Origin of the sequence: Dyadobacter chenwenxiniae (genome assembly GCF_022869785.1) — a bacterium.
Classification (GTDB): Bacteria; Bacteroidota; Bacteroidia; order Cytophagales; family Spirosomataceae; genus Dyadobacter; species Dyadobacter chenwenxiniae.
In genome coordinates this window covers 1,787,818-1,845,488 of the sequence record NZ_CP094997.1, presented here as the reverse complement: position 1 = coordinate 1,845,488, position 57,671 = coordinate 1,787,818, and the positions used below count along the sequence as shown (strand labels likewise).

At 46.5% G+C, this 57,671-nt stretch carries 39 protein-coding genes (2 of these 39 only partly in view); 15 read left to right on the top strand and 24 right to left on the bottom strand.

The window, feature by feature from the left end; genetic code table 11:
• The 5 genes from MUK70_RS07605 to MUK70_RS07585 all read right to left on the bottom strand — a co-directional run.
• Positions 1-209, bottom strand: the 5' end (the start) of a protein-coding gene (locus MUK70_RS07605) for a zf-HC2 domain-containing protein (RefSeq protein WP_234656031.1). It extends 631 nt beyond the left edge of the window; the window shows 209 of its 840 coding nt (coding positions 1-209); it begins with the start codon at positions 207-209; the stop codon falls past the left edge of the window.
• Positions 196-720, bottom strand: coding sequence for an RNA polymerase sigma factor (locus MUK70_RS07600; protein WP_234656032.1), 525 nt, complete (start codon positions 718-720; stop codon positions 196-198). The genes MUK70_RS07605 and MUK70_RS07600 overlap by 14 nt, the downstream gene beginning before the upstream one ends.
• Before the next feature lie 178 nt (positions 721-898).
• Positions 899-1,741: a hypothetical protein gene (locus tag MUK70_RS07595; protein ID WP_234656033.1), complete on the bottom strand. Its 843-nt coding sequence runs from the start codon at positions 1,739-1,741 to the stop codon at positions 899-901.
• A 6-nt stretch (positions 1,742-1,747) separates the two neighbouring features.
• On the bottom strand, positions 1,748-4,108 hold the full coding sequence (locus MUK70_RS07590; protein ID WP_234656034.1) for an ABC transporter permease: 2,361 nt from the start codon (positions 4,106-4,108) through the stop codon (positions 1,748-1,750).
• A gap of 11 nt (positions 4,109-4,119) precedes the next feature.
• Positions 4,120-6,552, bottom strand: a complete 2,433-nt coding sequence (locus MUK70_RS07585; RefSeq protein ID WP_234656035.1) for an ABC transporter permease — start codon at positions 6,550-6,552, stop codon at positions 4,120-4,122.
• A 259-nt stretch (positions 6,553-6,811) separates the two neighbouring features.
• On the opposite strand from MUK70_RS07585, the gene MUK70_RS07580 reads away from it, so the two are divergent.
• On the top strand, positions 6,812-7,381 hold the full coding sequence (locus MUK70_RS07580; RefSeq protein ID WP_234656036.1) for a Crp/Fnr family transcriptional regulator: 570 nt from the start codon (positions 6,812-6,814) through the stop codon (positions 7,379-7,381).
• Between the two features lie 76 nt (positions 7,382-7,457).
• Positions 7,458-8,114 carry a metal-dependent hydrolase gene (locus MUK70_RS07575; RefSeq protein ID WP_234656037.1) on the top strand — a complete coding sequence of 219 codons (657 nt, stop codon included), beginning with the start codon at positions 7,458-7,460 and terminating at the stop codon, positions 8,112-8,114.
• Positions 8,115-8,360: 246 nt separating this feature from the next.
• Here the strand turns inward: MUK70_RS07575 and MUK70_RS07570 are convergent, their stop codons facing one another.
• A complete protein-coding gene (locus MUK70_RS07570; RefSeq protein WP_234656038.1) occupies positions 8,361-10,910 on the bottom strand; it encodes a glycoside hydrolase family 95 protein in 2,550 nt (849 codons plus the stop codon).
• A gap of 92 nt (positions 10,911-11,002) precedes the next feature.
• Between MUK70_RS07570 and MUK70_RS07565 the strand changes: the two genes are divergently transcribed.
• From MUK70_RS07565 to MUK70_RS07535, 7 genes are all read left to right on the top strand, one after another.
• Positions 11,003-11,905: a helix-turn-helix domain-containing protein gene (locus MUK70_RS07565; protein ID WP_234656039.1), complete on the top strand. Its 903-nt coding sequence runs from the start codon at positions 11,003-11,005 to the stop codon at positions 11,903-11,905.
• Positions 11,906-11,992: 87 nt separating this feature from the next.
• Complete coding sequence (locus MUK70_RS07560; protein WP_234656040.1) at positions 11,993-12,847, top strand: oxidoreductase; 855 nt, start codon at positions 11,993-11,995, stop codon at positions 12,845-12,847.
• A 207-nt stretch (positions 12,848-13,054) separates the two neighbouring features.
• A complete protein-coding gene (locus MUK70_RS07555) occupies positions 13,055-13,747 on the top strand; it encodes an NAD-dependent epimerase/dehydratase family protein (RefSeq protein WP_234656041.1) in 693 nt (230 codons plus the stop codon).
• A 153-nt stretch (positions 13,748-13,900) separates the two neighbouring features.
• Positions 13,901-15,265 (top strand): ATP-binding protein, encoded by a 1,365-nt coding sequence (locus tag MUK70_RS07550; protein ID WP_244784749.1) that lies wholly within the window; start codon positions 13,901-13,903, stop codon positions 15,263-15,265.
• Between the two features lie 26 nt (positions 15,266-15,291).
• The gene (locus MUK70_RS07545) at positions 15,292-15,666 is read left to right on the top strand and encodes a response regulator (RefSeq protein ID WP_234605037.1); all 375 of its coding nucleotides are present in this window, start codon (positions 15,292-15,294) and stop codon (positions 15,664-15,666) included.
• Positions 15,663-16,709 carry an adenylate/guanylate cyclase domain-containing protein gene (locus tag MUK70_RS07540; RefSeq protein WP_234656043.1) on the top strand — a complete coding sequence of 349 codons (1,047 nt, stop codon included), beginning with the start codon at positions 15,663-15,665 and terminating at the stop codon, positions 16,707-16,709. Before MUK70_RS07545 ends, MUK70_RS07540 begins: the two co-directional genes overlap by 4 nt.
• A 2-nt stretch (positions 16,710-16,711) precedes the next feature.
• The gene (locus tag MUK70_RS07535; RefSeq protein ID WP_234656044.1) at positions 16,712-17,281 is read left to right on the top strand and encodes an HD domain-containing protein; all 570 of its coding nucleotides are present in this window, start codon (positions 16,712-16,714) and stop codon (positions 17,279-17,281) included.
• Here the strand turns inward: MUK70_RS07535 and MUK70_RS07530 are convergent.
• A complete protein-coding gene (locus MUK70_RS07530) occupies positions 17,276-20,512 on the bottom strand; it encodes a cyclic nucleotide-binding domain-containing protein (RefSeq protein ID WP_234656045.1) in 3,237 nt (1,078 codons plus the stop codon). The two genes, MUK70_RS07535 and MUK70_RS07530, sit on opposite strands and share 6 nt — an antisense overlap.
• 39 nt (positions 20,513-20,551) lie before the next feature.
• Positions 20,552-22,825: a cation:proton antiporter gene (locus tag MUK70_RS07525; RefSeq protein ID WP_234656046.1), complete on the bottom strand. Its 2,274-nt coding sequence runs from the start codon at positions 22,823-22,825 to the stop codon at positions 20,552-20,554.
• Between the two features lie 310 nt (positions 22,826-23,135).
• On the opposite strand from MUK70_RS07525, the gene MUK70_RS07520 reads away from it, so the two are divergent.
• Positions 23,136-23,603, top strand: a complete 468-nt coding sequence (locus MUK70_RS07520) for a hypothetical protein (protein WP_244784747.1) — start codon at positions 23,136-23,138, stop codon at positions 23,601-23,603.
• 63 nt (positions 23,604-23,666) lie between these two features.
• On the opposite strand, the gene MUK70_RS07515 is transcribed toward MUK70_RS07520, so the two are convergent.
• The 8 genes from MUK70_RS07515 to MUK70_RS07480 form a co-directional block, all read right to left on the bottom strand.
• Positions 23,667-25,151 carry a mandelate racemase/muconate lactonizing enzyme family protein gene (locus MUK70_RS07515; protein WP_234656048.1) on the bottom strand — a complete coding sequence of 495 codons (1,485 nt, stop codon included), beginning with the start codon at positions 25,149-25,151 and terminating at the stop codon, positions 23,667-23,669.
• Between the two features lie 274 nt (positions 25,152-25,425).
• Complete coding sequence (locus tag MUK70_RS07510; RefSeq protein WP_234656049.1) at positions 25,426-26,358, bottom strand: RraA family protein; 933 nt, start codon at positions 26,356-26,358, stop codon at positions 25,426-25,428.
• 48 nt (positions 26,359-26,406) lie between these two features.
• Positions 26,407-27,936: a SusD/RagB family nutrient-binding outer membrane lipoprotein gene (locus MUK70_RS07505; protein WP_244784745.1), complete on the bottom strand. Its 1,530-nt coding sequence runs from the start codon at positions 27,934-27,936 to the stop codon at positions 26,407-26,409.
• Between the two features lie 154 nt (positions 27,937-28,090).
• Positions 28,091-31,555, bottom strand: coding sequence for a SusC/RagA family TonB-linked outer membrane protein (locus MUK70_RS07500; RefSeq protein ID WP_234656051.1), 3,465 nt, complete (start codon positions 31,553-31,555; stop codon positions 28,091-28,093).
• Between the two features lie 97 nt (positions 31,556-31,652).
• The gene (locus MUK70_RS07495) at positions 31,653-32,759 is read right to left on the bottom strand and encodes a FecR family protein (RefSeq protein WP_234656052.1); all 1,107 of its coding nucleotides are present in this window, start codon (positions 32,757-32,759) and stop codon (positions 31,653-31,655) included.
• 117 nt (positions 32,760-32,876) lie between these two features.
• Positions 32,877-33,452, bottom strand: coding sequence for an RNA polymerase sigma factor (locus tag MUK70_RS07490; RefSeq protein WP_234605009.1), 576 nt, complete (start codon positions 33,450-33,452; stop codon positions 32,877-32,879).
• A 221-nt stretch (positions 33,453-33,673) separates the two neighbouring features.
• On the bottom strand, positions 33,674-35,671 hold the full coding sequence (locus tag MUK70_RS07485) for a plastocyanin/azurin family copper-binding protein (protein WP_234656053.1): 1,998 nt from the start codon (positions 35,669-35,671) through the stop codon (positions 33,674-33,676).
• Between the two features lie 22 nt (positions 35,672-35,693).
• On the bottom strand, positions 35,694-37,421 hold the full coding sequence (locus tag MUK70_RS07480) for a 3-keto-alpha-glucoside-1,2-lyase-like domain-containing protein (RefSeq protein WP_234656054.1): 1,728 nt from the start codon (positions 37,419-37,421) through the stop codon (positions 35,694-35,696).
• Positions 37,422-38,291: 870 nt separating this feature from the next.
• On the opposite strand from MUK70_RS07480, the gene MUK70_RS07475 reads away from it, so the two are divergent.
• Both MUK70_RS07475 and MUK70_RS07470 read left to right on the top strand, forming a co-directional pair.
• Positions 38,292-41,546 carry a SusC/RagA family TonB-linked outer membrane protein gene (locus MUK70_RS07475; RefSeq protein ID WP_310590039.1) on the top strand — a complete coding sequence of 1,085 codons (3,255 nt, stop codon included), beginning with the start codon at positions 38,292-38,294 and terminating at the stop codon, positions 41,544-41,546.
• Between the two features lie 45 nt (positions 41,547-41,591).
• Positions 41,592-43,187, top strand: coding sequence for a SusD/RagB family nutrient-binding outer membrane lipoprotein (locus MUK70_RS07470; RefSeq protein ID WP_234656055.1), 1,596 nt, complete (start codon positions 41,592-41,594; stop codon positions 43,185-43,187).
• A 78-nt stretch (positions 43,188-43,265) separates the two neighbouring features.
• On the opposite strand, the gene polA is transcribed toward MUK70_RS07470, so the two are convergent.
• Complete coding sequence (polA, locus tag MUK70_RS07465; protein ID WP_234656056.1) at positions 43,266-46,136, bottom strand: DNA polymerase I; 2,871 nt, start codon at positions 46,134-46,136, stop codon at positions 43,266-43,268.
• A 258-nt stretch (positions 46,137-46,394) separates the two neighbouring features.
• On the opposite strand from polA, the gene MUK70_RS07460 reads away from it, so the two are divergent.
• The gene (locus tag MUK70_RS07460; protein WP_234656057.1) at positions 46,395-48,539 is read left to right on the top strand and encodes a S9 family peptidase; all 2,145 of its coding nucleotides are present in this window, start codon (positions 46,395-46,397) and stop codon (positions 48,537-48,539) included.
• 155 nt (positions 48,540-48,694) lie between these two features.
• On the opposite strand, the gene MUK70_RS07455 is transcribed toward MUK70_RS07460, so the two are convergent.
• The 5 genes from MUK70_RS07455 to MUK70_RS07435 form a co-directional block, all read right to left on the bottom strand.
• Positions 48,695-49,981 carry an O-acetylhomoserine aminocarboxypropyltransferase/cysteine synthase family protein gene (locus MUK70_RS07455; RefSeq protein WP_234656058.1) on the bottom strand — a complete coding sequence of 429 codons (1,287 nt, stop codon included), beginning with the start codon at positions 49,979-49,981 and terminating at the stop codon, positions 48,695-48,697.
• Positions 49,982-50,119: 138 nt separating this feature from the next.
• Positions 50,120-50,650 (bottom strand): NADPH-dependent FMN reductase, encoded by a 531-nt coding sequence (locus MUK70_RS07450; protein WP_234656059.1) that lies wholly within the window; start codon positions 50,648-50,650, stop codon positions 50,120-50,122.
• 4 nt (positions 50,651-50,654) lie between these two features.
• Positions 50,655-51,617, bottom strand: a complete 963-nt coding sequence (locus MUK70_RS07445) for a helix-turn-helix transcriptional regulator (protein ID WP_234656060.1) — start codon at positions 51,615-51,617, stop codon at positions 50,655-50,657.
• Between the two features lie 36 nt (positions 51,618-51,653).
• Complete coding sequence (locus tag MUK70_RS07440) at positions 51,654-52,667, bottom strand: LLM class flavin-dependent oxidoreductase (protein WP_234604988.1); 1,014 nt, start codon at positions 52,665-52,667, stop codon at positions 51,654-51,656.
• Positions 52,668-52,780: 113 nt separating this feature from the next.
• On the bottom strand, positions 52,781-53,218 hold the full coding sequence (locus tag MUK70_RS07435) for a DUF2147 domain-containing protein (protein WP_234604986.1): 438 nt from the start codon (positions 53,216-53,218) through the stop codon (positions 52,781-52,783).
• 487 nt (positions 53,219-53,705) lie between these two features.
• Between MUK70_RS07435 and MUK70_RS07430 the strand changes: the two genes are divergently transcribed.
• On the top strand, positions 53,706-54,932 hold the full coding sequence (locus tag MUK70_RS07430) for a GAF domain-containing sensor histidine kinase (RefSeq protein WP_234656061.1): 1,227 nt from the start codon (positions 53,706-53,708) through the stop codon (positions 54,930-54,932).
• Here the strand turns inward: MUK70_RS07430 and MUK70_RS07425 are convergent.
• Together MUK70_RS07425 and MUK70_RS07420 are read right to left on the bottom strand one after the other, a co-directional pair.
• Positions 54,929-55,393 (bottom strand): SRPBCC family protein, encoded by a 465-nt coding sequence (locus tag MUK70_RS07425; RefSeq protein WP_234656062.1) that lies wholly within the window; start codon positions 55,391-55,393, stop codon positions 54,929-54,931. The genes MUK70_RS07430 and MUK70_RS07425 overlap by 4 nt on opposite strands.
• Positions 55,394-55,425: 32 nt before the next feature.
• Entirely contained in the window at positions 55,426-56,664 is a 1,239-nt protein-coding gene (locus tag MUK70_RS07420; RefSeq protein WP_234656063.1) for a cation:proton antiporter, read from the bottom strand.
• A 99-nt stretch (positions 56,665-56,763) separates the two neighbouring features.
• Between MUK70_RS07420 and MUK70_RS07415 the strand changes: the two genes are divergently transcribed.
• Positions 56,764-57,671: the 5' portion of an RsmB/NOP family class I SAM-dependent RNA methyltransferase gene (locus tag MUK70_RS07415; protein WP_234656064.1), read on the top strand. 316 nt of this gene lie beyond the right edge of the window; the window shows 908 of its 1,224 coding nt (coding positions 1-908); the start codon lies at positions 56,764-56,766; the stop codon falls past the right edge of the window.

Below are 57,671 nucleotides of genomic sequence, written 5' to 3'. Positions count from 1 at the left end.
ACCCGCATCTCTTCCCGCGGTTCCGGCACTTTCATTTTACCCAGACTTTCCCAAAGCTGCTTGTCGGCCGCAAATTCTTCCCGGCAATTCCCACATTCGGCCAGATGGCGTTCCACATTATTGCGGTCGGCTTTATCCAGGTCGTTGTGAAGCCAGTCTTCCAGTTTATCTTTTGCATGTTCGCATCCCATGTCCCTATCGTCTTTCATTTGTAAAAAACATTTTTTTCAACTCTCCCAATGCCCTGTGGACCCGCACTTTCACTGTCCCCTCATTGATGTTTAAAACCTTTGCAATCTCATCGTATTTCATTTCCTGAAACCGGCTTAATACAAGCACTTCGCGGTAATCGTCGCTTAGTCCGGCCATGGCTTTATGCAGGAAATCGGCATTTTCTTTTTTCTCAAATCCTTCATCGGCCAACGTTCCTCCGCTGAGCTTATCGGCCATTTCATGCACGTCGTAATGGTCAAAGGACTTGTTTTGTTTGACGGAATCATTGAGGATATTTCTTGCCAAATGATACATCCACGTTCGAAATTCACCCTCGCCTGTAAACGTATGCTTGTATTTAAGCATTCTGTAAAATACATTCTGCACCAGATCCTCACTCACATCCCTTTTGTGCGTCATATGATAGAAGAACGCAAACAAAGGGCGGTTGTACCGTTCGAAGAGCAGGCCCATCTTATCCAGATCTCCGGCTTTAACCCTCAGCATAAGTGAATTATCTGTCAGCGTATTCAAACGGTTTGTCTTTTGTGGTGATCCTGATGTGGAAACTGGAAGCGAAGGAAAAGGTTACAGGAATTTAGAAATATTTTCCGTATTTGCTTATATCTTGTTGTATATTAATGTATTAACATCACAAAAAAAGCCGGATAACCGGCCTTTCTGTTCATCGGATGATGGTGATGTGATTGGAATAAACCTCAAACCGGCACCCTGGCGCCTGGTCTTTAATGACCTGATTGGCTACAAAAGAAAGAATTTCGTCACGTCTGGACAGCGGCGTTTTTGTCTGGATCTCCCAATATTTTTCTTCCGGAATAAGGAAAAGCACGACTGCATTTCCAGCGGCGAACTCCCAATCAAAATCAATTGCAATCTCACTATTTCGATAAAATATCTTCCCGCCGCGACCATCCTGCGTGTAGGTAACTGCCGGCGTTGATACGCCCTGCTTTTTAATGCTGCGCGAAGTAAAACTGCGTGGGGCCAAAAAGCCAGTTACAGGGTCGCGAGGCAGTTTAATGCTGGCAGTTTCCGGCTTATACGAATGCTGTAAAAGGTATTCCGAACCTTTAATCACAAGCTGATCATTGCTTGGAATGCTGGTGCTCTCTACATTGGAAAAGCCTTCCATAAGCTTGATAAACCGGATCTGATGCGTCCAGCCATCGGGCCAGGAAGCCTCAATGGTGTAGGAACCGGGCTTGTAAGGAAGCGTATCGATCAGCATCATTGTACCGCCATTCAGCCGGTCCTTTACTTGCAAATCCTCCATGATCGCACCCGTAACGTCGTCGATCAACTGGTAGGAGCCGGCGTCGTATGCATATTTGGGCATGTGAAAAACAAGCTGCTGGCAGTCGGGATAATGGATGACCTGCACTTTTTCAGCTTCCACAACGCCGTTTGTTGCAATCCCCTCGGCTTCGGATTTGGTTGGATCTTTATAAAAGTTTGAAACTTTGGTCAAAAGACATTTTCCGAAATAGGAATTAGGGTTTTCAGACATGGCATTTTATTCGCTTTTTAAACATTGCAAAGGGTTTACATTCGCGGCTTTTATTGCCTGGGAACCCACTGTAAGCCAAGCAATAAGCAGCGCAACGATCCCCGCGAGCGCAAAATACCACAATTTCAGATCAATGCTGAATGCAAAAGTCTCGAGCCAGCTGCTAGCCATATAATAACTCACTGGAAGTGCGATAGCGATTCCTATGGCGACGGACTTGGTAAAATCGCCGGATAACAAATAAACAATGCTGAATACGCCGGAACCCAGCACTTTACGAATTCCAATCTCTTTGAGCCGCCGTTCCGCTGTGAACGCGGCAAGGCCGAATAGTCCAAGACAAGAGATCAGGATGGCGAGTATGGCAAAGTATCTTGATAAAACCGAAACGCGTTGTTCTGAGACATATTGGCGTCTGTATTCTTCGTCTAAAAATCGGTATTCCATCGTAAACCCAGGGTTCAGTTTCGTGTGCAGCTGCGTGAGTTGCGCAATAACTTCCTGCTCTTTCCCAGCCTTGACCTTCGCCATGAAAGTATAGGTGGATTGCGGGCTTAACCGGATGAAAACAGGTTTGAGCTTTTCGTGCAGGGATTCGTAATGGAAATCTTTGACAACGCCGATGATCTGCATTTCTTCGCCCCAAAGCTTTACCGTTTTGCCAATCGGATCTTTCATTCCCATGAATTTAATGGCTGTTTCGTTGAAGATAATCTTTGAACTGTCGGCGCCAAAAGACTTTTCAAACGTCCGGCCTTCCACCATTTGCATGCGCAGGGTCTCCATCATGTCGTAGTTGACGCTAATGTTCTCAAATTCAGTCCTGTTTTCGGAATCTTTACCAGCCCATTCAACGCCCGAAGTGCCGGAATTGTGCCCAGTCAAATCGTGACCCATCGTAGAAGCGCTTTCGATTCCCGGGATCTTCTTCATTTCAGAAACAAACAATTCGGCATTCTTCGCATCTTCCAGCTTGCCGTCCTGTTCAAAGTAAAGAATGTTGTCTTTGTTATAGCCCAGATTTTGCGACTGGACAAATTCAATTTGTTTGTAAACCACCAGCACCGAGACGATGAGGATCACCGACAATGCAAACTGAAAAATGACAAGGCCTTTCCTGACCACTATTTCGCCGAAAGAAGTCATCAGCTTACCTTTCAAAACCGCAACGGGATTGAATCCGGACAAATAAAGCGCGGGATAACTTCCCGAAACAAGACCTGTAAAGAGGGTTATTGCCAAGAGTGACAAGATGACATCCGGACCTAGATTAAGATTGAGTTTTTTATCGGTGATCTCATTAAACTGCGGCAATGCAATCCAGACAATCAACAGCGCGGCAGTTAGTGCAAGCATCGTCATAAACACAGATTCGAGATAATACTGGAAGATCAGTGCTTTTCTGCTCGCTCCAATCGCCTTTTTTACGCCTACTTCCTTTAATCTGCCGGATGCTTTTGCTGTCGACAAGTTCATGAAATTGATGCACGCAATGCCCAGTATAAAAATGGCGATGATCGAGAACAACCGTACATACTCAATGCGGCCGCCTGCACGCACACCACCGTCGTAGCGCCCATACAGGTAACACTCGGAGTAGGGCGTAAGGAAAACGGTGCGGTGCTTGTTATCGCCATTGCTTTTGGTCTTTACAAAATCAATGATCTTAGCATTGAATGCTGCCACGTTGGTGCCTTTTTTAAGCAGGACAAATGTCTGCGGATCGGTGTTAAACCAGTTTGCATTCTCGCCCCGAAAGTCAAGATAAACCTCAAAAGACGTCAGGAAATCAAACTGTTCAGATGACTGCTCCGGCACATCTTTAAAAATGCCGGAGATCGTATATTGCTTTTCGTGCCGCAATTCTATGGCTTTTCCAATGAGGTTTTCGGTCGTATGGAACAGTTTCCTCGCCAGATTTTCAGAAATAACGATGGCGTTTTTGTCGGCCAGCACCTGGTCTTCGGACCCCTCGATCAGTTCGTAAGAAAAAAGTTTGAAGAAGGGTTCGCTCACATATTTGCCCTTCGCCTTGATATCAATGTCTTTGACAGACAATGTGGTTTCAATGTTCTTTGAGGAAATTGCATATTCCACCTCGGGCATTTCAGCGGCCAGCGATCTGGCCATGGGCGCGGATGTAGTAGGCGAAGTGATGGTCCCGTGAGCCTGTATGCGATTTTCCAAAACCTGGAAAAGTTGCGCATCATTTGCATGGAATTTATCGATTTTCAGCTCGTCCGAAACCCATAAGAATATCAGCAGCGTACACGCCAATCCAGCGGATAACCCCGCCAGATTGATGAAGAAAGTGCTTTTGAACCGTTTGAAACTGCGGTAAATGACCAGAAAGTTGTGTCTTAACATGGTATGAAAGATTATTCGGAGCGAAGTGATTTGACCGGGTTCATTAAAGCAGCCTTAACGGACTGAAACGAAACTGTAAGCAGCGCTATCGCCACTGAGAGCAGGCTTACCAGCGCCAATGCCCACCACGAAATGTCAATCTTGTATTCGAAATCTTCCAACCAGCGGCTCATCATCCACCAGGAAACAGGCAATGCTATAATGATCGCCACCACGACGAGTCTGAGAAAATCCTTCGAAAGCAACGCGACAATGCCTGCCACAGATGCACCCAAAACCTTGCGCACGCCGATCTCCTTGGTTCTTTGCTCGGCAGTGAAAATGGCAAGTCCAAATAAACCCATACAGGCAACAAAAATGGTCAGACCGGCGAATAGGCCTAAAATTTGTCCGGTTCTCTGTTCTGTTTTATAGGTTTCATTGAAACGCTCGTCCAGGAAGGAATAAGTGAAAGGTTGGTCGGGTTTGAAGCTGTCCCATTGGTTCTGCATTTTAGCGAGCAGGCCGGAAACCTCTTTGTTTTTCGTCTTAATGATCATCCATCCGTACCCCTGGTTCAATGTCATTACAAGCGGGGAGATTTTATCGCGCAAAGATTTGAAATGAAAATCCTTCACAATTCCTATTACGCGATAGTCGGCGCCTTTGCCCTCATTGTTGCGGCGGGAAACGATCTTGCCCAGCGCATCATTCTGCCAGCCGAGTGCTTTGGCGGCAGTTTCGTTCAGGATAATCGCAGTTGAATCCATTCCGTAATCTTTCGAAAAATTCCGTCCCTGAACTATTTGCATGCCCAAAGTTTCCAGGTAATTGTAATCCACTTCATAACGAAGTGTTTTCAAAAGCTGCGAAGAATGACCCTCCGGCGAAATCATGTAATTGTTATTATCCGATGGTCCCGCAGGCACATAACCGGACAGGCTAATATTGCTGACCCGTGAATCACGTAACAATTCGTCCCTGAAAACAGGCAGATTTTTACCCAGCGCCCAGGCCGGAACAACCAGAACCTGATCCTTGTCATAACCCAGTTTTTTGCTTTGGATAAATTTCAATTGCTGGTAAACCACCGTGGCGCCGACCATTAAAGTGATTGAAACAAAGAATTGAAAAACCACTAATCCGCTTCTCAGACCTATATTTTTTCCGGAAGAATTAAGCTTAACCACTGCGCTTCCACCTTTCAACACGGAGATCGGCTTAAAAGAAGAAAGGAAAAATGCAGGATAACTGCCCGCAAAGACACCAACGAAAAGCCCAAAAAACAGCAATGCAGGAACCAGAGCCGGAAGCGCTTTCAGACTAAATCCAAGACTTTTGCCGGAAAGACTATTCAACAACGGTAAACCGGCGAGGCAAATGATGGTACCCAAAATCAGCGCGATGCCCGTAAGTAAAATGGATTCCATCAAAAATTGGGCAACTAGCTCAATCTTTTCAGATCCCATCACTTTTCTTACACCTACCTCCCGTGCACGTTTGGACGAGCCTGCGGTGGATAAATTCATAAAATTGATGCATGCAATAAGCAGCATAATGACCGCGATGGCACCGAAAATATATACGTATTTGATATCGCCCGTTGTGCCCAGGTCAAATTGATAATTTGAATGCAGGTGGATTTCGGTCAATGGTTGCAGATATAGACCCAGGTTGTTGCCTTTTTTACGAAACTCGGCCATTGTCATACCAAGTGCCTGTTTAAGCTGCGGGCCCATGTATTTATCAACCGTCTGCGGAAGCTTGGCGTTAAGCTTTTTGTAATCATATCCTTCGGGCAAAACAAGGTAGGTGTAGAACTCCGAAATCATCCAGGAAGTGGATTTGGCATCTTCAAGCGACGACATGGATGCAAGCATATCAAATTGGATGTGCGAATGCGCCGGCATTTCTTCCATCACGCCCGTTACGGCGTAAGGAGTTTTCCAGTCTTTGAAAGTCAGTACTTTGCCGATCGCGTCCTGTTTTCCGTAATATTTTTCGGCAAGCCTTCTGGAAATCACAACTGTATTGGGTTGAAGAAGCGCCGTTTTTGCATTGCCTTCAATCAGAGGGAATGTGAAAACCTGTAGGAAATTGGAGTCCACAAAGGCCAGTTGGTCGTCCGTGTACAATTTCTGATTGAGCAACACCAGCGGCGCGCCGCCTCTTCTTAGCCGTGTGGCTTCCAAAACCTCGGGATAATCCGCTTTAAGCGCGGCTGCGGTAGGTGGCATGACATGCGCTTCGTTCATTTCTCCACCCTGCATAATTCCTTTGAACACCACGCGCACGATCCGGTCGCTTTTTTCATGAAAGCGATCGAAACTTAGTTCGTCCAGCACATAAAGACTGATCAGCATGCAGGACGCCAGTCCGATGGCAAGCCCGGTTATGTTGATGGCAGAGAAGGCGCGGTTACGGACAAGGTTGCGCCAGGCAATTTTGAAATAGTTTTTTAACATACGGCAGGAGAATTAGAGCGAGTTGTATTTTATTTTTATGGCTAACAGATCGGTACATTGTATAACATAGTTCTTTGTATAAAATATATGCCAAACGCCGTAAATGCTTGTAATAAGGCGCTTATGGGCGTCTCAATTTTCAAAACCGTCCGCATTCGGACACTTTTCGTACGGAAACGATCAATTGTAAGGCTTAGCTGCGCCGGGGCTTTGGAGGTTCGGAGGAGCGTGGTTACATTTGATATATAACAAATCGGCCATGACGGAACTGGAAAGTTATCTGCAATCTTATTTTAAGTTTGAACAAAGCGATCTGACGACCGTTGCTTCGTTTTTTAAGCCCGAATTTGTTAAAAAAGGAGACTACTATCTCAAAACCGGGAAAAGTTGCGATAAACTAAGCTTTCTCCAGTCGGGTTTGCTGCGGGTTTATGTAAACCTGGAAGACAGGGAAGTTACCCAATGGATTTCTTCAAAAGGCTATTTCATCACCGACCTTTCCAGCTTCATTTTCAGCAAACCTTCCCGCTGGAACATCCAGGCACTTACCGACACTACGTTATACACCATTGATAAGGCCGATTATGATCGGATAGGGGACTTCGTTCCTAAATGGCACCAGACCGAAAAGTTGTTCATTGCGCATTGTTTCGTCATGCTCGAAGATCGCGTGTTCTCATTCCTGTCCATGACCGCCGAGCAGCGTTACAATGTGCTTTTCGAAAACAGTCGTGAAATTTTCAATCAGGTGCCGCTGCAATATATCGCCTCCATGCTGGGTATGACGCCCGAAACCATCAGCCGTATCCGCCGCAAACAGCTGATTTGATTTCTTGATATAGGTCAAGTGGCGTTGATGAAGGCGATGATACTTTTGTAAAGTCATTAATCAACCAGCCATTTGTATGTTTCTAGGTCATTATGGATTAGCATTAGGAGTAAAGAAGGCAGCTCCCCAAATTTCGCTTTTAACATTGTTCGTGGCCGTCGAATTTGTCGATATTCTCTGGCCGTTTCTCCTGTTGTTCAATGTTGAGCAGGTGAAGGTTACGCCAGGCATTACCGTTGTCACACCCTTTGATTTTGTGCATTATCCATATACGCACAGTTTACTTATGGGCATTGTTTGGGGCTTGCTCGCTGCGGTTGTGTATTGGTTTTTCAAAAAAGATGCCAAAAGCGCGGTAATCGTAGGACTAGCAGTGCTAAGCCACTGGTTTTTGGATCTAGTCGTGCACATTGCTGATTTGCCGCTGACACCATTCACGAACGTCAAAGTAGGAATGGGCTTATGGAATTCGCTTGAAGGGACCGTAATCCTTGAATTGATCATTTTCGCAATCGGGGCTTATCTCTATTATAAGAATACAAAAGCGATCGGTAATAAGGGAAAATGGGGATTTTGGCTGCTCATCGCATTTTTCTTGCTCATCGACTCCTATAATATGTTCGGTCCACCGCCAGAAAATTCCATCCCAATGTTATTTGTTTCCTTCGCCGTGTTGCAGTTAATTGTGCTTTCTCTGGCGCATTTTGTAGATAAGAACCGGGCTTCCTTGTAACCTGGGAGCAACGTCTCACTGGCCGTTACATCCCTCCGGGATTCCCCGTTTCGCATATATTCGTTGCTACCAATATTGCATGCCTCCGGCATTTTTCGAGCCGCGTCTGTTTGTTTTTCGCTACCAATATTACATGCCTCCTGCATTGCTTTGAAATCGCGGAGCGATGTAATATTGGTAGCAAAAAAATGAATGTGCAGAAAGCTGAATGCCGGAGGCATGTAACGACCAGCAATCCGCAGCCCGCTATTTCGCTTTGAAAACGTATTCCTTTCCGGCTTCAGTTGGAAAATCAAATGCTAGTCTTCCGGCTTTTACCACGGCTGCGCCTGCTGGCAATGGTTGGGTGCTTTTGTAAAATGGGTTTGCATTGTTTCCTTTTGCTGCTTTCAACGCCACTTTCGAAGCAGGTTTCACAGCGCCGGCAACGCCGATCCGACAGTTGCCACCAAGTTTCGAACGTACGATCAATTGGGTGATCTTACCATTAGCCCAGGCTATGTCGAGTTCGAAGCCGCCTCTGGCTTTCATTCCCTTCACTTCGCCGCTTGTCCAGTTGTCGGGAATGGCTGGGAGGACATTAATAAGGCCATCGTGGCTTTGGAGCAACATTTCCGTGATTCCGGATGTGCCACCGAAATTGCCGTCGATTTGAAACGGTGGGTGTGCGTCGAGCAGGTTTGGATAAGTCCCGCCGCCGTTTGCATAGTTAGTGCCTTCGACGCCGGTTAATTTCAATTGCTCCCGGATCAGTTTGTAGGCATGATTTCCATCCAACAATCTTGCCCAAACATTGATTTTCCAACCCTTACTCCAGCCGGTTCCGCCGTCGCCGCGCAGTTCCATTGTCCTTCTTGAAGCTTCTGCGAATTCGGGAGTGAATATCGGGGAGATTTGGCGGCCCGGGAACAGTCCGAACAAATGTGAAATGTGCCTGTGCTCGGGCTCCACGTCCTCCCAGTCTTTATACCATTCCTGCAAGTTGCCTTTCTTACCGATCTGCATTGGGAACAATCTGCTGCGTTTTTCGATGAGCATTTGTCTGAATTCCGCATCGGTTCCCAGGTTTTCGGACGCTTCGATGAGGTTCGTAAAGAGGTCCCAGATAATGGCCATATCCATCGTAGTAGCCACAGAAACCGAACCTTTGAAGCCTTTTTCAGTCAGGAAAATGTTTTCAGGTGTCGTGGACGGCGCGGTTACCAGCTTGCCGTTTTTGTCTTCAATAAGCCAATCCAGACAGAATTCTGCGGCTGATTTCATTAATGGATAAGCGGTTTTAGATAAATATTCTTTATCACCGCTGAACTGGTAATGTTCCCACAAATGCTGGCATAACCACGCGCCGCCGACGGGCCAGTTAGCCCAGGACGGGCTTCCGCTCACCGGATTGGTCGTTGCCCAGATGTCGGAATTGTGATGGAGCGTCCAACCCTTTGCGCCATAGAAATTTTTGGCCGTTTCCTTGCCGGTTATGGCAATGTTGCCGATCAGGTCTATGAGTGGTGCGTGCAACTCGGAAAGGTTTGCCGTTTCCACCATCCAGTAATTCATTTGTGTATTAATGTTGGTCGTAAAATTGCTGCTCCACGGCGGGCGAACCTCACGGTTCCAGATGCCCTGTAAATTAGCAGGAATGCCGCCTGGGCGGGAGCTGGATATCAACAGATAGCGGCCAAACTGAAAATACAATGATTCCAAACCGGCATCTTTCGCGCCCTCGGCATACGCTTTCAGACGTTCGTCCATAGGCAGTTCCGTTTTTGGATTACCATTTATAACCAGGCTTACACGATTGAAAAACTTTTGATAATCAGCGATATGGTCGCTTTTCAACGCATCATAGCCTTTGCCTTGTGCGGCCGTCAAGGATTTCTCTGCGATTTGAGATTCGTCTTTTCCTTCTTTGTCGGGGCATTTATCAAAACCATTGAAGCTGGTCGCCGCTGATAAAATCAAGACAACTTCTGTTGCCCCTGTAATGTGCAATCCCTGCGCATCTGCAACCGTTTTACCATCCGATTCCTTCACTTTCATGCGCAACTCAAACCGCATCCCCCGACATTTAGAAGGGTCATTATAAATTACAGGCTGTTCCATGGTCTGCATGTAGCTGGGGTCCGTGTGTGCAGGAGCCTGTCCTTTCATTGCCACCTGATCCTGTGCAATCACTACATTATTATAGTATAGCGGGCTTTGTGTGGCTGCCGTAAAATTCAGCGCGCCTTTTTTACTTGCTTTCAATTTCACGATCATGACCTGATCCGGTGCCGAAATGAAAATTTCACGGCTGTAATCCACACCGGCCACTGTAAAAGTGGTGGAGGACAATGCATTGGAAATGTCCAGGTCGCGCCTGTAGGCGGTTGGCTGACCTCCAAATTCCTGCTTAATGATCAGATCGCCAAGCGGTTCGTACGATTCGGTGAAAATGCCTTGCAACTTTTGCGTAAGTTCTTCCGCGAGCTTATAGTCTTCGTTGGCGAGCGCAGTCCTGATTTGCGGAAGATAATTTTTCGCATTGGGATTGGGGTTTGTATTCACCGGGCCGCCAGACCAAAGCGTTTCTTCGTTCAGTTGGATAATTTCCTCATCGACCCGTCCAAAAACCATGGCCCCGATGCGGCCATTCCCGATGGGCAATGCTTCATTCCAGTTTTTGGCAGGTTGTTTATACCAGAATTTAAGATCGGGTTGGGCAATGGCAACGCTGCACGCATTAAAGAACATGAATGTACAAATGAAAAAGCTGAGCGCTTTTCTTGCACCGGAAAGTCGTACTTGGGTTAATCTCATAAATGGTTGTAAAATTATTTTAAAGGGACAGGTAAACAAGGTTATATCATTTGCATTCTACTATTTCTATTTGAATTTCGTAACTTCGTGCTATGGCAAATTCAGAAACACTCGAAGAATTTTATCAGCATAAGTTTAATTGGCTGCCTGATAATCTGCAACGGGACATGGGGCATTTCAATGTTTTTCGTTTGGAAGATTGTATGGGACCGAATTCGGCGCCTATTCAATACAGCCGCAAGGATTTTTACAAAATTACCCTTATCCGTGGAAAGAACATTTACCATTACGCGGATAAAAGTCTCGAAACCGACGGTCCTACATTGATTTTCTTCAATCCGCAGGTCCCGTACACATGGGAAGGCGGTCCCGACAGCATTTCCGGGTTCTTTTGCATATTCACCGAAGGCTTTTTTTCAGGGAGGATCCGTGACGGGCTGGGTGATTTGCCGATGTTTGCACCGGGTGGAAAACCTGCTTACCTACTCAATAAAGCGCAGGAGGCACATGTGCAGGGGATTTTTGAAAAAATGCTGGAAGAGATCAATTCCGATTATCAATATAAATATGACCTGCTGCGTAATTACGTAACAGAAACGGTGCATTATGCAATGAAAATGCAGCCATCGGAATCGCTATATCAGCATCCGAATGCCAATTCCAGGATTACAGCGGTCTTTACAGAGTTGCTTGAAAGGCAATTTCCTATTGAGTCACCTTCGCAGCGCTTCACATTCAGATCGGCCCATGATTTTGCTCAGCAATTATCGGTTCACGTTAACCATTTAAACCGTGCAATCCGCGAAACGACGGGTAAAACAACTACAACGCACATTGCTGAGCGCATAGCCAGTGAGGCGATTGCACTTTTGAAGCACACCAACTGGAACATTTCAGAGATCAGTTACAGTTTGGGATTCGAGGAACCAGCGCATTTCAATAACTTTTTCAAAAAGCAGACGAGTCAAACACCCACTTCTTTTCGGATTGTTTGAATTTTGCAATCATCTGTTTGAACAGCGCAATGTCCGGTTTTATCCGGTAACCTAATTTTGTTTCATCAAATTAAAACAAACAAAAAAATGGAAACTGATAAAATTTGGTTCGTAACAGGTGCTTCAAAAGGATTGGGGCTGACATTGGTTCAAAAGCTGCTTGCCAATGGCATTAAGGTGGCAGCCACTTCCAGAAATCTGGAAGATCTGCAAAAAGCGGTTAATCACGACAGCCCGCAATTTTTGCCCCTGGCAACCAATCTGAAAAGCGAGGAAAGCGTGCAGGAAGCAATTGAAAAAACCGTCGCACATTTTGGCCGCATTGATGTGGTTGTAAACAATGCGGGATATGGTTTATTAGGAAGCGTCGAAGAGCTCACAGACAGTGAAGTACGTGATAACTTTGAAATCAACGTTTTCGGCGTTTTTACTGTGATTCGCAAAGCAATGCCATATCTGCGTGCACAACGCTCCGGTCACATTCTCAACATTTCCTCTATTGGCGGCTTCATGGGTGGTTTTCCGGGATTCGGAGCTTACTGTGCTACAAAATTTGCGGTGAATGGATTGTCTGAGTCCTTAGCTGAGGAAGTTAGATCATTTGGTGTGCATGTTACGGTTGTAGAGCCTGGTTATTTCAGGACCAACTTCCTGACCGATTCATCGATAGGGCTTCCAAAAGTTCAGATTGAAGATTACAAAGAAGTGCGTGACTCTCAAAACGCGCATCAAAATGAAATCAACGGAAAGCAGCCAGGCGATCCGGAAAAGGCAGCTGACGCCATGATCCGCATCGTGTCTGAAGCCAACCCGCCAATGAACCTCTTCCTGGGCAGCGACGCCTTCGCCATTGCAAACGGCAAAATTGACGCCCTGCAAAAAGAGCTGGCAACGTGGAAAGACCTGACGGTTTCAACTGACTTTGAAGTGGAGAGCGTTTAGGATATATTTGAAGAGCGCCTGCTGAGCAGTCACTTCCTTGTCATGCTCAGCATGACAAGTGAATTGGCGCTCAGCATGACATGTGAATTGGCGCTCAGCATGACATGTGAATTGGCGCTCAGCAAAACATGTGAATGGGCGATTGGCAAAACATGTGAATGGGCGATTGGCAAGACAAGTTTGCAACACTTCTTACTCTTTTGAGACATGATAGATATTCCAGAAAGCAACAAGATAAGAGCCATCGTTACCGGGGTGACTGGCATGGTGGGCGAGGGGGTTTTGTATGAATGTTTGCAGAGTAACAATGTAGAGGCGGTTTTGATCATTAACAGGAAGCCTTCGGGCATCGTGCATCCGAAATTGAAGGAGATCGTTCATGGCGATTTTTTCAATTTGAAGCCAATTGAAGATCAGTTGACGGGTTATAATGCCTGTTATTTCTGTCTGGGCATTTCTTCGGTGGGTGTGAAGGAGCCTGAGTATACCGGAACCACTTACACATTAACGTTACATGTAGCAGAAACTTTGGTAAATCGTAACCCGGAAATGACTTTTTGCTACGTGTCGGGAGCCGGCACCGATAGCACGGAAAATGGCGGTTCGATGTGGGCGCGCGTGAAAGGGAAAACTGAAAATGATTTGATGAAGTTACCATTCCGGCAAGTTTTCGCATTTCGCCCGGGCTACATGCATCCCACGCCGGGTTTGAAAAACACATTGTCATTTGTGAAATATTTGTCCTGGATGTATCCTTTCTTCAAAAGATTCTTCCCAAATGCGGTCTCGACACTCGCACAGGTCGGTCAGGCCATGATCAAGGTGACGCAGTTTGGTTACGACAAAAAGGTCCTGGAAGTGAAAGACATTAAAATCGTGGCGGACCGGCAGTATGTCTGAAAACAGGCGCGGTTTCAAACCGGCGAAGATATTTTGTTATCCCTGGTTTGATTAGTGCCTATTTCATCTTAATGCAAGAAAATCCGTGAAAATAATTACTTTGCTGCTAAATTGGTATTCTTATAAACGGAAAAACAGCACCGTAAAACCTGCATGGATTACTTTCTAGTTTCGTTCTTCCTGATCCAGTATGTTCGGTCTTCATTACAGACAGCCACAAGCCTTCCGGAGTGGGACCGCAAATTGCTATTCGGCCGATATCTGAGCATTGCTTTAATTGCTACTTTCTATGTGATGGACACGCCGGACTGGTATTCCTGGGTCTGGCATATATTCATGGTCGCAATCCTCTTCATCCTTTTTACAAAGGACGAGTTTAGGCCAATAAAATCTGTTACGCAGTCGGTTATACCGTTTGTCGTCATTTCAATTTTGAATGATGTAGTCGAATTGGCTGCACCCAAGTTTCATGACGAGTACCACGACTGGTTGGACATTGCCACCGCTTTTGCCTTCGTACTTTGCTTCGTGATCTGGTTTTATGCCCAGAAACAACGGAAAGTCCTGCTGAAAGAACGGGAAGACCGGCTTCGTGAGGAAATGGCCAGCAAGGCGCAAAAGGAGTCGTTGGAATACCTTGTTGCCGAGCGCACCATGGAACTTACAGCGCAAAAGGAAGAATTGCAGAAAGCGATCGACGACTTGAAATCAACCCAAAACCAGCTGATACAAAGTGAAAAAATGGCTTCGCTCGGCGAGCTTACAGCGGGCATTGCGCATGAAATTCAGAACCCGCTGAACTTTGTCAATAACTTTTCGGAAGTCTCTGTCGAGCTTTGCCAGGAGTTGGAGGAAGAGGTGGACAAAACGACTATTCCGGATGCAGACAAGGATTATATTAAAGGCATTATCGCCGATCTGAGCCAAAACCAGCAAAAGATAACGCACCACGGTAAACGTGCAGATTCTATTGTAAAAGGAATGCTGCAGCATTCGCGCGCTTCGTCAGGTGAGAAGGAGCCGGTGGAAATCAATGCATTGGCGGACGAATACATGCGGCTGGCTTATCACGGTTTACGCGCAAAAGACAAGGAATTCAATGCAGCGCTGGTCACCGACTTTGATCCGAACATTGGCAAAGTCATGGTAATGCCGCAGGATTTGGGAAGGGTGTTTCTGAATCTTTTTAACAATGCGTTTTATGCCGTTGCCGAGAAGAAACGGATGCTTACGGAGGCCGGCAAGCTGGACGACTATAAGCCTGAGGTGAAAATTTCGACCAAAATGTTTGCAGGCAAGCTTTACATCCGGGTTTCGGATAACGGAACCGGAATGCCGGATCATGTGAAAGCTAAGATCTTCCAGCCGTTTTTTACAACGAAGCCAACAGGCCAGGGCACCGGATTAGGTCTTTCGATGAGCTACGATATTATCACCAATTCCCATAACGGATTGCTTGACGTGGAGACCATTCCGGGCGAAAAAACAGAGTTTAAAATCACAATTCCAATCGCCTGATCATTGCGGCAACTTATTGTTTTGATATGAAAATACTTGTAGTGGACGACGAGGAAGACGTTAAGTCGCTTTTTGAACAGAAATTCAGGAAGGAAATCCGCAGTGCGCAGTTCGAATTTTCATTTGCATTTTCAGGTGAGCAGGCGCTGGCTTTTCTGGCTCAGCATCCCTCCGAAGTGGTCATGATTTTGTCTGACATTAATATGCCGGGCATGAGCGGGATAGAATTACTGAAGACGATCCGGAAGGACTTTCCGTCAGCGCCGCCGCAAGTGATGATGATCACGGCTTACGGCGATAGCAACAACCATGATCAGGCAATGCAGCTTGGTGCAGATGATTTTTTGACGAAGCCTGTCAATTTTGTTGAATTAAAAGAGAAATTGCTGAAAACCTTATGAAAGCCAAAATACTGGTGGTGGATGACGAAGCTGATTTGCAATTGCTGATCAAGCAGAAATTCAGAAGACAAATCCGCGAGCAGGAATACGAATTCATTTTTGCCGAAAACGGCTATAAAGCCCTGGAAGCACTGGCTGAGCATCCCGACACGGATATGGTTCTGAGTGACATCAATATGCCGGAAATGGATGGTCTGACGCTGCTCATCCGCCTCGGCGAGTTGAGTCCGATCCTGAAATCCGTGATTGTATCGGCTTACGGCGACATGGATAACATTCGCACGGCAATGAATAGGGGCGCCTTTGATTTTCTTACCAAACCCATTGATTTCAAGGACCTTGAAGTCACCATGGAGAAGACGCTCACTTATGTAGCGCAGCTGCGGGAAACGCTGAAAGCCGTTCGTGAGAACGATATTCTGCGCATGTACGTGGACTCTTCGGTATTACAGTTCATGACGCAGGATACGTTTGAAAAATCGCTTATGACTAGCGAAAACATTGAAGCAACGGTCGTTTTTATGGATATGTGCGGCTTCACGAGCATTTCTGAAAACGAGCCTGCCGACCTTGTCGTAAAGCTGATCAATAAATACTTCGATGTCATGGTTAAGGAGATCATTGCACAAGGTGGGCTGGTGGATAAGTTTATGGGAGACGCTGTAATGGCCGTTTTTCGAGGTGAATATCATCTCGACCGCGCTATTGAATCGTCTCTCGCTGTCAGGAACCAGATCAATAATTTCAAGGAAGAGCAGGAAGGGCATTCGGGCTATTTCCCAAAGGTTTCCATCGGCATTAATGCAGGGGAAATGGTTTCCGGGAACATTGGGTCTGCGGCTTTAAAAAGACTGGATTATACAGTGATCGGCGACGCGGTAAATGTAGCGCAGCGCCTGCAAAATGCAGCCAAACCAGGTCAGGTCTTGCTTTCTGAGTCCGCCTACCTTGCTGTTAAAGAGGCATTTAAATGTAATTTGGTGGGAGAAGTTGTGCTCAAAAACAAAGCTAATCCTGTCAAGATCTACGAAGTTTTGGAATAGTCATGAATGTTGAAAAAGCAGAAGTTTACATCGTCGACCAGTTTCGGCAAAGATTATCCGACACACTGTATTATCACGGTTTGCATCACACACTGGATGTGGCAAATGCTGCTTTGCACCTCGCGACTTTGGAAGGGGTAAAAGACCAGGAGTCGCGGGATTTGCTAAAAACGGCTGCATTATATCACGATTCCGGTTTTATGTACACGTATAAGGAACACGAGCAGGAAGGGTGCAGGATCGCGCGCAAAGCATTGCCGGGTTTCGGTTACAGCCCGGAACAGATCGACATCATTTGCGGGATGATCATGGCCACCCGGATCCCGCAAAGTCCTAAAACGCATTTGGAACAAATCATTTGTGATGCCGACCTGGATTATCTGGGCCGTGCAGACTTTGAGCCAATTGGAGAAACATTATACAGAGAGCTCAAAGCAAGGGGGATGGTCACGGATACCGATTCGTGGAATGCAGTGCAGGTCAAATTTATCACGGGACATAGTTACTGGACGCAATCGGCGCAGCTTTTGCGGGAAATCCGGAAACAGGAGAATTTGAAAACGTTATTATAACAGACGCATTTTCTCGTTTTGCGCACGGATACGCTGGCAAAGGATGCGCAGTACATTCTTCAAAATCTCGTCGCGTTCCTCCATCAGCTCAAAGAAATCTTCCTGATCGATCCTGAAAACCAGCGTGTCCGTTTCAGCGACTGTAGTTGCAGATCTTGGTTCCGTATCGAGCAACGCCAACTCTCCGAAAATCTCTCCTTTATCGAATAGCGCAAGCTGTTTTTTGCCGTCGTAAATGCCGATTTGCCCCGTGTATATAATGTACATGGAGTCGCCGGGATCGCCTTTTGCGAAAATTTCCTGCCCGTCGCTGTAAGTGATTTCTTTCATGATAGGGGCAATGGAGCTGAGCACATTCTCGGGAGTTTGGGCAAAAAGTTGTGTGTTTTTCAAAACAATCACTCGTTCCATTTCCGAAATTTGCTGGGAAGTTTCTGCGTGTTTCATGGTCGTGAGGTTTAAAGTCGAAGGTTCAGTGTTGGTTGCCAATTTGATGCGCACTGCCTCCCTGATAAGGCGGGAAGAATGCTTGTTTAGATTTTCAATCAGTGCGTGGTCGTTCTGATCGTCGCTCTTATTAATCGCCAGTGCAATGGTCCATTCCGTAAATAGTTTTTCTTTTTGAGTAAGGATGTAAGGAATGAGCGACTGGCCGGCTTCCTCGTTTTCCATATATTGGCGCAACGCCTCCCGCTTCTTTTGAATGGAAATGTTTTCAAACAATGCGTGTAATGATGGATATAGGATACGCGGCAAAAGGCTTTCGATCATTTCCAGCGAGTTGGCCCTTTTCTCGCGCGAAGCATGCCTGATTCCTTTCCAGGCATTCTGAACAGCGTCTTTGTCATATTGCATCATAAACAGATAGAAGAGCCGCTGGCCGGTGAGTTCCAGTTCGTAATCCAGTGTGTCGTTCCACCTTTCATCCAGTCCGGTCTCGTCCATGCCGTTCAGAAGCATGGATGCATGAAACAATTCCTTTTCAACAAATTCGGAAACAACCTGCTTGTAATCAGCCATTAATGAGTAACTGGTCAAGGCTTTCAAAGCATCCCGGTGAATATAAGTATCAATTCCTGCAAAATGGTCACCACTTTCTATATGTACTAAACTTATATTATGGTAAATATTTTTAATAAGCTTGAAAAGTATTTGAAGTATATATTCATGTTTCGTTTTTTCTGCGACTTTTATTAGCGTTTGCAGGCGCTCACGGGATGGGTCATTGCGCAGCCATTCTTCCACAATGCCAATGCCCGAGTCACCCGATTTAATCAGCGATGCCACGGTTTGTCTCGACAACGAGCCGGTAAGCAGCGGTTTTAGTTCGCGCAACAACTGGGGCGAACCAACGGTCGCTGCTACTTCCAGGGCACGGTTTCTGACCTTTTCTGTGCCGGTGCGCAGGCATGTTTTTACAAATTCTTCGTACGCTTTCAGCCCCGTAGTTTTCACACAGTCCAATGCGATCAGTTGCGCTTCTTCCTGCTCCGACAGGAAAAGCCTGCGCAGTGTACCGTGAATGAGCGGCAATGACCGGCCGGCTTCCCAACTTCCCAGGATAGATCCTTTGACAATGTCCAGATCCTCGTGTGCAAGAAAACGCGCCAGTTGTTCATCTGTCAACTGTGATTTGGAAGCCGCTATTTTGACTGCAAGGGTTTGGCAAGCCGTGTCGGGTTCGGTTTCAATGTACTTCAAAAACGTTTCTGAAAGCTCCGGTTTGTCAAGTCCTGCAAGCGTTTGCAATGTTTTCAGGCGAACTGCGGTGATGGGATTTTTGAGCAGGAAGTCAACATTTTTACGAAGAACAGATTCCTTATTACGCGCCAGCCAGTCGATCGCGTTCAGGACTTCTTCCTTTCGTTCGCTCTTCAAATTCTCCGTGATAATGGGTAATGCTTCTGAAGGAGAAGCCATTTCACCGCTTCGTATAAACCGCTTGCTGATCGCGCTTTTTAATTCCTGGATGTAATGGCCGTAAGCTTTTCGGAAAATGATCAGCGCAGCCACAGCGAATAGGAGGGAAAGATCGAATGTCAGGCTGATGTTGCCCAGGTGCTGCGAATAAATGATCCATAGCAGGCCGCCGGCAATGAGCATGCCCAGTGGCTCGAACAAACCTTTGGCCAAAGTGTGCCCTTTCAGGCGAGTTTTCGTAGAAAGCGGTTGGAACAAAACCAGGAAAACGGGATCGAAAATGGTTCTTCTTACCAATTCGAAAAGCAGGTAAGCTGCACAGTAATAGACCAGTAACGAGGGTTCGTCTTTCCGGAAATACGAAGAAATGAGCAGGCCCAGCGAGATGATAATGGTCGTTAAGGGCAGCAAAAACAACGTGAGTTTGACACCGAACCGTTCCACCGTTTTACCGGAGAATATCAATTTTACAAATGTTGAAATGATGTAAGTGGCTGTTAATAATGTTCCCACGAACGTAATTACATCGTGCTGGCTGTGAAATTTGTATTTAACATTAACAAAAAAGTGATACTCGATCCAGGTCGCCGCCGCCGCAATGGCCACCATGCCGAGGCAGAGCGAGGTAAGCAGCTTGTTTCCCCCAAAATATTTCTGAATGATCTTTGAATCCGAGGCGGTTATCTGACGTGGCCGGGCGTGGTGCGGATTGGGGATTTCGGTGAACCTGAAAGTCAAGATCTGTGTGTAAAATGCAAGGGCAAAAAACACAAGCGAAATCACCAGAAGGATCATCAGAACGGACGGCGAATGGATCAAAACCGCCAGAACCGCACCCAGCGCCTTGGCAGGCATATCACCCGAACCAATCACGCTGAACAACCTTTTGCTTTGACGCACATCAAAAACCAATGCAGATAAGCCCCAGAATTCCAGGTTAATAAGCAGATAAATAATGCGGTAACCCACCATAATCGCAATCGCAGTGGCAATGCCGTGTCCTAGCCATAGCAGGCCCATCACCACCAAGACCATTAACAGCGAGGACAGCATTGTCCCCAGGCTCAGTCTTTTCAGGAGAAGATGGTGCTCAAAATATTCATAAACCTTTCCGGCTGCCATCACTGAGAGCGCTGCGGCAACGTAAGCGATAGGCAGGGAATATTCGGGATGGTTTTCGAGTAAAAGAACGTTGGCGGAGACGTAAACCAGCGTTGTGCCGACATTAATAAAGAAGTTATGAAAGAAGAAAAGGATCGTCTGGGGGTTGACGGAGCTGAAAATTTTGTTATTCTTAATTTGGGATATCATATGTTTCGGATGCTGTCGTCGCTTCTGTAAAATAAATACTTATCCCCGCACGATCAAAACAGACGGCGAATGCGACAACCAGAGGCTGTGAGACTCAACGGCCTTTTTCCAGCTGTCGAGGCTGATGATCATAAGATCCTTTTCCTGTAGGAAATCTTTTTCAAGGACATTCTCGTGCAGCAACCTCATGCGGCCGTTGTCCAGCTCATTAATTGCTTGCAGCTCAGCCTGAATCTCAGTTGATTTACTGGCCGCGTTGGTCGGGTCCATGATGGTCAGGTAAATGTTTTCCTGCAAAGCCAGCTTTTTGACGAATTGGAATAAAACGCTATCGTCGGGTGAAAAGATCGGGACGAAGATATTGTTAACATGTTTCAGGTTTTTCTCGATCAGAATTCCGACCGGGATCTTTACGGACTTGATAATGTGTGTTGTGCGCTCGTCGAACACGTCTGCATGAAAGAGCTTTTCTTTTCCGGTAATGGTGTCAAAAAGCCTTTCACGGCTGATGATTTTGGAGGTGAAACCGAGGATTTTGCCTAAAAATGTCCCTTCGAAAACGGTTCGGCCGATTCCTATCATAAGCATATCGTATTCTCCAGCATTAGCTGTCTCGATAATGTCGTGCTCAATTTCTTGGGAAGGCTTGAAAAGCGAAGCGAAACTTATGTCCAGCGCGGCGGCTTCCTCGGTGATCGGTCGAAATGTTTCCAACTGATATTCTTCGGTGTTAACCTGACTCAAATAACTGCTCGGAGACAGATGCAATGCAGTAATGTGGTGTGAGGCGAATTGTTTTTGGATGAAATGATAAGCCAGGCGCAGCATTTTGCGTCCGCCTTGCGGGCTTGCAAATGCAATGAGGATGGAAAATCTCGAATCTTCATTTTTTTGGGTAAATGCTTCCCATTTCTGTTCGGGCAGGAACCGGTCGATCAGATCGAGCGCCGGGCCTGTCATACAAGTGGTTGCCAGCGCCATAATGACCATCATTGCAAAGATTTCGGGGGACAGGACGCCAATGTCGTAACCAATGTTCAGCACGACCAGCTCCATGAGCCCGCGCGTATTCATGAGTGACCCGATGATCAGGCTATCGCGCCAGGATTGGTTCACAAATCGTGCAGCAACAGCACTTCCGATAAACTTTCCGGTTACGGCGGCTAAAATGATGAGGCCTGTAATTTCCCACAGATAGGGATCATTCAGTAAGCCGATTTGTGTCCGCAAACCCGTGAAAACGAAGAAGAGCGGTAAAAGGAGCACCATGGAAACGTCTTCCACTTTCTCTATAAAAATGTTACGGAAGCTCTGATTCGGAGGCATGATCACTCCCGCCATAAATGCACCAAACAGCGCATGGATGCCGATGACTTCCGTACAATAGGCGGAGAACATCAGCACCAGGAAAAACAGACCGACCACAGGTTTGGTCAATCCTTCCTTATAAGAATAATGATCACCAAGGCGTTTCAAAACAGGTTTCAACACTTTCAGCATGAAAACAACATAGGCTGCTGCGAGAATGATCGTATAAATGGAGCTCACGAAATCACCCGCTTTAACGATCGCGATGACAGCGGCGAGGATGCACCAGGCTGTAATGTCGTCGGTGGCCGCGCAGGTGATCACCATCATACCCAGCTTCGTGCGCGACAGTCCTCTTTCCTGAACAATCCGGGCCAGGACAGGAAATGCCGTGATACTCAGGGCTATACCAATGAAAAGCGAGAATGATAGGAAGCTGATGCCATCAGGCGCGAATTGTTGGTATATATAGAGCGCAAGTCCGACACCCAGCGCAAAAGGCAGGATAATGCTTGCATGGCTGATCACTATGGCTTCCTGTGCTTTGGTTTTCAAGACTTTAAGATCCAGCTCCATTCCAATGATAAACATGAAAAGGATTAGTCCGACCTGACTCAGGAACTGCAAATTACCCAGCGACTGCGCAGGGAAAAGGAATGTCGAAAATTCCGGGAAATACATGCCGAGTAAGGAAGGCCCGAGGAAAATTCCAGCTGCGATTTCACCTATCACGGTTGGTTGACCGATCGATTTACAAAGCCAGGCAAAAACGCGTGCTACCAGAATAATAGTAATGATCTGCAAGAGCAGCGTCGCAAGCGGGTGGGTGAGGTTGTGGCTGAAAGTGTCTGAGAACTGGTCCCAGGAAGACGTCGTCGGCAGAGGGTTATTGGCCAGTAAATCAGTGTTTTCGAGTGTTTGGCCTTGCCGGATAAAGAAGTAAAGTAAGGTAGAAAAGGCACCAATTGTAATCGTGTAGAAAAGTACATTTCGGAGATTCTTCATCGTCAGTAATGGGTGTGAAGAACGCAAAATAGCGAAATAATGGTTACAAAGGGCGTCTAGACTTGCTAAGTCTATAAGACTTAGCAAGTCTTTAGTGACTTTTTACAACAACTTTCGTCCAAAGCATAAACTAAAAAATATTATGTCAGGACCAATGCATTGTATACTGCAAGAAGGATGTTTCTATCACATTTATAACCGTGGAAACAATACAGAAAAGATTTTCTTTCAGAATAGAAATTATATTCATTTTCTCAAGAGATACGACGAATACTTGTCTGGGTATGTTGATACCTACGCATATTGTCTTATGCCCAACCATTTTCACTTGCTCGTAAGAATCAAGCCCTTCAGCGAGTTTGAAGTCAAGGCGAAAGGGTTTCCTTCCAAGACCGATATTTCAAAGCTGAGCGTAGGGGAAATTGTCAGTGAACTTTTTCGGCGTTTCTTTATGAGTTATGCGAAAAGCATCAATATTCAGGAAGGGCGCAGCGGCAGTTTGTTTCAAAAATTTTTCAGAAGAAAGCTTGTTGATAATGACATCTATTTTTCGAGGATGGTTTATTATATACATCACCAATTGAGGCATCATGGATTTGATAAACTGGATTACAGGACTTATGAATGGAGTTCTTATCGTAGAATCCTAGAAGACAGAAAGTCTAGTTTGAAAAAAATGGAGCTGCTGGAATGGTTCGGCGGAAAAATTGAATTTATTAAGTTTCATGCGCAGGGTCTTGACGAGCAAGTCATTGAACACTTGACAATTGAAGATTAAATTGGGAAGAGACTTGCTAAGTCTTCAAGACTTAGCAAGTCTAAATGCTAGCTAGCTAGCTAGCTAGCTCCACAACCGATCGTGGGAGCGTTTTTCGTTCCAGTCCGGCGTAGGCGCGAAGAAGCTTTTGTCTTTTGGATTCAAGTGTTTTTTGACTTCTTCTTCGTTCAGTTCTATGCCCAGTCCGGGCGCGTCCAATGGCACGGGCGCGTAACCTTTATCGATCAGCTTACGGCCGTCGGTCGTTTTGACCAGACTTTCCCACCAAGGCACATCCACCGAATGGTGTTCCAGCGCCAGGAAGTTTTGCGTGGCGGCTGCGCAATGAACATTGGCCATAAAACTAACCGGCGTTCCGGCAAAGTGCATTGCCATCGCGATCCCGTTATCCTCCGCATAATCGCCGATGCGCTTAGTTTCCAGCAAGCCACCCGACGAGGCCAGGTCTGGGTGCACAATGTCCACAGCGCGCTTATCGATCAGTGCTTTGAAACCTTCTTTCAGGTAAATGTCCTCGCCGGTAAGCGTAGGTGTTTCCAGCGCGTCCGAAATGGTTTTCCACTGGTCTGTATATTCCCAGGGCACCATGTCTTCCAGCCATGCGAGTCGATATTTGTCCAGAGCTTTGCCCAGACGAATGCCATTATTAAGGTCGAAATGGCCATAATGGTCTGTGGAGAGCGGAATCTCGTAACCTACGACGCTCCGCACGTCTTCAACGACTTTGGCCATTTCGTCCAAACCTTTGGGTGTGATCTGAATCGCAGTGAAAGGGTGCTTCGTGTTTGCATAGGAATGGTAATCACCTGCCCATTGCGAAAAGCCTCCGCCCCAGAACTTGTTGTTGACGACGCTATTCTCATTATTCCGCAGCATCCCGATGGAAACGTCCATTTTCAGCCAGGTATAACCCTGGTCCTGCGTCCGGAATTTGATTTTTTCTTTGAACTCATTCAAATCATTGGATTCCGGCGTGTCCGCATAAAGGCGCACTTTATCCCGGTAACGGCCGCCCAGAAGCTGCCAGCAAGGTACATTGTAAGCTTTTCCGCAAAGGTCCCAAAGCGCCATTTCAACCCCGCAGACACCACCAGCCTGTCGGCCATGGTAACCAAACTGCTTGATCGATTTGAAAAGCTGCTCCACATTGCAGGGGTTTTGTCCCAATAAATGGGCTTTCAAAAACAATGCATACCGCTCGTCGGCACCGTCGCGGACTTCCCCCAAACCATAAATTCCCTGGTTGGTATCAATGCGAATGATCGGCGTGCGTCCTACATTTTGTACAATGCAATAGCGCAAGTCGGTGATTTTTAATTCGGAAGGCTTCGAGGCGCGGTTCACTTTGGAAGTGGCCTGGGCAATGGTGTCTTCGGTTGACATGGACATAAAGCTGCCCAATGCAATTCCGCCAACGGCCGTTTTCCGCAAAAAATTACGGCGGCTGTCTTTCGTCAAAGGGTTATTGATCTCAGCAGCGGTCGCTACTTTTTCGGCCTGTTCAACTTGTTTGTTCGAAGCAATAATGTCTGTTAAAATGCTTTTCATTTGCGTTAGATTTTTAGGGCTGTCGGCTGGGCGTTCGGCTGTCGGCGTTCGGCTGTCGGCATTAGGCCATAGGCTGGCATCAGCTTTCGAGCTTGTTGTTAATAGGATTTTACACTTTACTGTATTGACGGCCGAAAGCGGATGGCTGTCAGCTGTCGGCATTCGGAAGCGTCAGCTTTCGGGCATTTTGTTAACATGATTTTACACTTTACTGTATCGGCGGCTGACGGCCGAAAGCTGACCGCCGAAAGCTAACTGCTGCCCGCCAAAAGCCTTAGTAATTTCTTTCTTTCAGGTAATCGTCCAGTTCCTTTTTTGTCATGGGAAGTTTGCCCGGATAATTGTTCACCCAGTTCAAAAAGTCCTTCTGGATCATGTCAGACCATTTTGTATCGATTTCGCCAGGCGTATATTTTCCTTCTTTCAGTCTTAAATGACCAAACTCGTCCCGCAGGGCAGTGACTTCCGAGGTTAGCACGAGTTCTTCCGCCAAATGAGCAGGAATGAAGACAGTGCCATATTTTTTAGCTAAAACCACATCCCCAGGAAGCACAATAGCACGGCCGATACGGATAGGTGTATTGATGTTAGTAAGCATCATTTGCTGGATATAGGAGGGGTCCTGGCCTTTCATCCAGGCATTAAAGCCTTTGATCTCACTCAATCCTTCCACATCCCGCACAGAGCCGTAGAAAATCACGCCGCGCTTTGATTTGGCATAAATGGAGTTTCCCAGATTATCACCGATCAATGTTCCATCAGCGATTTTCCCATAGCCGTCCGCCACGTAAACGTCGCCGTCTTTAAGCACGTCAATGGGCCAGGAGTTGGTGCCGCCCGTTTGTACGCGGCCTTCTTTTTTGCCGGTTTCTTTCACCAAAGCCTCTAAATCAGGACGAGAAGGCACATATTGGGCTGTTACAACCCTGCCGGTCATGGCGCTGTCCGGATAGATGAGCTGCCATTCGCCCTCAAATTGGTTATGATAGCCTTTGTTTCTCAAAACACCCCAGGCTTCCTCCATGGAAATGTTTTTCAATCTGGCAAGGATCGCATCTGACACTCTCGGGCGGCCATCTGCGGAACGCTCACCTTTCCACGCCGACGTGTAAGCCTTGATTTGGTCCGGCGTAGGCGAGATGGATTGCGCCTGCGAGGCCAGAGCCAGGAGCAGGAGCGCTCCGGTAAACAGATTTCGTTTTAACATAAATAATTAAGGGTTGGTTTTGACTAAGAATATTATCAATGGTTTTATTTATCCCAAAAAACAGGCGTCCCCCAGTTCATCTGGGCCCATTCTAGCAACGGCTGCGTTATAGTTCGCCTCATTCACAGACCTTTCACGCACCGGATACACCAGTCTGCGGATGAAGTCTTTCACCGAAGGATCTTTGCCGGGATAGGTGTTGACAGGCAATGTCGGGAAACCGCTTCTGCGGAAGTTTGCCCAAGCTTCGGAACCATTCAGGAAGGACGAAACCCAGTACTGGTTGTTAATTTGTTCCAGCGCTTTTGCCGGAACTAAAGGATTGGCAGTAATGTATTCGTCCTGGCTGGCTGTCGGAATGGTTGCCAGCACGTCGTATGTCGCTATTTGGGCCATATGTGCTTTTACTCCCGCTTCGTATATTGCTCTCACATTGCCGGTAGCCCAGCCTCTTTGCACCGCTTCGGCCAATAGCAGGGACGTTTGTGAGTAAGTAATGAAGAACTCAGGTGCATCGATTTTTCCTACCGTCCGGCGGTTAATCTGAGAATATTTGAATGCAGAACCAATCTTTCCTGGAAAACCGGGTGCATTGGCAACCGTAGATTCGTTGTATCCGTAGGGCATTCCTTCCTGGCTGGCGGGATTGGTATTTTCTGCGCCTGCGGTGGCAAGCGGGTTGCCCGGCACTTCATACATCACGGCGATAACTTTCAGCCGGGGATCTTTGGTCGTTTTCAGGTAGTCAATGAAAGCTTTACCCATGTAAACATTACCTCTTTCCGTTCCCTGGAAATAGCCAGCCAATGGATGGTTAAATGTGCTATTGAAGGAGATCAGCGCATTATCAGCATTGGAACTTTGCAGTCCTCCCGCCGCTGCGTCTGTCGCTTTTGCCACATACTGCTTTGCCTTGGCTACGTCAATTTTGGAATAACGCATCGCTGCACGAAGCAGGAGTGAGTTGCCTAATTTTTTCCATTGTCCAATATTCCCTTTGTAAAACAGATCGCCGGTTTCAATCGGTTTAGATGCGTCCAATGCCTTGGTGCCTTCCTCGAGTTCTTTGAGAATATCCTCGTAAATCAGTTTTTGATCGTCATATTTTGGAAGATTAATACCTTCCAAAAACGCCTTTCCAGCATCGAAATAGGGTACATCGCCATAGGTATCTACCAAAACCATAAATACATAGGCTTTCCAGATCCGTGACATGTTGTACAGGTTGGAGCGTGCAGGATTGTCTTTGGTTTGGGCAATTACCGTAGTCAGCAGGTTCACCGGTCCGTTTTGAACATACAGTGAATTGAAATTTGCATTAGAATTCGGGTCATACACCGTATTGTGATTGCCGCCTTCCATTACGCCTGTATAAGGCGAGTTGATTTGCTGAACAATCTGCATTTGATAATACTGCGTAGCAATAGCGGACCCGAATTCCGCATTGGAAAAAAGATAAACCGGATCAATGCTTGTAGCCAGAACAGGATTTTTGTTCACATCTTCGAAGCCTTTATCGCATGAACTTGCGCCTGCGAGGATGGCGATGCTTGTGATATATATGAATATTCGCTTCATGGAAACTTGTTTTGAATGACTGAATGATTGAATGATTGAATGATTGAATGAGCGGGCGCCGTTGCGCTGAATGAGCGGGCGCCGTTGCGCTGAATGAGCGGGCGCCGTTGCGCTGAATGATCGCATTCTTCCCTTTCCTTCTTTCTACCCTTTTTTATAATTTAATATTCAAGTTCACACCGTAGCTCCGCGTGGTTGGGAGTGTGTGGGTTTCGATTCCCTGCAAATTGTCTGATGCAGATACTTGTGCTTCAGGGTCGAGATTATCAATGTTTTTTTTGATCATCAGCACATTGTTACACATCGCAGAGATTGTCAGTCCTTTGATAAATGTCTTGTCTCTCAGGAAGCGTGAAAGATCGTATCCCAATGTAATGCTTCTCCAACGCACAAATGCGCCGTTATAAACAAATGGTGTGGCGATGCCTGTGCTCCTGTAAGCGGTATAAAATTGTTCAGCTTCCACACGTGTTGTATTAGGCGCACCTTCATTGGTAACACTCTCTAACAGAACGCCACCCTCTCTGCCAATCAGGGACGGTTTGGAAAGTCCTTCGCGCAAGAAATTCAGGTTAGAGTTTGAAAGGATCTTGTTTCCTGCTTTGAAATCTATCTGCGTGCCAATGCGGACACCTTTTACATTGAACGAGTTAACCCAGGCACCTACCCATTTCGGAATAGCGCTGCCGTACGTGATCAGATTGCCTTGTTGTGGAAGGCCCCCGGAGGTGATAATGCGGCCCTGGGTATCTCTTTTATAATCAAACCCACGTAGAGAAGCCAGTGGTTTGTCCACTTCGTGAGATACAATTCCGAAGAATTCGCCGGAACCCACGTCGAAACGAAGCTGGCGCGGAGGCCCCGGGGCAAGTTCAATAACCTTGCTAATGTTGTAACTTCCGTTAAAGCTTGTTTCCCAGGTTATAACGTCAGTTTTTACGGGCACGATCGTCAACAGGAATTCAACTCCCTGATTGCGCAGCTTACCCACATTAACTTTAGTCTGGCTAAATCCGGAGGTGTTGGAAATATCTACGTTCAGTATTTCATCGACGGTATTTTTTCGATACAACGAAAGGTCCAGGTTCAGCCGGTTATCAAATGTTTTCAGCTCGATGCCGACTTCTGTCTCCTTCACTTTCAATGGTCTCAGATTAGCATTCGGGCTGACGGCGGAAGGCAGGTTACCCAACGCTGTTCCGTTGAAAGGATTGGCATTGACACCATAATAAAGGTTATCAGAGTAAGGATCAGTATCACCACCGACTTCTGCATAAGCAGCGCGTAATTTACCATAAGTCAACCAATTAGGTGCATTTGCAAATGCCTGGCTGAATACGAAGCTTCCGCTCACTGAGGGATACAGATAGCTGTTGGACTGAGGATTTAACGTTGAAAACCAGTCGTTCCTGGCCGTAACATTGATATACAAAAAGTTTTTGTAGGAAAATTCAGCAGCGCCGTAGATGGAGTTAACCTTTTTCTTACTGTAATTGTAATTCGGATTCTTAACCTGGCCGTTGGTAATCGTATAAAGGTCGCGTACGTAAAAGTTGGTTACCGCAGTAGATACGTTGTCGCTGATCTGCAGCATCTGGTTGCCACCTAATGTGAGGTCAATTCCAAAGTCTCCAAATGTTCTGTTCGCGCCGATCAGAATGTCCGCATTCCGTTCCCGAAAGGTAGCAATGTCTTGATAATAATAGCCATTGAAACCGGTTGCCACAGCCCCGATAGAGCGTGTTCCGGTCGGACGGTTGTAGTTATACGGTCTTGTGAAATAATCCTGAGAAATGCGTCCCTGTACGAAAAGCCAATCTGTAAAATCATATCGCACCGATGTATTCCCGAAGATCCTGTCACGGCGCACGTTCTCGAAACGATCGTAAGCAACCCAGTAAGGATTGTTACGGTTTGTAAAGCGCGACAATGGCATTTCATTTCCATTGGCGTCCTTGCGGTTTTTTAGCCAGTCGGCATCAATGCTGGTGGCCAATGTGTAAATGGTCGTGTTCGCATTCATGTCCTGAATACCGATTTGCGGCGGGTTTTTGTTGTACTCGTTGGAGTAATTGGCGTTAACCTGTGCAGAAAGTTTGGGGGTAAACTTATAGTTCAGGCCGAGGTTGAAGATCCTTTTATGGTAATCGGAATTAGGCATGATCGCCTTGGCATCCGTATTGGCAAACGACAGCCTGAAATTTCCTTTATCATTACCGCCCGACAGCGCCACTGAGTTGGTAAAACTTGTTCCGGTCCGATAGAAGTCTTTAATGCGGTCTTTATTAGCAACATAGGGTTGGGTGCTGCCGTCGAACTGCGGCGTAGGCTTGCCGTCCAGCTTTTCTCCAAAGGCAAATACACCCGAGCTTTGTGCCTCAGCGGTGTTAGTAGGCCGTTTTCCGAATTCACCCTGACCATATTCGTACTGAAAATCTGTATAATCCAATGCCTCCTGTGCCTGGAAATTGGAGTTTAGTTCGACACCAATTCCTGTTGACTTGCTGCCGCTCTTGGTCGTAATGATGATCGCACCGTCTTTCGCCCGGAAACCGTACAATGCCGCAGCTGCTGCACCTTTCAGTACGGTCATCGATTCAATGTCATCCTGATTGATACTTTGCAGACCGTCACCCGCATCGGAGGAACCGCCGGTAGGGTTGCCGGTCCCGTTGCCGGCAGAGCCACCTGCCGAAACGCTGCTGTTGTTGATAGGGACGCCGTTTACAATGATCAGCGGCGAGTTGTTTCCGCCAAAAGAAGACTGGCCGCGAATACGGATCTTGGTCGATCCACCCGGTCCGCTCGCCGGCGGCGTCACATTCAATCCCGCCACTTTTCCTTGTAAACTGTTTCCCAGGTTTGTGGTACGGTTGGTTGTAAGTTCCTCAGTGTTGACGGTGGCCGTTGAATATCCCAGTTTCTTTGCGTCTCTTTTGATACCCAAGGCAGTAACCACCACCATTTCGAGATTCCGGACATCCGGCTTCATTGACAAGTCATAAGTGCTCTGGCTGCCAATGGTTACTTCCTCAGGTGTATAACCTACGTAAGAAAATATCAGGACGCCGCCCGCATCCGGAACGCTTAGCTCATACGTTCCCTCCGTATTGGTGGCTGTGCCGACCTTTGTACTTTTTACAACAATGCTGACGCCCGGCAATGGCTGGCCTTTTTCGTCTGAGACTTTCCCTGTAATGGTTCGGTCAACAGTCGGATCGCTGATTGCGGCGGGAATGGCGCTTTCCGGCCCAGCTTCACCTTTTAAAAGGACAACTTGCTTACCTTCAATCTTGTAGGTGATGTTAAGGGGTTTGAAAAGCTGGTCCAGCACCTCGGCCAGCGGCTTTTCGACCGCATTAACTGAAACCCTCTGCTGATGGCGGATCAGTGAAGAATTGTAAGTAAAACGGATCTGAGTAAGCTTATTCAGTTTGTTCAGCACCGCTTTGATTTCCTGATTATTTACCTGGATCGTGACCTTTTGGTTCAGCATATCCTGGGCACCGGCAATGGCTGAGGCGGATATGTTTGCGAAGATAAAGGCAATTAATAATTGGTAAAGTGCTATTCGGGTGGCACCATAAAATGGCCTGGGCAAGACTCGGTGTTTTTTCATACGTTTAATTGTAGTTAGGTACTTGAAAGATTAGGATATAAAATGCACAGGTTTTACACTATCCATAGGCATGAAGGAGTATTAAATCAAGCGTATATCACTGGTTGCAGCCTTTGCCGCTAATCACAATTTTCCCGTCAACCATATCGTAATCAGCTCCAATGGCCTGACAGATGGCGTTAAGTCTTTGTTTAAGATTTTCGTCACTGAATTGCGCGCTGATTATGCAGTTGGCAAGCATTTCCTGGTTGCAACTGATTTCAATCCCATAGATATCCTGCAAAGCTTTGAAGACATCAGAAACCGGTTTATCATCAAAAATCAGCTCCTTCTGAACCGACAGTTCCGACAGCAGTTGACGGTTAATCACAACGCCTTTTTCAAGCTTGTTCTCTTTCCTGTTAAAAACAGCCTGCTGATTGGGGTCCAATACGATAACGGACACGTTTACCTCAGGCTTGCTTTGCAGCGTTTCATATGCTGTTTTGGGATAAACAGACACTCGGCCGGTTTTCACCAGCACCATCACCGTATTTTCCTGGTCAAGCGCTTTCACCCGGAAACTTGTTCCCAGCACTTTGGTGACCGTTTCATTGGCATATACTAAAAATGGCCGCTCCGGGTTTTTAGCTACATCAAAGAATGCTTCCCCGGACAAAATAACCTTCCGCTCGCTGGCATCGAAGCTTTTCGGATACCGGATCATGCTCCCCGGCGACAATGTAGCAATACTGTTATCGCTCAAAAGAACCGTCAATTCGCGAAAACCGTCATTTTTGCGTTCGAGCATTGACGTTTCGCGGGCGGCACTCACGTGTGCGGCGGCGGGTGAGCCTGTATTACGCTCCCGTTTATACAACCACAACCCTAGCGCCGACACCAGCAGAAAAATAGCCGCAACACGCCACGCGGGCTGCCTTAACAACGGATAAATGCTTGCACCACGGGCTTGTTTTTGCAGCCCGGCAAGCCTGGTGATCTCCTCAATTTCCTGTTGGAGCGCTTCTTCCGTAAGTTGGTCATTGTGCATGTCGTAAACCGTTAGCACCAGTTCCCGCGCCATGCCCACCTCGCCTGATTTTTCCGGGTTTTCCGCTATCCATTTGAGCCAGAATGACGTGACTTCCGGTGTTGGGGAGATCACCCATTCGCGGAACAAATCATCCGTCGCCAGTTCTTCGGCGGTGTAATAGCGGTAATCCATGGACAAAGCGTAGTCTTTAAATATGTATGTCCGCTTTGTGTCGTGGGATAACCAAAAAAATCAAATTAATTTTTGAAATAGTTATAATCTGCTTGGAATGCAGTTAGAAGGGATGTTTTAAGAAAGGGCAGAAAGAAGAAATAATGCCCACATGAATTCTGCGGGTGCCCATATCTGGCGGATCTCCTTTAATGTGCGATGCAGCAGGTTGGAAACACTTTGGCGTCCCAAGCCCATGATGTTCGCGATGTCTTCGTGATCAAGATTCTGATAAAAGCGCAGGTAAATGATTTCCTGTTGTCGTTTAGAGAGCAGCGTAATGATGCTTTTGAGGTGGCTGGACTGGAAGTTTGATTTTTCGTCCGCAATGATCTGTGTTTCGATAGGTGCGTCTTCCTGGTCGAGATCAAAAAACTCCTTTGGTTCCTGAAAGCGTTTTAAGCGAATGCTTTCCTTTATGAGCTTGTGCCTCAATGCTTTCATCAGATACGATTTGACAAACGCGGTTTCGGAAAGATGTTCGCGGCGCTCCCATAATTCAAGATAGAGCTCCTGGATGGAATCGCGTATGAAGTCCGGGTCCGCGGAAAATTTGGTTGAATAGTTGTATAGTGCCCGGTAGTGGAACTGTGCGAGCTGGCCTAATGCAGCCGAGTCACCAGCTTTGAAACGCTGCCAAAGCTGGACATTCATGTCAGAAAGGTTTGATATGGACGCTTCGTTACTCAAATCTTTTGGCTATTGACATTGTTTTATAATTTCATGAAATTATGCCAGTCAAGGGCGCGTACATTTTTGATCTCCTTGTGAATTCAGGGTAATGTTTAATTAAATAAATGCAGCGGAGTTTGAGTATTAAACTGCTGTGCTGAAAGCCTATTCTTTGCAGCACAGCAGTTTGTAATGTTGGAATGCTATTTGGTAACTTTCAGTTTACCCTGCATTAAAGTATAATGTCCCGGGAATGTGCACACATACTGATACGTTCCAGCTTGCTTAGGCGCCACGAAATAGATGCTCTCCGATTTTTCGGGCTCCACAATGTTGCTATGGAATAATACATCATTAGACTTAGGCACATAATTCATTTCTGAACCTTTCAAACCGAGGTTAAGCCCCGCCTCACCGACCGCATTAGCAGTTCCAGGCTTGGTGATCACCAGGTTGTGAAGCATATCATCATTGTTATTGAAAACAATTTTTACACGGCTTCCCGCTTTCACCTGAATTTCGGAAATATCGAATTTCAAACCCGGAACGGTTCCGATCGTGATCGTCTGATCAGGACCATTCGTCCAGCTCGCAGGCATATCAACAACGCGTTTTGCGGAAGGGGCTGAATTGGCAGGTTCGGCACTGGCAGCGGCCGCGTGGGCACTGTGATCAACGGCGGCAGCTTTAACCGTAGTCGTGAAAGCCGAAGCACTCACCGGATTGCCCGATGCGATCTCATTCAATGTATAGTAACCGGTTGCATGGAGCAATGGATTTCCATCGGCACCTTTCACTCCGTCCGCCTTGATCTCGTGAATATAGCCCTTGCGAAGCAAGGCCGGATCCAGTACCAAACGCACTTTGAGACCATCCTCGGAAACCACAATTCCTTTCAAAGGCACTTCCTGCGTGTTAATGATCGGGCTACCGTAGGTTTGGTGATATTTGTAAGTAAAGCTGTTCAATTTGTAGGCATCCTGATCGGCAGCGGCTTTTTTGTCAACCGGGCTTGTAAATGTAATCTCAAAACCGTCGGGCATAGAATGCACATTCTTCATTTCAAATGGCATCTTACCCGTCCAAACCAGGCGCTGAATGCCGAATTCCTGCTTACCCGTTGCAGACCAGCCACGGCTTGTCTGCCCTACGAACATGGAACCATCCAGGCCCCATTCCATCCGTAAAATCCCCGACATAAATCCTTCACGGAAAGGGAAAACCGTTCCCTGCCACACGCCATTTACCTTTTCCAAGTCCACACGTGTGATAATGCTATGTCCCTGATCGCCTACAAACATCTGCCCCGCGAATGGACCGAATGCGCCATTGGTAACATCCTCTTTGAAATCCGATGTAGAGATTCCCACGAGCGTATGCGGGAACCAAACTGCCGGAGCTTTCAATCCGGGCAATTTTTTTGCAACATCGTAAAGGGGTTCACCTGTGTTCGGGACATCCGAAGGCGTTAGTTTTACCGGTGAGCCTTCCTCTTTGCTCCAACGCAAACCAGCAGGGTTTCCTGCAAAATCACCTTTTTCCAAATGCGTCATACGACCTGAACCAACCCAGTCTCCCTGGTTCTCGGTATAAAAGATATCGCCTTTATACGATCCGAAGCCGGAGGGGGAGCGGAGACCTGTTGCAAAGGGCGTCAGTTTTCCGTCTTCACCCAGTTTCAGCATCCAGCCTCTCCATTTGGACTGGCTTGCGCCGCGTCCAACCCAGTCCAGGTTCAGAGTTACCAGCAGTTCACCATTCGGCATGGGCACAGGACCGTACGAATATTGGTGATAATTTCCTGACAACGGCCATTTTGCAAAAGAATCATAAACATCTGCAACACCATCGTTGTCCGTATCTACAAGCCGGGTTACTTCACCGCGTTGTGAGATCAGGAAATCCTTTCCCCGATACAGAAGCCCAAGCGGTTCGTGCAGCCCGGAAGCAAAACGGTGAAAAGAAGGCTGCCCGTCGCCCTTCAAATACGGGTTACCGATCATCCAAACTTCACCACGACGGGTGGAAGTGGCGAGACGGCCATCCGGAAGCACTTGCATGCCGCCGACTTCCATTTTAATGTTCTCAGGAATGGGAATGGTAATGATCCGGTAAAAATCATCCTCTTTGTTTTGCTTCGATTGCGCATACGCCGAGACACATCCAAGTGATATCAGGGTCGTTAATAGTATATTTTTCATTGATTGGAATCTAAAGATATTGTTACCAGAACATCATATAAGTAGCCGAACCGGACACGGGCAATACCAGCTCCTGATTGTCCCCTGCGGGCCTCACAATAGCCTGTGCTTTCTGATTAACCTGAATGTAATAGCGGTTATCGATCTGGAAAAGTCCGTTTTTAAGGTCTGTGATCTGTTTTCCGGATCCAAGCAGCGAATAGATTTCGCCGGTTGGCTTGCCTTCAACGGTGAATGTCCGCAACATTCCTTTGTCATTGGAAATGATCTGGTCGCTCACTGTCGCTGATCCGACCGCGTAACGGAAAACAGGGAATCCCTCAGGGTTGATCTTATAGCCCAGAAAATTAATGTTCGCGGAATCAGGCCAGGTTGTGCCTTTGTCGGCCAGCACGGCCAGGCTGCTGCGTCCTGAAACGTGCACGGCTAACCCCGCTGGGGTTAACAATTGGGGCTCGCCTCTTTCGTACCACATTTCGGTAACGTTGGCAAACTGGCCGCGCCACGCCTGCAACATGGCGCCGCGGTTCAAGTCGATCGTGTAGCTCCACCCTTGCGGACTTCCCACCGAAATGCAATGTGTGCGCTTGTATTTTTCGCCTTCCACCTGGATGAATGAGCGAACCATTTCCGGCTGTTTGTCTGGCGTAACGCTGATGTAAGGTTTCGGCTCTGGTTCGGGGAGTGACGAAAGCACGTGCAGGTCGTAAGGACGTATGCCGGATTTTTCAACACGAAGTCCTAATGCAGGCTGTCTCCATGGAAAGCGTGAATAATGTATTTTAAATTTATGTGCGCCCTGAGTCAGGTTTGCCGAGCCCGTGTGCGTTTCCTGTGAAGTGCTTTCGCCGGTATTCATCACGCTCTTTCCATCCACTTCAAAATCGAACATAGGACCGGAGTAAATGCTTGTAAAGATGTAATCCCCAGCTTCCTGCACATCCATATCGCCCTCGTAAACCAAATGGAACTCACGCATTCCATTTGTCACTTCCTGCGTTAAGGCCGGCGATTTTCCTTCGTTAGATAGCTTGCTGTATTCCTTTGCGTCCCATTTGTCGGAATACACTTTATAAGTCAGATTATTCAATGTCAGTGTCTTGCGACTTGCCAGGAGCTGGTAACCCACATTTCTAAATGCAATGGTTCCTTTGTTCACTTCGAATGAAAGCGGCCTGCCTTCGGCCGTTGCCTGTGAATTTGGGAGGTAAACCGTTTCCAGGACCGTGACGCCATTCAGTGACAGCAGGTTCAGGCGGGCAGAATTAGCAACCCCAGGGACGGCTGCATCGTAAACAAGTTCGAGCGTTTGCCAAAGGCCCGGTGCTTTGGAAGCGTTTTGTGTTGGGAATTGCCCGATATAACCGGAAGTAGAAGCATTTGCATCACGTTGCTGACTGCTATCGGAGATCCTGACTTTCTGTCCGCCGGGGAGCACGATGTAGCCTTCCGCGCCTGGTGAAACCATGAATTCCATGGCAAGACGGAGATCGCCTGCTTTTAATTTTGTTGTCAGGGCTTTGCCTGGGTTACCGATAAGAATGCCTTCGCCGGATTTGGTTTTTGGTTTTGCTGTTCCCGTTGGATGAATGGCCACGTCGCCCTGTACGGACCAGTTTGGGCTGGTACTTTCAAATGAGCTGAGGTCTTTTAAGGGAAGCAGGGAGTAATTTCCTTTCGCTGTCTGGCCCATTACCATGATGGGACAAGTCAGAAAAAGCATGGAAACTTTCTGAATCAAATGACGCATTGGATATATTAAGTGTAATGTTCACAATTAAAAAGCGAAGTTCGCATTTTGCTACTAATATATCCTGTTAAATTGTAATTAATTTTTAATTAAATAGTGTTTTCTTCATAAGCTGAAACAGCTGCCTGGAAAGAGAGCCATTTTGGCTTTAACATAAAATCCAGTGCCCGGATAACTTCACGCGATTGCAGCTGGACTGATCATAGCAGGCAGTTGAACAGTATTGTTTGTAAACACGATATTGGCAGACGGATTCGGCGATCAATCCTGCTGGACGAGGAGCGTTGCAACTTGCGCAGAGCGTACACCCATTGCAGTTCTGCGGCAATTTCAAAATACCAAGAAAGTTTAACAGGATTTAAATGTTTTCGACTGCGTATATGGGTGTGAGTTTGAATGAAGAATGAGTTTTTCAGCGGAGCGTGTATTGTTATGATTATCATTTTATGTTTATCAAGTACGGGTCGAGCCCTTTGTATATTCTTATTTCATTTTAAAATGTCAATTTGGCAAGTATTTTGGGGTTTGTAACCTTAAATCACTTATTGATAGCTCAATAAGCTTTTCAATCTCATTGTTTTTTTTAATGCATTTGATTAAATTTAGAAGAGAGGTCAGGTTTCAGCCTTCTTAACATGATTCGATTTTCCTGATATCACTGTGTAGTGATAGTTGTACGAGAAGCGCTCCTGCGGGTGGTTCAGCAGTGGAATCCTGTAAATGGGACTATAATAGGGAAGCTGGATTTGTTTATAAATTGTTAATAAATACTTAACACGGATAATCAGAATAAGCAGGATTTTTGCGCTTTGAACAATTCAGTTATCCGACGGATTTCTTTTTCAATTATAACTCAAACAATTCCCGCTCATGATGAGAACGCTTTACGCAACTTTTCGGCTGAAAATGCTCCGGCGAAGTTCCCGGGCCTGCATGCTGCTGTCATGCATTCTATTGTCTCAATTCTCATTTGCACAGACCCTGATCACCGGTCAAGTCATTGCAAAAGAGGATAATGCGCCTATTCCAGGTGTAAGTATTGTCGTGAAAGGTTCCACCAATGGAACGATCACGGATTCGGAAGGAAAATACAAGCTTGACGTTAATGAAAAAGCTACTGATCTCACTTTTTCGTTCCTGGGTTTCAGCTCTCAGGAAGTGAAAATCGCGGGCAGAAGCGTGATCGACATTTCCCTCTCAGCAGATCTTCGCCAGCTCAATGAAGTGGTTGTGACTGCCTTGGGTATCAAAAAAGACATCCGCAGGATCGGTGTCGCCATCCAAACGGTGGATGGTAACGCAACCGTAAAAGCCCGTGAACCCAATGCCATCAACGCATTGGCCGGTAAAGTTGCCGGTTTGACCGTGGGTGTGCAGCAGGAAATGCTTCGCAAGCCTAACATTCAGCTTAGAGGTAACTCGGACGTGCTTTTTGTTGTAGACGGTGTGCCCGTAAACTCAGACACATGGAACGTGAGCCCAGACGACATTGACACATATTCCGTGTTAAAAGGTGCTTCTGCATCAGCGCTTTATGGTTTCCGCGGAAAGAATGGAGCGATCCTGATCACTACCAAAAGAGGCTCAAAAGACAAGCGCGGATTCTCTGTTGACTTCAACTCATCAACAATGGTTGACAACGGTTTTTATGCAATCCCAAAAGTGCAGGATCTTTACGGCCCGGGCGACCACGGTCGTTATGCATTCGGTGACGGGAAAGGCGGTGGTTTGAATGATGGAGATTACGATGGTGGCTGGGGGCCAAAATTTGAAGGCCAGCTGATCCCGCAATATGACAGCCCGGTTGATCCGATAACGGGTAAGAGAGCCGGAACGCCCTGGGTTGCACGTGGGAAAGACAATTTGAACCGTTTCTTGCAGCCGGGGATTTTGTCTACGAACAACATTTCGGTTTCAGCTTCAGGTGAGAAATACAATGTGCGTTTCTCAACATCGCATATGCACCAAAAAGGAATTGTCCCAAACACAAAGTTGAACATTACCAACTTCAACATTGTCGCAGATTACAATTTCTCTAAAAAGCTGACATTCAATTCATCTTTACAATACAACCGCCAGTATACGCCGAACATTCCGGATGTGAATTATGGTCCTAACTCCATCATTTACAACATCGTTCTTTGGGCTGGGGCGGATTGGAATGTGGATGATATGCGCAATTACTGGCAGCCTGGAAAAGAGGGCATTCAGCAGATTTATGCGGAATATCAGCGTTATAACAACCCTTATTTCATGAGTTATGAGTGGTTGAGAGGTCATCAGAAGTCGGATATTATTGGCCAGGCTGCGATGACATACAAATTCACCGATTTCCTGGAAGCAACTTTCCGTTCGCAGGTGAACACTTGGAGCATGTTCCGCAATGAGAAAATGCCTTATTCAGCAGGTGCTTATGGCCGTGATGAGCGTCGTGGCGATTACCGCGAAGACCGTCGTAACCTTTTTGAAAACAACACGGACCTGCTGGTTAAGTTTGACAAGGACATAGTTCCGGGCTTCAATGCAAAGATCTGGGCTGGTGGTAACATCCGCAGCTTTGAATACAACTCGCAATATACGACTACGGATTACCTGAACGTGCCTGGTTTGTATAACTTCGGAAACTCCGCTTTGCCGGTGAAATCGGCCAACTTTATCTCCGATATGCGCGTGGCTTCTGCTTATTATTCGGCGGATTTTACTTTTAAAGATTTCCTGACTGTCTCAACGACCGGCCGTATGGATAAGCTTTCTACGCTTCCGAAGGGGAACAATACATTCTTCTATCCGTCGGTTGCTTTGTCTACGGTGATCTCGGACTACACACAGTTACCGGAAGTGATTTCATTTTTGAAATTGCGCGGATCTTATGCTAATGTAAAGGACGGTTTGACAAAAACGGAAATTGGGGGAACGCCTGGAACAACCTATTTTCTTGGATATGGGGAGGAATACAAGTCGTCTTACGGCGGCCCTACTTATGAGAATTCTGCGGTTTATGCTACTCCGTTTACCTATAACAACAATCCTGCCGCTTATTTTACCAACACATTGAACAATCCGGAAATCGTACCAAGCACCACTTCGCAGACTGAGGTCGGGCTGGATGTACGGGTTATGCAAAACCGTCTGGGACTGGATGTTACGTATTATGTATCCAATGATGGTCCAAGTATTTTTGCTTTGCCAATTTCATCCACAACGGGTTATACGGCAGCATTGGTAAATGGTATCAAAACGCGCAAAAACGGTCTTGAAATTTCCTTGACAGGTTCTCCGATCCGTTCTGAGAAAGGACTGAACTGGGATATTGTGGCCAACTATTCGACCTACAAAAAAGTGCTGACGGAGATCTATCCGGGTCAGGACCAGTTCAATACATTCTTTAAAGTAGGTGACAGAATGGATAAATTCTATGGTCGTGCATTTGCTAAAACGGCTGATGGACAGATCATTAACGACGATTCTGGCCGTCCGATCTATTCTTCGCAAAGCAGATATTTGGGAAATTCTTATTCCAAATTTGTTTTCGGGATCAACAACAAATTGTCTTACGGCAATTTCAGCCTGGGCTTCCAGTTTGACGGACGCATCGGTGGTGTGATCTCCAACTACATTCAGAAGCAAACTTTCCGCGGAGGGCGCCATATCGAGCTGATCCAAGGTCAATTGGGTGCTTCCCGGGAAACGGATTATGAAGCTTTTAAAAACAACACCGAAAACAAAACATACGTAGGACCAGGTGTGCAGGTGGTGGACGGAACCGCGCTTAACTTCGATGCAGACGGCAACATTACCAACCTTGCCGAGCTGAAATTCAAGCCGAACGCAACGGCGCAGAACGTTCAGGACTGGGTAAGCCGCTATTACAACTCCGATGAAGGAAACCTCATGAGCCGCTCTTTTGGTATGCTTCGTGAAGTCGTGATCGGATATCGTTTGCCAGCTGCATTGCTTGAAAAAACTTTCATCCGCAATGCATCTGTCTCACTGGTAGGACGTAACCTGCTCTATTTTGCTGAGAAAAAAGACGTGGATCTTAACCAGTACATTGATGACGGCGGTTCCAGCTTGCAAACTCCTTCGGTGCGCCGTTATGGGGTTAACGTGAGTTTGACATTCTAAATCAGAGTCCAGGACAGATTATTTCAACAATACAATTTTGAAACAATGAAATTCAATCATAAACTTATCGCGGTATGCACGGCTTTTGGCCTGATGTTATCGGGATGTGAAAGGAGCTTTGAAGAGCTCGAAAAAGATCCAAACCGTGCCGTAACCGCACCCGCTTCCCTGGTGTTGCAAGGCATTGAATTTGATATGTATGACAACATCGGCCGGCCGTTCAGTAGTGAGATGCGCTGGAACCAGTTTTATGCGATCAATTACAACTATTACGGAAACAATGAGTACACGTGGTCCACTTTCACCGATCATTACACGACATTGAAAAATGTTGTGAAAATGGAGGAGGAGGCAAAACGCGCAGGCTTGGCTGATGTGAACGTTTATTCTGCTCTCGGAAAGTTTTTCCGCGCGTTTTTTATCGATCAGATGTCTGTAAGAGGAGGCGACCTGCCTGCATCGGAAGCATTGAAGGGGCTGGAAGTCCTGACGCCGAAATATGATTCGCAAAAAGAGGTATATATGCAGATCCTTACGTGGCTGGATCAGTCGAATGCGGAAATGTCCTCCCTGATCGCGGCTGGAAACACGAAAGTGACCGGCGACTTTTACCTGGGAGAAGATCTGGTTAAATGGCAAAAAGTGGTTAACAGCTTCCGTTTGCGCATTTTACTCCGTCTGAGCAAAAAGGAAAATGAAGCGGGCATGAATGTGAAAAGCCAGTTTGCAGAGATTATCGCGAACCCGACGAAATATCCTTTGCTGAGCGGCATGGCCGATAATCTTGAATTCAAATCCAACGTTTATAACAAATATCCTTCAAACCCGGACAACTTCGGTTTTGATGCCACCCGTCAGAACATGGCGCAGACTTACGTTGGCCTGCTGACAGCCCGCAAAGATCCGCGCGTGATGGTAACAACCGAACCTGCTGGCGCACAGTTGAAAGCCGGCAAAAAACCATCTGACTTTACTGCATTTATCGCAGCCAGCTCGGGTGAAGATTTGTCGGACATGTCCAACAAGGCTGGTAAGAACAATGGTGCAGGTTTTGCGCCGGGAGAATATTCTTTCCAGAGCAGATCGCGCTATTATTCCAACTACGTCGGCGAGAGTACTTTTCTTGTTGGTTATCCAGAAATGTGCTTCAATATTGCCGAAGGAATCGCACGCGGATGGGCAACGGGTAGTGCTGAAAGCTGGTACAAAAAGGGAATCCAGGCTTCTCAGGAGTTTTATGGCGTAAAAACCGGTACGCTGACGATGACATACTCTAAAACCGGCGGCCGGGCTTCAACAGATTTTGCAAACTATACGGTTGATTTCAATTTCGATCAATATTATGCCCAGCCGCTTGTAAAATATGCTGGAAATAACATCGGCGGCATTGAGCAGATCGTAACGCAAAAATACCTGGCGTTCTTTATGAACTCGGGTATGGAAGCTTATTTCAACTATATCCGGACGGGTTTCCCCAAATTTATGACCGGCGTTGGAACAGGCAATTCGGGCAGGATCGCCGTGCGTTGGCAGTATCCGCTTTCGGAGCGCACAACCAATGCAGCGAATTACAATGCGGCCATTCAAAGCCAGTTTGCGGGTAAGGATGATATCAATCAACCGCTTTGGTTGGCAAAGTAACATTCAGGAATAGCGTACAGAACGAAAAAAGAGCGATGGTAGGTCGCTCTTTTTTCGTTTTTGTTGATAGGAAAATCATCAATGTGCTTCAAGCCAATTGGCACCGATCCCGATGCCCGTTTCCATTTTTACCGGCAGCGGAATCGCGACCCGCATTAGTTCGTCTACTTTTTCTTTTAGTAAATCAATTTCGTCGCGGTGGGCGTCGAACACGAGTTCATCATGCACTTGCAGGATCATGCGTGATTTCAATTTCTCAGTGGCTATAAAATCATGAATGTTGATCATCGCAACTTTGATCATATCCGCCGCTGAGCCCTGTATCGGCGCGTTAATGGCATTTCGTTCGGCATAGCCACGATTGGTCTGGTTCCGTGAATTAATGTCGGGCACGTAGCGTCTTCTGCCCAGGATCGTCTCTACAAATTCTTTCTCCCTCGCATCATTCACCACTTTATCCATATAACCCTTAACGGCAGGGAACTCCTCAAAATAAGCACGAATAATTTCGCCGGCTTCCGATCTTGGAATGGCCAGGCGTTGCGCAAGGCCAAATGCTGAAATGCCATAAATGATTCCGAAATTGACCATTTTTGACTTTCTGCGCATATCCGAAGTTACTTCTTCCAAAGGCACTTTGAACACTTTGCTTGCCGTTGTGGCATGAATGTCCCGTCCCTGATTGAATGCTTCAATCATACTTTCATCCCCGCTGAAAGCCGCCATAATGCGCAACTCGATCTGTGAATAATCGGCGGAAAGGATCTGAAAATCTTCGTTATCCGGCACAAATGCTTTCCTGATCTCTCGCCCGCGAGGTGTCCTGATGGGAATGTTTTGCAGGTTTGGATTGGTAGAACTTAAACGCCCTGTTGCTGCAACAGCCTGGTTGTAAGATGTGTGAATGCGTCCCGTGCGGCTGCTTACCAGCAGCGGCAATGCGTCCACATAAGTTGATTTCAGTTTCTGCAATTCCCTGTAATCGAGTATTTTACGTGCAATTTCATGGCTGTTTTCCAGCTCGGAAAGAATGTCTTCACCCGTTGCATATTGGCCTGTTTTAGTCTTTTTCGGCTTTTCGATCAATTTCATTTTATCAAAAAGCACTTCACCCAGTTGCTTTGGCGAGCTGATATTGAATGACTGGCCTGCGGAGGCGTAAATTTCACTCTCTGTTTGCCTCAAATCCAGTTCCAGCACGTTAGACATCTCTTTCAATGCGTTGATGTCCAGCCGCACGCCTTTGCTTTCCATGGAAGCAAGCACCTTTAACAGCGGCATTTCCACTTTTTCAAAGAGTTTGTAAGCATTCACCTTAGGCAGTTCGCGCGAGAAGATCGTGTTCAGCTGCAGTGTAATGTCGGCGTCTTCACCGGCATACTGCGTGATTTCAGGAATAGAAACATCCCGCATGGTGCCTTGTTTAACCCCTTTTTTGCCAATAAGCGAAGTAATGGAAACTGGCTCGTAATTGAGATAGGAAGCAGCCAGAATGTCCATCCCATGGCGTTTATCGGGTTCCAGCAGATAATGTGCAAGCATGGTGTCGCTCAGCTTGCCATGGATTTCAATCCCGTAGCTTCGCAACACAAGCAGGTCGTATTTTATATTCTGACCAATTTTTTCAATGGATTCATTTTCAAATACTTCCCTGAAATTCTCTAAAATTTCAATGGCTTTTTCACGTTCGGCGGGAACAGGGATATAGAATGCCTCTCCCGGCAGATAGGCGAAGGAAAGTCCCACCAGTTCCGCATCAATCGTATCCAGCGACGTCGTTTCCGTATCAAAACAAAACGATTCCTGCAACGACAGATAATAGGCCAGACTTTTCATCAATTCCGGCGTGTCCACGGTGTGATAGCGGTGAAAAGTATTGTCAATGGTCTGCTTGGTGGTTGGGATGTGCAGGTCCTCGTAGGCTTGCTCCGGCGCATCATCATCGGCAATGCCCTCGCTGATGATCGCGGGTTGTTTGCCCAGTTCCTCGGTCGGATTGCCGAAAAGATCCAACTGACCAGCCTTATTTTTCAGCACCGGCTTTGAAGCCGGGGTAATGTTGGAAGTGCCTGGGCCTAAGATCCGTGTTTTTAATGTTTTAAATTCCAGCTCATCGAACAGCTCAATGATTTTATCCGCATTGGCCGCGCAAACGGTGAGATCTTCCGGATCAAACGGAACCGGCACCTTAATGTCGATAGTGGCCAGTTGCTTGCTCAGCACTGCCTTATCAATGTTTTCGCGGAGTTTTTCGCCCAGCTTGCCTTTTACTTCGTCGGCATGCGTGATCAGGTTTTCGATGGTGTCGTATTCTGCGATGAGTTTTTGTGCCGTTTTTTCACCCACGCCAGGGACACCTGGAATGTTATCCACCGCGTCGCCCATCAGTCCCAGAATGTCAATCACCTGGTCGATGCGCTGGATCTGCCAGCGGTCCAGAATCTGCGGAACGCCCAGGATCTCGGCGCCTTTGCCCAGGAACGCGGGCTTATATATGTACACGTGCTCTTCCACGAGCTGTCCGTAATCCTTATCCGGCGTCATCATAAAAACCTCAAAACCCGCAGCAGAAGCTTCCTTGGCAATGGTGCCGATAATGTCGTCCGCCTCATAGCCGTCCAAAACGAGAACGGGGATACACATGGCTTCCAGGAGACGCTTCACCAGCGGGATCGCAACCGTAATATCCTCTGGCTGGGCTTCGCGCTGCGCCTTGTACGCCTCATACTGCACATGCCGGAATGTGGGAGCAGAAGTGTCAAAAGCGACGCCGATGTGGGTGGGCTTTTCCTTCTGCAAAACTTCAAGCAATGTATTTGTAAAGCCAAAAACAGCACTTGTATTCAATCCCTTTGACGTGATTCTCGGCGCTTTTATGAAAGCAAAATGCGCGCGATAGATCAGTGCCATTGCGTCCAGCAGGAAAAGTTTATGAACGGGTTTATCCATGAGGTCTTTTATTTATAAAACTCAAATATAATGTATGCGGGCAGATGAAAAGGATTACTGCGGCTTTTTTGTAGATTTAAGGCACGTGAAGTTAATCTTACCAGATAGAAAGTGATAAACTTTATTTACATTAATTTAAGATTTTACATACTATACATTTAATATATTTTAAAAGTACTATTAACTTTATACTTTTAAAACTTTTTATACTTTTAAAATGCCAAGTATATATAGAATTTATTCCAAAACCGACGTCCCATGCGAATCATTTTACCTTTTTTAGCTGTTATCATTTTTTCCTGTAATCAAAATAAAGACGTGAACGAAGCATATCAATGGCCGGGAGCGACGCCTCCCGTAGCAGAAATGAAAGACCATGAAACCGGCATGCATGGCGACAAGCGTAATGATGAGTACTATTGGATGGCTGATTTTTTCAGCAAAGGACCCGACAGCAATAAAGTGGTAGACTATCTGAAAGCAGAGAATGCTTACACCGATACCATGATGGCTGACACGAAGAAATTCGAGGAGGATCTTTTCGCAGAAATGAAAGGCCGGATTAAGGAGAAAGATGAGTCGGTGCCGGTGTTCAGCAATGGATACTGGTATTATACAAGAAGCGAAGAGGGGCAGCAGTATTTCAAATACTGCCGCAAGAAAGGCTCGCTGGATGCGAAGGAGGAAATGCTTTTGGATGTGGACAAAATGGCCGAGGGCCACCCTTACTATTCTGCGGTTGGTTTCAATGTAAGTCCGGATAACAAACTGCTCGCGTATGGCGTCGACACTGTGTCGAGGCGGCAGTATACGATTTATGTGAAAAACCTGGAAACCGGTGAACTGATCAAGGACGCGATCTTCCCGGCGAGCGGGGGATCTGAATGGGGAAATGATAACAAGACATTGTTCTACACAGCAACGAACCCGAAAACCCTTTTAAGCGAAAAGATCAAGCGCCATACATTAGGGACCGATCCTAAGAAAGATGTGGTCGTTTACGCCGAAAAGGATAAGAGTAATTACATTGGCGTGGGCAAAACGAAGTCTGAAAAATACATCATTATCGCTTCCTCTGCGACCATGTCATCGGAATACAGGATTCTGGATGCGGATAAGCCGGAGGGGGATTTTGAGGTTTTCCAGCCGCGAATGAAGAATGTGCTGTATGACATTGACCATCAGAACGACAAATTCCTGGTTGTTACCAATAAGGATGCGCTCAATTTTAAACTCATGGAAACACCGCTCAATAACACAGGTGTCGAGCATTGGAAAGAGGTTATCCCAACCAGAAAAGACGTCCTACTCGAAGGAATTGACGTTTTCAAAGACTTTTTGGTGATTACGGAACGGAAGAATGGTCTTCTGCAACTGCGCATCAGGAATGTGAATAACAATGCAGAACATTATGTGGATTTTGGAGAGCCTGCTTACACAGCTTATGCAAGCTCAAATCCGGAGTATGACAGCAAAAACCTGCGGTATGTTTACACTTCTTTGACCACGCCGAATTCTGTGTATGACTACAACATGGAAACCAAAGGTAAGGAGCTCAAAAAGCGGCAGGAAGTGATTGGTGGCTATAACCCTGAGGAGTATGTTACCGAACGCTTGTACGCCGAGGCGCGCGACGGTGTGAAGATCCCGATTTCATTGGTTTATAAAAAAGGCACGGAAAAGAACGAGAAGACGCCGTTGTTATTATACGCATATGGCTCCTACGGAAACAGCATGGACGCCGCATTCAGCAGCACAAGGCTAAGCTTGCTCGACAGAGGCTTCATCTACGCAATCGCGCACGTTCGTGGCGGACAGGAAATGGGTCGTCAATGGTATGAAGACGGCAAATTGTTCAAAAAGAAAAACACATTCTTTGATTTCATCGATTGCGCCGAATATCTCATCAAAGGCAAGTTCACCTCGCCCGCACACTTGTATGCGGAAGGCGGAAGCGCGGGAGGCTTGCTAATGGGTGCCATCTCCAATCTCCGGCCAGATCTTTGGCGCGGCATTATCGCCGACGTTCCGTTTGTGGACGTGGTGACAACCATGCTTGACGAAAGCATACCATTGACAACCAATGAGTTTGATGAATGGGGGAACCCAAAAAACAAGGAGTTTTACACATTCATGAAATCATATTCCCCTTACGATAATGTTGAAAAAAAGGCTTACCCTAATATGCTCGTAACCACAGGCCTGCACGATAGCCAGGTGCAATATTTCGAACCCGCCAAGTGGGTTGCCAGGTTAAGAACGCACAAAACGGATAAGAACGTCCTGCTCTTGAAAACGAACATGGAAGCCGGCCACGGCGGCGCGTCAGGAAGGTTTGAGTATTTGAAAGAAGTGGCGTTGCAGTTCGCGTTTATGTTCGCGTTGGAGGGGATTCGGGAGTAGCCAGCTTGTCAGCCTGAGCGGAGCTAACCAGCATATTGGCCTAAGCTCTTGTAGCTTGTCAGCCTGAGCGGAGTCGAAGGCGCGCTACTCCTGGGTAACGCGCCTTCGACTCCGCTCAGGCTGACAAGCTAAGAAAGCTCAGGCTGACAAGCTACTCAAAGAGCCCCGAAAGCCCCTTCGATATCGGCGATAATATCATCTATATGCTCGATTCCTACTGAAATCCTTAACTGCGTTGGGTGTACACCGGCAGAGATTTGCTCGGTTTCGTTCAGCTGTGAGTGCGTGGTGGATGCCGGGTGGATGATTAAAGTTTTTGCGTCGCCTACGTTGGCCAGGTTGCTGATTAATTTTAGGTTGTCGACAAACTTTTCGGCCTGGGACTTGTCACCTTTGATCGAGAACGAAAGCACTCCGCCGAAACCGCGTGTCAGATACTTTTTCGCGAGTGCGTGATATTTGCTGCTTTCGAGGCCAATGTAGTTGACACTTTCCACCTGGGGCTGACTTTCAAGCCATTGTGCCAGTTTCAGCGCGTTTTCACCTATTCTTTCTACGCGTAATGAAAGCGTTTCCAGTCCCTGGAGGAATAAAAAGCCATTGAAAGGCGATAGGGCGGGGCCCCAATCCCGTAATCCTTCCACACGGGCGCGAATGATAAACTGAATGTTGCCGAACGGACCGCCGATGCCGAATACATCGTTCAAAACCAATCCGTGATAACTAGGCGAAGGTTCGGTAAACTGCTTGAATTTACCATTGCCCCAATTGTAAGTTCCGGCGTCTACAATGACGCCGCCGATAGATGTCCCATGTCCGCCGATCCATTTTGTAGCCGACTGCACCACAACATGCGCGCCATGTTTTATAGGCTGAAATATGGCCCCGGCTGCTCCAAATGTATTATCGACGATCAATGGCAAGTCGTATTTGCTGGCCAGGGCCGCAAACGCTTCGAAATCAGGAACGCTGTAACTTGGGTTTCCGATCGTTTCAAGATAAATGAACTTGGTGTTGTCGTCGATCAGTTTTTCGAAACTGCTCACATCGTCTCCATCAGCGAAACGCGCTTCAACACCGATGTTTTTGAAAGAATTTTTAAACTGGTTGTACGAACCGCCATATAAAAAGGAAGTTGTTACAAAGTTGTCGCCAACCGTCGTAATGTTATTAATTGCAATGAATTGCGCCGAGTGGCCGGATGCAGTTGCCAAAGCAGCCACACCGCCTTCCAATGCTGCAACTCTTTTTTCAAAAACATCATTGGTAGGATTCATGATCCTCGAATAGATGTTCCCAAACTCTTTTAAAGCGAACAAGTTAGCAGCGTGTTCTGCATTGTTGAATACATAAGAAGTAGTCTGATAGATAGGAACAGCGCGGGAGTTGGTTACTGGGTCTGGCTGTTGTCCGGCGTGCAGTTGCAGGGTTTCAAATTTCATTTTTTGAACGTTTTTTAAGGTGGATAGATGCTAAATGTATTAATTAAATATTAAGTATATAGAAATTATAGTCTTTTATTTGACACATAATTTCTATCATTTTCCCAATATACTACTTGATTTTGTTATCCGTCGTACTCAGCCGATAATTTTCAAAAGGTTGTCACATTGGGCTTTCAACGCATGAAGGGTAGGCTCGTCGGTGATTTGCTGCAGGTCGTTGATTTTTAGCTTAATGTTTGGGATAGACAAGGAACTCTCTTCGGTATGGAGCGTTCCCAGGGCCGTAAGTGTCAAAAGGAGGGAAGCCAGGGCCTTGTCGCCACCTGTGTTTAGCGGGGAAGCGCTGATGGCTGAGACGGGCTTATCGTTCAGGTCACCCGTTGAAACTGTCCAGTCTAACGCATTCTTCAATGTTCCAGGCACGCCAAATGCATATTCAGGCGTGCAGATGATGACGCCGTCGGCTTGCCGAATGGCCTTTCTGAATTTGATGACTCCTTCATTTTCGGAAAGGCCGGGGCTGAAATGCGGGATTTGATCGAGGCCTTCAAACATTTGAAAGTTTATGTTTTCTGGCAGGAAAGCTGCGAGGGTTTTCAGGATGAGTGTATTTGTGGAATCGGCCCGCAAACTGCCGGAGATGCCCAGTATGTTGATGTTTTTCATGCGGCTATTTAAACTGCTCTTCCAATTCTAAATTTTCTGAGATCTGGACCAGCAATTTCCTGACCTTATCTTTCAAAATCTCCGGTTCCAAAATGCAGGCGCTCGTGGCGAGCATAAGATACCAATGCGCAAACCCGTCGAGCGTGGCTGACAGAAAGCTCATTTCAATGGCGTCGTCTGTGACGATTTCAGAAACAAAACCATAATAATATTTTTGATTCCGGATATGCTGAGCCTGCTTTTTACCAACTCTGATACGCACGAGCCGCAAATTCTGTGAGTCCCACGTTTGTGCCAGGAAGTCTTTCAATGGTGCGTGCTTATGCTGGAAATCCTGGTCGGTCAGCTCGATTTTCAGGATTCGGTCGGAGCGGAAATTGCGGTAATTGCTGCGCAAATGGCAATAAGCAATGGTATACCAGTAATTATTTTCGTGATAAATGCCAACCGGCTCGATGACGCGTTCTGTAAGATCTTCAAAACCGAGTGAATTGTACTTGATTTTTGAAATCTTCCTTTCTGTAATGCTTTTGAGCAAAATGTCCAGCGTATTGCTGTTTTCTGCATAAAACGGTTTAGAGCTTTGTCTTACTTCAATGTGGTTTTCAAGCGTTTCCACCATTGATTTCTCACTGCTCCGCAAAACCGATTTGATTTTGAACATTGCAGACTGATATTGTGATTGTGTGGAGAGGTCAGTGAATTTTTCCATCAGCTTTTCGGCCGTGATGAAAGTACGTGCCTCTTCTTTTGTAAACATAACTGGAGGCAGGCGATAGCCATCCATGATCGAATAGCCCACACCAGCCTCCCCGATAATGGGCACGCCAGCCTCCGCCAACGAGCTGATATCTCTGTATACGGTCCGCAAACTTATGTCAAATCGCTCTGCGAGATCCTGAGCCTTTACAATCTTGCGCGATTGCAGCTGAATTAATATGGCAGTGATGCGGTCAAAGCGGTTCATTTGTGGCTGGCTAATGGATTTGCCACAAAAATAAACTTATTGAACCGGTTCTCTCAAATTAAATGCCTCAGAAATTAATTCAAAAGATCTTACTCTGCTCTCATTGCTGTCGGCCATGGTGGAAATAATAATTTCGTCAACATCGAAGTCGTCCGCGAGCCTGGTCAGCTGCTCCTTCACATCTTCTTTGGTGCCCGAGACAATCCTGCCGCTGTTATAACGTATGCGTTCCAGCTCTCCTTCGGTAAAGCGGTATTTTCTTACAGTGTCGGCGTCCGGGAACGGGCCGAATTTACCTTTTTCAAATTCTACCAGAATGTAGTCCATCATTTTACGCATTTCCAATGCTTTTTCCTCTGTCTCGCCGCACAGGACAAAAACGGAAAGCAAAGCGTGTGGCTGGGCGTACTGATCGGATGGCCGGAAATTTTTGCGGTAGGTTTCGATCACATCCGGTTTCACAAATCCATTGATAAACTTCGCAACAGCCAGTCCCATTCCAAATCTCGCCGCAATGTTGCTGCTGCCGCCGCTGGAACTCAGGATCCATTGCATGGGGATCGTGGTCGACTGCGGTGCAGCGTAAATAAAACCACGCTCTGTTCCTGCTGTATCTCTGAAAAAATGCTGTAAATGCTCTAACTGACGAAGATAGCTGCTTTCACTGAAATCGTTGGAAGGATTTAGCAGAGAAGAAGTAATGCGGTCTGTGCCCGGCGCGCGGCCCATTCCCAGATCTATACGGCCCGGAAAAAGTGTTTCCAGCATTCTGAAATTCTCGGCCACTTTTAATGCGCTATGGTTGGGCAGCATGATCCCTCCTGATCCGATGCGGATATGGTTCGTGGCGTCAGCCAGTTTCACCATCAGCACTTCTGGCGTGGATCCTGCAATAAATGTTGAATTATGATGTTCAGAAATCCAGAAACGGCTATATCCCAGATCTTCGGCAAGCTTTGCTGTGGAAATAGTCTCCTGAATGGCTTCCTGAACCGTAGCGCCCTGTCTTACAACAGACTGGTCCAGTATGCCTAATTTTATATGTTTCATATGCGTGTTCCTATTTACAAGAGAACACCAGCTTTGCCTTTTGTATTCCCTTAGAAGGGATAAAATATGCTTTCCTTACGTATAGTTAGGCGCAAAAAAGGGCTTTAAATAGCTTATAAGACACGTTCCCAGTAGGTCGTTCTGCCAAGCAGCGGAATGCCGACATAGCCACGGATTTCAAGCTTGTCATTTCTTAATTTTAACAAACAGTTGTAAGTTTTTCCGCTTTTGGGATCATACATTTTCCCATCGTCCCAAATTCCCTCACTGAATATGAAACCATGTAAGAGATCAATATTGGCAACGCTTCTGTTTCGGAGTTTTTCCTCGGTATTGTTAACGTCTTTGCGCAGGGTCTGGCCATCGGCTTCCATAAGATTTAGAGCCCAGATCAGCCTTCCGGCATACTGTGTGCCGTTCTTATAAACCTCGATCCGCGTATCTTTTTCTTCATTCACCCATTCTCCCAATATCTGATCACCAGGGCTGGATTGGCCAATAACGTTACAAAAAATAAATGCCAAAAATATGGTAAAAGCAATTTTATACATCTGATTTAAATATGGCTCAGCTTAATTTCTTACAAATGATGTCTTTAAAATGTACTACTGCTAAAATGCTGGGATTTTTGTCACCGAAAGAGCCAATACAGTTAAAATGCATATACGACACTTAAAAAGCTTATTTTTAATGATGATTATTAATCTATCAATGTTAGATTGCACTTCTAACACCGTTAGATTCATTCGCGAAATTTTCTGGCTGTTTTTTGTCACATTAGCGGAGGCGCAAACCCGGCACAATATACAACACTTGTGTGATATTTGAACTGAATTATTCCAAGACTGATAACGCTTGAATCTGCTCCATGCCCTGCTCTTTTTTACAGACTGGCTTCGTCGGCATTATGTATTTCAACAGTTTGCATACAAAAGTCATGCTCAGATAAAGCGTATGATTTTGCTTAGAATTGATTTGATACATTTTACTTTTTGTAAGTATATTCGAAGCAATAAACCAGCATCCTATTTTTATAAATTGAAAAATTTGCCTCCGATCCCTGAAAACGAAATGGAAAGGTTACTGAGCCTCGCCGATTTCGATCTTGATTACGCTGACCTCCACGAAACATTCAAAGATTTAGCAAAACTGGCCGCCAAGGTCACCGGCACATCAATATCTTTGGTTAATCTCATCGATTCGCTGACGCAATGGACCATTTCCAACTACGGACTTGACTTAGATCAGATGCTGCGGGAGGACTCGGTTTGCCAGTATACCATCATGGAAGCAGAGCATTTTGAGGTGTTGGACCTGTCTGCTGATAACCGCTTCAAGGATAAGGATTACGTGACTGGTAATCCCAATGTGCGTTATTATTATGGCGTCCCGTTGAAAACAAGCAATGGGCTCCAAATTGGTGCATTGTGCGTGCTGGACAAGGAACAAAAAACGCTGGACCCGGAAAAAATCGAGCTGATCAAGATCATCGCGGATGAGATCGTCGGCCGCTTAAAAACCCATAAAGTCCTTGAAAACCTTCGTTCCAAGTTGAATGAGGCCAAGCAAACGCAAAAGAAAGTGGCACATGATATTCGCGGGCCATTGGGAGGGATTGTAGGATTAGCTCAGATTATCAAGGATCAGGGAGATGATAATCAAATGGACGAAGTCCTGGAATTTATCAACCTGATCCATAAAAGCGGGAATTCGATACTGGATCTCGCAGAGGAAATCCTGGAATCGCACAAAGAAAAGAAGTCGCTGAATGCAGCAAACGTTGTAACGGACAACAGCCGCTTTAATCTGACCATGTTTAAGGATAAGTTGCTTAGACTGTACGAACCCCAAGCCAAGCATAAGCACGTCAATTTCATAGTCAACACGAGTGCTTTGACAGAAAATGTTGCTTTCTCAAAAAACAAACTGCTTCAGATAACCGGAAACCTGATTTCAAACGCAATCAAGTTCACACCCGCGGGCGGCACGGTGACCGTTGATTTAAAACTGGCCATTACATTGGAAGTGCCCACGCTTCAAATCGCCGTTTCCGACACCGGTGTAGGTTTGAATGCGGAAAGTATTGAAGCGGTTATGTCCGGCAATGCGTCATCCACTGGTGGAACTGGCGGCGAACAGGGTTTTGGTTTCGGTTTAGCGCTCGTTCGGCATCTGGTTGAAAGCCTGGGAGGCGAAATGTCCATTTCCTCCGATGTTGGAAAGGGAACGACATTCGAGGTTAACCTTCCTCAAAATATTTATTAGTCAGCGGGTCTGGACATACGTTCTTCAAGCTGGGCAAGGACAACCGGCCAGGCTTCCTGATGATTGTTCCTGGAAGATTCACTGGCAAATCCGGCATGGGTAAGGCTTAAAAATGTGCCATTGTCGACTCCGGACAAGTTTACTGTCAAAACAGTTTCTGCGCCCTCCGTTCCACCTTCACCTGTAACCCAGGTAAGCTCGATCTTTTCATTCTCCCGAACCGTCAAGAAACGGCCGTAATGCGGGTGTCTGACACCTTGGTAAGAAGTTTCAAAATAGAACGGCGTATTGTTTTCGGCCTTACCCAAAAAGGAACCGGGAGAAGCAAACCAGAGATCGATCTGACTGGTCCAGGCTTTAAAAACCTTTGAAACGGGTAATGCAATCAGTTTTTCCACTTTAAGGCCAAGTGGACGGGATGTAAGTTCCGGCGGGCAGATGATGGTGCTTTGGGTTTCCATATTTGTTTTATTTAAGATAGTATGAATGGACGTCAAACCGATCTGGAAAACTTCTTTTCAAGGCTTGTCATGACGTGTGTTGCCGTGAGCCCGTGTATAGCGACGGATAATAATACAATGAATGAAACGGTGGACCAGAGTTCTTTACCCATCAGAAAAGTTTCTTTATTCAATGCAAAAGCCAGATAATAGAAGGAACCCACACCGCGGATCCCGTAAAAACCTATGCCCATTCTTTCCTTAAAATGCAGTTTCGTGCCAATCAATGCTATCAAAGACGAAACAGGCCGGATTATCAGCAGAAAAAACAAGGATAGCAGCGCATATGGCCAGGTCAAATGATCCAAAATACCATGCACAAGACTGCCACCGAAAATAAGCAGCACAATGGCGACGAGAATACGCTCTGTCTGGTCAGAAAAGCTATGCAGATCCTTATGAAACTGATGGTTGAACTCGTAATTGCGCATGGTGACGGCTGCCACGAAGACAGCCACAAATCCATATCCGCCAATCAATTCCACAAGACCAAATATCGCCAGTGCCGCTGCCACGGCAATGAAGCCATCATTCAGACTGATTGATTTTCGCTTTTCAGAAAAGTTGAAAATAACATATGCCAGAACCCGGCCTAAGAGAATGCCTAATGCTATTCCCACGACGATTTTATAAGCCAGATCAATCTGAAACCAGTCTCCCAAAATCTCACCAAATTCGCCTGTTGCGGAGCCTGCCAGCAAAATGGCCAGCCAGGTGAAGGGGAACGCCATACCGTCGTTCATGCCGGCCTCTGCGGTGAGCGAGAAGCGCACTTCGTCTTTGACCTGTTCCATTGGAGGCCCCACCTGCACATCAGCGGCTAAAACCGGGTCCGTTGGCGCCAGCACAGCACCCAGCAAAAGGGCGGAAGCCAGGTCAAAATGCAGGAAGTAATATGCAATCATGCTCACTGCCGCAATGCATAGCACCATTGTGATCGTAAGCATGCGAAATGGGACTGACCAGGCTTTGAAGGAAAATGGTTTATCAATTTTCAGACCCGTCCCCATCAGGGAAACGACGACGACCAATTCCGTTAAATGAATGGTCTGAACATTGAATGTAAGCGGATTAGGATTCGGGAGAATGTCCAGAAGCCCATAGACGATTACACCAAGGACAACATAAACGACCGAGTCAGAAATGCCTGTCGTCTTCGTGAACGAAGGCATCCAGGCCATCCCGAGCGTCGCTATTCCGATAATGGTGAGGGTAATCATGTAGCTGTCCATATATTACCCGGCTTAAAAACCATGCCTTCGTTTTGGAAATATTGTTTTGTACGTCAGACATCGCCATTTTTACTGCATCATTTGTTTAAATAAGATATTTTGAAACTTTATAAAGGACTTGTTGCGGCAACGGTTGAAGCATTGCAGCATATTTTCGTAAAGAACCGTCAAGCCGACAGGGTTGTTGAACAACTTTTGAAAACCAATAAAAAGTGGGGTGCACGTGATCGCGCATTTATTGCGGGCAACACGTATGAGATCGTGCGCTGGTGGCGCCTGATCAAATTTTCGGCAGACATTGAAAGAGTATCTGAGCCGGAAGAATTTTGGAAAATTGTGGGCACATGGCAGATCATCAAACCGGTTCAATTGAAAACAGAGGATGACGGAAATTTACCAGAATGGCCCGAGTTTGAGGACATGGATGCAGTAAATATCTTATCCAGATATCAGGAAGGCCTTAGCGTTCGCAAAGTTGCCCAGTCTATCCCGGATTGGATTGACTCAATCGGAGCAGAGGAACTGGGTGAAGCCTGGGATGCAGAAATTGCTGCATTAAATCAGCAGGCTCCCGTTGTTATTCGCGTAAATACATTAAAAAGTGATGTTCAAACGGTTAAGGAAGGGTTTGGGGAAGACGGCGCTGCGGAAATCGCTAACATTCCCAATGCGCTGGTTTTAAAAAAACGCCAGAATGTGCTGAACCAGGAAGCATTCAAACAAGGATTTTTCGAAGTTCAGGATGCTGGTTCCCAGCTGATTGCACCATATCTGGACATTCAACCCGGACATAGTGTAATTGACGCCTGTGCTGGTGCTGGCGGAAAAACATTGCACATCGCGGCGCTGCTCAATAATGAGGGTTCAATCCTGGCTATGGACATTGAGCACCACAAATTGCTTGAACTGGAAAAGCGCGCTGCCCGCAACGGCGTGAAAAACCTGGAAACCATGCTCATTTCGTCTGAAAAGCTCATTGAAACACTCGCAGGAACAGCAGATCGTTT

What these genes read in the sequence shown, in the direction of transcription:
- MUK70_RS07600 (WP_234656032.1), bottom strand. Translation starts at nt 720, where the DNA reads ATGCTGAGGGTTAAAGCCGGAGATCTGGATAAGATGGGCCTGCTCTTC.
- MUK70_RS07595 (WP_234656033.1), bottom strand. Translation starts at nt 1,741, where the DNA reads ATGTCTGAAAACCCTAATTCCTATTTCGGAAAATGTCTTTTGACCAAA.
- MUK70_RS07590 (WP_234656034.1), bottom strand. Translation starts at nt 4,108, where the DNA reads ATGTTAAGACACAACTTTCTGGTCATTTACCGCAGTTTCAAACGGTTC.
- MUK70_RS07585 (WP_234656035.1), bottom strand. Translation starts at nt 6,552, where the DNA reads ATGTTAAAAAACTATTTCAAAATTGCCTGGCGCAACCTTGTCCGTAAC.
- MUK70_RS07580 (WP_234656036.1), top strand. Translation starts at nt 6,812, where the DNA reads ATGACGGAACTGGAAAGTTATCTGCAATCTTATTTTAAGTTTGAACAA.
- MUK70_RS07575 (WP_234656037.1), top strand. Translation starts at nt 7,458, where the DNA reads ATGTTTCTAGGTCATTATGGATTAGCATTAGGAGTAAAGAAGGCAGCT.
- MUK70_RS07570 (WP_234656038.1), bottom strand. Translation starts at nt 10,910, where the DNA reads ATGAGATTAACCCAAGTACGACTTTCCGGTGCAAGAAAAGCGCTCAGC.
- MUK70_RS07565 (WP_234656039.1), top strand. Translation starts at nt 11,003, where the DNA reads ATGGCAAATTCAGAAACACTCGAAGAATTTTATCAGCATAAGTTTAAT.
- MUK70_RS07560 (WP_234656040.1), top strand. Translation starts at nt 11,993, where the DNA reads ATGGAAACTGATAAAATTTGGTTCGTAACAGGTGCTTCAAAAGGATTG.
- MUK70_RS07555 (WP_234656041.1), top strand. Translation starts at nt 13,055, where the DNA reads ATGATAGATATTCCAGAAAGCAACAAGATAAGAGCCATCGTTACCGGG.
- MUK70_RS07550 (WP_244784749.1), top strand. Translation starts at nt 13,901, where the DNA reads ATGGATTACTTTCTAGTTTCGTTCTTCCTGATCCAGTATGTTCGGTCT.
- MUK70_RS07545 (WP_234605037.1), top strand. Translation starts at nt 15,292, where the DNA reads ATGAAAATACTTGTAGTGGACGACGAGGAAGACGTTAAGTCGCTTTTT.
- MUK70_RS07540 (WP_234656043.1), top strand. Translation starts at nt 15,663, where the DNA reads ATGAAAGCCAAAATACTGGTGGTGGATGACGAAGCTGATTTGCAATTG.
- MUK70_RS07535 (WP_234656044.1), top strand. Translation starts at nt 16,712, where the DNA reads ATGAATGTTGAAAAAGCAGAAGTTTACATCGTCGACCAGTTTCGGCAA.
- MUK70_RS07530 (WP_234656045.1), bottom strand. Translation starts at nt 20,512, where the DNA reads ATGATATCCCAAATTAAGAATAACAAAATTTTCAGCTCCGTCAACCCC.
- MUK70_RS07525 (WP_234656046.1), bottom strand. Translation starts at nt 22,825, where the DNA reads ATGAAGAATCTCCGAAATGTACTTTTCTACACGATTACAATTGGTGCC.
- MUK70_RS07520 (WP_244784747.1), top strand. Translation starts at nt 23,136, where the DNA reads ATGCCCAACCATTTTCACTTGCTCGTAAGAATCAAGCCCTTCAGCGAG.
- MUK70_RS07515 (WP_234656048.1), bottom strand. Translation starts at nt 25,151, where the DNA reads ATGAAAAGCATTTTAACAGACATTATTGCTTCGAACAAACAAGTTGAA.
- MUK70_RS07510 (WP_234656049.1), bottom strand. Translation starts at nt 26,358, where the DNA reads ATGTTAAAACGAAATCTGTTTACCGGAGCGCTCCTGCTCCTGGCTCTG.
- MUK70_RS07505 (WP_244784745.1), bottom strand. Translation starts at nt 27,936, where the DNA reads ATGAAGCGAATATTCATATATATCACAAGCATCGCCATCCTCGCAGGC.
- MUK70_RS07500 (WP_234656051.1), bottom strand. Translation starts at nt 31,555, where the DNA reads ATGAAAAAACACCGAGTCTTGCCCAGGCCATTTTATGGTGCCACCCGA.
- MUK70_RS07495 (WP_234656052.1), bottom strand. Translation starts at nt 32,759, where the DNA reads ATGGATTACCGCTATTACACCGCCGAAGAACTGGCGACGGATGATTTG.
- MUK70_RS07490 (WP_234605009.1), bottom strand. Translation starts at nt 33,452, where the DNA reads ATGAATGTCCAGCTTTGGCAGCGTTTCAAAGCTGGTGACTCGGCTGCA.
- MUK70_RS07485 (WP_234656053.1), bottom strand. Translation starts at nt 35,671, where the DNA reads ATGAAAAATATACTATTAACGACCCTGATATCACTTGGATGTGTCTCG.
- MUK70_RS07480 (WP_234656054.1), bottom strand. Translation starts at nt 37,421, where the DNA reads ATGCGTCATTTGATTCAGAAAGTTTCCATGCTTTTTCTGACTTGTCCC.
- MUK70_RS07475 (WP_310590039.1), top strand. Translation starts at nt 38,292, where the DNA reads ATGATGAGAACGCTTTACGCAACTTTTCGGCTGAAAATGCTCCGGCGA.
- MUK70_RS07470 (WP_234656055.1), top strand. Translation starts at nt 41,592, where the DNA reads ATGAAATTCAATCATAAACTTATCGCGGTATGCACGGCTTTTGGCCTG.
- polA (WP_234656056.1), bottom strand. Translation starts at nt 46,136, where the DNA reads ATGGATAAACCCGTTCATAAACTTTTCCTGCTGGACGCAATGGCACTG.
- MUK70_RS07460 (WP_234656057.1), top strand. Translation starts at nt 46,395, where the DNA reads ATGCGAATCATTTTACCTTTTTTAGCTGTTATCATTTTTTCCTGTAAT.
- MUK70_RS07455 (WP_234656058.1), bottom strand. Translation starts at nt 49,981, where the DNA reads ATGAAATTTGAAACCCTGCAACTGCACGCCGGACAACAGCCAGACCCA.
- MUK70_RS07450 (WP_234656059.1), bottom strand. Translation starts at nt 50,650, where the DNA reads ATGAAAAACATCAACATACTGGGCATCTCCGGCAGTTTGCGGGCCGAT.
- MUK70_RS07445 (WP_234656060.1), bottom strand. Translation starts at nt 51,617, where the DNA reads ATGAACCGCTTTGACCGCATCACTGCCATATTAATTCAGCTGCAATCG.
- MUK70_RS07440 (WP_234604988.1), bottom strand. Translation starts at nt 52,667, where the DNA reads ATGAAACATATAAAATTAGGCATACTGGACCAGTCTGTTGTAAGACAG.
- MUK70_RS07435 (WP_234604986.1), bottom strand. Translation starts at nt 53,218, where the DNA reads ATGTATAAAATTGCTTTTACCATATTTTTGGCATTTATTTTTTGTAAC.
- MUK70_RS07425 (WP_234656062.1), bottom strand. Translation starts at nt 55,393, where the DNA reads ATGGAAACCCAAAGCACCATCATCTGCCCGCCGGAACTTACATCCCGT.
- MUK70_RS07420 (WP_234656063.1), bottom strand. Translation starts at nt 56,664, where the DNA reads ATGGACAGCTACATGATTACCCTCACCATTATCGGAATAGCGACGCTC.